This window comes from Paenibacillus sp. FJAT-27812, assembly GCF_001273905.1.
Lineage (GTDB): Bacteria > Bacillota > Bacilli > Paenibacillales > Paenibacillaceae > Pristimantibacillus.
This window is the reverse complement of record NZ_LIGH01000001.1, coordinates 4,058,320-4,115,990: the sequence shown is the minus strand read 5'-3', so window position 1 is coordinate 4,115,990 and position 57,671 is coordinate 4,058,320. Positions and strand designations below refer to the sequence as shown.

At 50.2% G+C, this 57,671-nt stretch carries 51 protein-coding genes and 1 pseudogene (2 of these 52 only partly in view); 2 read left to right on the top strand and 50 right to left on the bottom strand.

Annotation, left to right across the window (positions count from 1 at the left end):
- The 31 genes and pseudogenes from ADU23_RS17425 to ADU23_RS17275 form a co-directional block, all read right to left on the bottom strand.
- Window positions 1-1,070, bottom strand: the 5' portion of a protein-coding gene (locus ADU23_RS17425; RefSeq protein ID WP_053374892.1) for an FAD-dependent oxidoreductase. The gene continues 379 nt to the left of window position 1, outside the view; 1,070 of the gene's 1,449 nt are visible here — the first part of the coding sequence; it begins with the start codon at window positions 1,068-1,070; its stop codon lies off the left edge, out of view.
- Between the two features lie 289 nt (window positions 1,071-1,359).
- Window positions 1,360-2,361: a PfkB family carbohydrate kinase gene (locus ADU23_RS17420; protein ID WP_197286080.1), complete on the bottom strand. Its 1,002-nt coding sequence runs from the start codon at window positions 2,359-2,361 to the stop codon at window positions 1,360-1,362.
- Window positions 2,355-3,848, bottom strand: coding sequence for a glycoside hydrolase family 32 protein (locus tag ADU23_RS17415; protein ID WP_053377689.1), 1,494 nt, complete (start codon window positions 3,846-3,848; stop codon window positions 2,355-2,357). The genes ADU23_RS17420 and ADU23_RS17415 overlap by 7 nt, the downstream gene beginning before the upstream one ends.
- A gap of 9 nt (window positions 3,849-3,857) precedes the next feature.
- Window positions 3,858-5,336: a glycoside hydrolase family 32 protein gene (locus ADU23_RS17410; protein WP_053374891.1), complete on the bottom strand. Its 1,479-nt coding sequence runs from the start codon at window positions 5,334-5,336 to the stop codon at window positions 3,858-3,860.
- Window positions 5,337-5,361: 25 nt separating this feature from the next.
- Window positions 5,362-5,919 (bottom strand): glycoside hydrolase domain-containing protein, encoded by a 558-nt coding sequence (locus ADU23_RS33630; protein WP_231637616.1) that lies wholly within the window; start codon window positions 5,917-5,919, stop codon window positions 5,362-5,364.
- Between the two features lie 69 nt (window positions 5,920-5,988).
- Window positions 5,989-6,719: pseudogene (locus tag ADU23_RS33625) on the bottom strand (glycoside hydrolase); the annotation flags it as partial.
- A 286-nt stretch (window positions 6,720-7,005) separates the two neighbouring features.
- Window positions 7,006-7,461: an extracellular solute-binding protein gene (locus tag ADU23_RS17395; RefSeq protein ID WP_197286079.1), complete on the bottom strand. Its 456-nt coding sequence runs from the start codon at window positions 7,459-7,461 to the stop codon at window positions 7,006-7,008.
- Window positions 7,376-8,071: an ABC transporter substrate-binding protein gene (locus ADU23_RS17390; RefSeq protein ID WP_197286078.1), complete on the bottom strand. Its 696-nt coding sequence runs from the start codon at window positions 8,069-8,071 to the stop codon at window positions 7,376-7,378. Before ADU23_RS17390 ends, ADU23_RS17395 begins: the two co-directional genes overlap by 86 nt.
- A gap of 162 nt (window positions 8,072-8,233) precedes the next feature.
- Window positions 8,234-9,184 (bottom strand): carbohydrate ABC transporter permease, encoded by a 951-nt coding sequence (locus ADU23_RS17385; protein ID WP_231637615.1) that lies wholly within the window; start codon window positions 9,182-9,184, stop codon window positions 8,234-8,236.
- A gap of 30 nt (window positions 9,185-9,214) precedes the next feature.
- Window positions 9,215-10,117 (bottom strand): carbohydrate ABC transporter permease, encoded by a 903-nt coding sequence (locus ADU23_RS17380; protein WP_053374885.1) that lies wholly within the window; start codon window positions 10,115-10,117, stop codon window positions 9,215-9,217.
- Between the two features lie 11 nt (window positions 10,118-10,128).
- Window positions 10,129-12,351 (bottom strand): DUF5696 domain-containing protein, encoded by a 2,223-nt coding sequence (locus tag ADU23_RS17375; protein WP_053374884.1) that lies wholly within the window; start codon window positions 12,349-12,351, stop codon window positions 10,129-10,131.
- 32 nt (window positions 12,352-12,383) lie between these two features.
- On the bottom strand, window positions 12,384-13,016 hold the full coding sequence (locus tag ADU23_RS17370) for a YIP1 family protein (protein WP_053374883.1): 633 nt from the start codon (window positions 13,014-13,016) through the stop codon (window positions 12,384-12,386).
- The gene (locus ADU23_RS17365) at window positions 13,013-14,479 is read right to left on the bottom strand and encodes a hypothetical protein (RefSeq protein WP_197286077.1); all 1,467 of its coding nucleotides are present in this window, start codon (window positions 14,477-14,479) and stop codon (window positions 13,013-13,015) included. Before ADU23_RS17365 ends, ADU23_RS17370 begins: the two co-directional genes overlap by 4 nt.
- Window positions 14,480-14,499: 20 nt before the next feature.
- Window positions 14,500-15,369, bottom strand: coding sequence for a carbohydrate ABC transporter permease (locus ADU23_RS17360; protein WP_053374881.1), 870 nt, complete (start codon window positions 15,367-15,369; stop codon window positions 14,500-14,502).
- A gap of 16 nt (window positions 15,370-15,385) precedes the next feature.
- The gene (locus ADU23_RS17355) at window positions 15,386-16,285 is read right to left on the bottom strand and encodes a carbohydrate ABC transporter permease (protein WP_053374880.1); all 900 of its coding nucleotides are present in this window, start codon (window positions 16,283-16,285) and stop codon (window positions 15,386-15,388) included.
- On the bottom strand, window positions 16,282-19,122 hold the full coding sequence (locus ADU23_RS17350) for an extracellular solute-binding protein (RefSeq protein WP_053374879.1): 2,841 nt from the start codon (window positions 19,120-19,122) through the stop codon (window positions 16,282-16,284). The genes ADU23_RS17355 and ADU23_RS17350 overlap by 4 nt, the downstream gene beginning before the upstream one ends.
- 217 nt (window positions 19,123-19,339) lie before the next feature.
- On the bottom strand, window positions 19,340-20,152 hold the full coding sequence (locus ADU23_RS17345; protein WP_053374878.1) for a permease prefix domain 1-containing protein: 813 nt from the start codon (window positions 20,150-20,152) through the stop codon (window positions 19,340-19,342).
- Window position 20,153: 1 nt separating this feature from the next.
- A complete protein-coding gene (locus ADU23_RS17340; RefSeq protein ID WP_053374877.1) occupies window positions 20,154-20,489 on the bottom strand; it encodes a PadR family transcriptional regulator in 336 nt (111 codons plus the stop codon).
- A 103-nt stretch (window positions 20,490-20,592) separates the two neighbouring features.
- Window positions 20,593-22,410: an ABC transporter permease gene (locus ADU23_RS17335; protein ID WP_053374876.1), complete on the bottom strand. Its 1,818-nt coding sequence runs from the start codon at window positions 22,408-22,410 to the stop codon at window positions 20,593-20,595.
- A 9-nt stretch (window positions 22,411-22,419) separates the two neighbouring features.
- Window positions 22,420-23,226 carry an ABC transporter ATP-binding protein gene (locus ADU23_RS17330; RefSeq protein WP_053374875.1) on the bottom strand — a complete coding sequence of 269 codons (807 nt, stop codon included), beginning with the start codon at window positions 23,224-23,226 and terminating at the stop codon, window positions 22,420-22,422.
- A 186-nt stretch (window positions 23,227-23,412) separates the two neighbouring features.
- Window positions 23,413-25,023 (bottom strand): response regulator transcription factor, encoded by a 1,611-nt coding sequence (locus ADU23_RS17325; protein ID WP_053374874.1) that lies wholly within the window; start codon window positions 25,021-25,023, stop codon window positions 23,413-23,415.
- A gap of 5 nt (window positions 25,024-25,028) precedes the next feature.
- A complete protein-coding gene (locus ADU23_RS17320) occupies window positions 25,029-26,813 on the bottom strand; it encodes a cache domain-containing sensor histidine kinase (RefSeq protein WP_053374873.1) in 1,785 nt (594 codons plus the stop codon).
- Between the two features lie 28 nt (window positions 26,814-26,841).
- Window positions 26,842-28,182, bottom strand: a complete 1,341-nt coding sequence (locus ADU23_RS17315; protein ID WP_231637443.1) for an ABC transporter substrate-binding protein — start codon at window positions 28,180-28,182, stop codon at window positions 26,842-26,844.
- A 228-nt stretch (window positions 28,183-28,410) separates the two neighbouring features.
- The gene (locus tag ADU23_RS17310) at window positions 28,411-28,671 is read right to left on the bottom strand and encodes a metal-sensitive transcriptional regulator (RefSeq protein ID WP_053374872.1); all 261 of its coding nucleotides are present in this window, start codon (window positions 28,669-28,671) and stop codon (window positions 28,411-28,413) included.
- 218 nt (window positions 28,672-28,889) lie between these two features.
- A complete protein-coding gene (locus ADU23_RS17305) occupies window positions 28,890-29,114 on the bottom strand; it encodes a sulfurtransferase TusA family protein (RefSeq protein WP_053374871.1) in 225 nt (74 codons plus the stop codon).
- Window positions 29,115-29,151: 37 nt separating this feature from the next.
- Window positions 29,152-29,724, bottom strand: coding sequence for a sulfurtransferase TusA family protein (locus tag ADU23_RS17300; RefSeq protein WP_053374870.1), 573 nt, complete (start codon window positions 29,722-29,724; stop codon window positions 29,152-29,154).
- 21 nt (window positions 29,725-29,745) lie between these two features.
- Window positions 29,746-30,528, bottom strand: coding sequence for a sulfite exporter TauE/SafE family protein (locus tag ADU23_RS17295; protein WP_197286076.1), 783 nt, complete (start codon window positions 30,526-30,528; stop codon window positions 29,746-29,748).
- Between the two features lie 74 nt (window positions 30,529-30,602).
- Entirely contained in the window at window positions 30,603-31,085 is a 483-nt protein-coding gene (locus tag ADU23_RS17290; protein WP_053374869.1) for a DsrE/DsrF/DrsH-like family protein, read from the bottom strand.
- 21 nt (window positions 31,086-31,106) lie between these two features.
- On the bottom strand, window positions 31,107-32,258 hold the full coding sequence (locus ADU23_RS17285) for an MBL fold metallo-hydrolase (RefSeq protein WP_053374868.1): 1,152 nt from the start codon (window positions 32,256-32,258) through the stop codon (window positions 31,107-31,109).
- A 175-nt stretch (window positions 32,259-32,433) separates the two neighbouring features.
- A complete protein-coding gene (locus ADU23_RS17280) occupies window positions 32,434-33,696 on the bottom strand; it encodes an MFS transporter (protein WP_231637442.1) in 1,263 nt (420 codons plus the stop codon).
- A gap of 352 nt (window positions 33,697-34,048) precedes the next feature.
- On the bottom strand, window positions 34,049-36,391 hold the full coding sequence (locus ADU23_RS17275) for a glycosyl hydrolase family 18 protein (RefSeq protein WP_053374867.1): 2,343 nt from the start codon (window positions 36,389-36,391) through the stop codon (window positions 34,049-34,051).
- A 720-nt stretch (window positions 36,392-37,111) separates the two neighbouring features.
- Here ADU23_RS17275 and ADU23_RS17270 point away from each other — a divergent pair.
- Window positions 37,112-37,726 (top strand): 3'-5' exonuclease, encoded by a 615-nt coding sequence (locus tag ADU23_RS17270; protein ID WP_053374866.1) that lies wholly within the window; start codon window positions 37,112-37,114, stop codon window positions 37,724-37,726.
- On the opposite strand, the gene ADU23_RS17265 is transcribed toward ADU23_RS17270, so the two are convergent.
- The 18 genes from ADU23_RS17265 to ADU23_RS17180 form a co-directional block, all read right to left on the bottom strand.
- A complete protein-coding gene (locus ADU23_RS17265) occupies window positions 37,723-39,219 on the bottom strand; it encodes an alpha-glucosidase/alpha-galactosidase (protein ID WP_053374865.1) in 1,497 nt (498 codons plus the stop codon). The genes ADU23_RS17270 and ADU23_RS17265 overlap by 4 nt on opposite strands.
- A 129-nt stretch (window positions 39,220-39,348) precedes the next feature.
- Entirely contained in the window at window positions 39,349-40,263 is a 915-nt protein-coding gene (locus tag ADU23_RS17260; protein WP_053374864.1) for an AraC family transcriptional regulator, read from the bottom strand.
- Between the two features lie 34 nt (window positions 40,264-40,297).
- Window positions 40,298-41,020: a nucleoside phosphorylase gene (locus tag ADU23_RS17255; protein WP_053374863.1), complete on the bottom strand. Its 723-nt coding sequence runs from the start codon at window positions 41,018-41,020 to the stop codon at window positions 40,298-40,300.
- Between the two features lie 4 nt (window positions 41,021-41,024).
- Window positions 41,025-41,699 carry a sulfite oxidase-like oxidoreductase gene (locus ADU23_RS17250; protein ID WP_053374862.1) on the bottom strand — a complete coding sequence of 225 codons (675 nt, stop codon included), beginning with the start codon at window positions 41,697-41,699 and terminating at the stop codon, window positions 41,025-41,027.
- A gap of 28 nt (window positions 41,700-41,727) precedes the next feature.
- Window positions 41,728-42,651, bottom strand: a complete 924-nt coding sequence (locus ADU23_RS17245) for an ABC transporter permease (RefSeq protein WP_053374861.1) — start codon at window positions 42,649-42,651, stop codon at window positions 41,728-41,730.
- A 1-nt stretch (window position 42,652) separates the two neighbouring features.
- Window positions 42,653-43,702, bottom strand: coding sequence for an ABC transporter permease (locus tag ADU23_RS17240; protein WP_053374860.1), 1,050 nt, complete (start codon window positions 43,700-43,702; stop codon window positions 42,653-42,655).
- Window positions 43,695-45,194, bottom strand: coding sequence for an ABC transporter ATP-binding protein (locus ADU23_RS17235; protein WP_053374859.1), 1,500 nt, complete (start codon window positions 45,192-45,194; stop codon window positions 43,695-43,697). Before ADU23_RS17235 ends, ADU23_RS17240 begins: the two co-directional genes overlap by 8 nt.
- Before the next feature lie 116 nt (window positions 45,195-45,310).
- Window positions 45,311-46,366 carry a BMP family lipoprotein gene (locus ADU23_RS17230; protein ID WP_053374858.1) on the bottom strand — a complete coding sequence of 352 codons (1,056 nt, stop codon included), beginning with the start codon at window positions 46,364-46,366 and terminating at the stop codon, window positions 45,311-45,313.
- A 144-nt stretch (window positions 46,367-46,510) separates the two neighbouring features.
- Entirely contained in the window at window positions 46,511-47,014 is a 504-nt protein-coding gene (locus ADU23_RS17225; protein ID WP_197286075.1) for a MarR family winged helix-turn-helix transcriptional regulator, read from the bottom strand.
- Between the two features lie 136 nt (window positions 47,015-47,150).
- Entirely contained in the window at window positions 47,151-47,978 is an 828-nt protein-coding gene (locus tag ADU23_RS17220; RefSeq protein WP_063846210.1) for an urease accessory protein UreD, read from the bottom strand.
- Window positions 47,979-48,031: 53 nt separating this feature from the next.
- A complete protein-coding gene (ureG, locus tag ADU23_RS17215) occupies window positions 48,032-48,760 on the bottom strand; it encodes an urease accessory protein UreG (protein WP_053374856.1) in 729 nt (242 codons plus the stop codon).
- 24 nt (window positions 48,761-48,784) lie between these two features.
- Window positions 48,785-49,477, bottom strand: coding sequence for an urease accessory protein UreF (locus ADU23_RS17210; protein ID WP_053374855.1), 693 nt, complete (start codon window positions 49,475-49,477; stop codon window positions 48,785-48,787).
- A 16-nt stretch (window positions 49,478-49,493) separates the two neighbouring features.
- Window positions 49,494-51,209 (bottom strand): urease subunit alpha, encoded by a 1,716-nt coding sequence (gene ureC, locus ADU23_RS17205; protein ID WP_053374854.1) that lies wholly within the window; start codon window positions 51,207-51,209, stop codon window positions 49,494-49,496.
- A complete protein-coding gene (locus ADU23_RS17200) occupies window positions 51,206-51,574 on the bottom strand; it encodes an urease subunit beta (protein WP_053374853.1) in 369 nt (122 codons plus the stop codon). The genes ureC and ADU23_RS17200 overlap by 4 nt, the downstream gene beginning before the upstream one ends.
- Before the next feature lie 88 nt (window positions 51,575-51,662).
- Window positions 51,663-51,968 carry an urease subunit gamma gene (locus ADU23_RS17195; RefSeq protein WP_053374852.1) on the bottom strand — a complete coding sequence of 102 codons (306 nt, stop codon included), beginning with the start codon at window positions 51,966-51,968 and terminating at the stop codon, window positions 51,663-51,665.
- A 204-nt stretch (window positions 51,969-52,172) separates the two neighbouring features.
- The gene (locus ADU23_RS17190; protein ID WP_053374851.1) at window positions 52,173-53,093 is read right to left on the bottom strand and encodes a D-alanyl-D-alanine carboxypeptidase family protein; all 921 of its coding nucleotides are present in this window, start codon (window positions 53,091-53,093) and stop codon (window positions 52,173-52,175) included.
- A gap of 144 nt (window positions 53,094-53,237) precedes the next feature.
- Complete coding sequence (locus tag ADU23_RS17185; protein WP_231637440.1) at window positions 53,238-54,131, bottom strand: sensor histidine kinase; 894 nt, start codon at window positions 54,129-54,131, stop codon at window positions 53,238-53,240.
- A gap of 193 nt (window positions 54,132-54,324) precedes the next feature.
- Complete coding sequence (locus tag ADU23_RS17180; RefSeq protein WP_053374849.1) at window positions 54,325-55,029, bottom strand: response regulator transcription factor; 705 nt, start codon at window positions 55,027-55,029, stop codon at window positions 54,325-54,327.
- Between the two features lie 241 nt (window positions 55,030-55,270).
- On the opposite strand from ADU23_RS17180, the gene ilvD reads away from it, so the two are divergent.
- Window positions 55,271-56,956 carry a dihydroxy-acid dehydratase gene (gene ilvD, locus ADU23_RS17175; protein ID WP_053374848.1) on the top strand — a complete coding sequence of 562 codons (1,686 nt, stop codon included), beginning with the start codon at window positions 55,271-55,273 and terminating at the stop codon, window positions 56,954-56,956.
- Window positions 56,957-57,032: 76 nt separating this feature from the next.
- On the opposite strand, the gene ADU23_RS17170 is transcribed toward ilvD, so the two are convergent.
- Window positions 57,033-57,671, bottom strand: partial view of a polysaccharide deacetylase family protein gene (locus ADU23_RS17170; RefSeq protein ID WP_053374847.1) — the 3' end only. 771 nt of this gene lie beyond the right edge of the window; only the last 639 of its 1,410 coding nucleotides appear in the window; its start codon lies off the right edge, out of view — the gene reads right to left on this strand; it ends in the stop codon at window positions 57,033-57,035.

The following is a 57,671-nucleotide window of genomic DNA, read 5'->3' as shown; positions in this document are numbered from 1 at the left end:
TGAGGGGTAATCATGTGCTCTTGCAGGCTGGCTTTCAGTAAATCCGCTTCAATCGCCACAACCGTCATTCCTTGGCCGAAGATTGGATCATAGATACAAAAGGCATCGCCTATGACTAACAATCCAGAAGGCCATTTCTCCACTTGCTCATAATGACGGCGATATAGCTCTTGGACATGAAAACCGCGCAGCGGAGTAACCGGTTCGAGATCTTGCAAAATCTCCGCGATTAAGGGAGATGGAAGCGCAGCAATCGCCTCTTCAAATTGTTCTGCAATCGTTGGCGGATATTGACCGCCGGGACGATAAAGCACCACTTCAGCTACTCCATTCTCAATAAAGGAGAAGACGCCTGTAAACGTCCCTTTAGCCGGTTGACCCATGATGTTGATAACATCCCATTCCTTGGTCAAATGAGCCTTATGGGCAGGCACCTTATACCTTCTTGTACTGTAGCCGATTGAAGCTTTCATTAGGTCTGCAACAGGCACCTCGCAGCCCAGCTCCTCCAGCCATTGCGTCAGCTTAGACGCGCGGCCGCTTGCATCCACGACGAGATCCGCCAGCCATTCATTCTCGCTTCCCTGTTCTCCGCGTTCCCGGACTCTGACACCGGTAACAGCCGCTCGATCAGAGATCGATATGAGACTAAGCACATCATGCTTCGGCATATAGCGCACATTCGAAATCGCTTTTACGCGTTTGCGAATGACCCACTCAAGTGCGGCACGGCTGAATTTGATATCATCTCTGTCGTATGGCCCAGCTACCGTTCCATATTGACTCATAATATGAGCTGTCTTATTCAGGGAAGTAGGAGACCCCAGCTTTCGCAAATCTTCCTCATAGCCGGGAAAAAGCTGCTCTGTGATCATCTTACCACGCGCCGTGAAGCGGTGGGGATGAAAACCGTGCGGCACGCCTGCGCGATCCACGGGCTGATCGGGAAATTCATCCTTGTCGATGACAAGCACATCCTCGAAATAATCCGAGAGCACTCTTGCCGTCATTAAGCCGGCTATACTGCCTCCGATTACAATTGCCTTTTCTCTTTTGGGAATACTGGCCATGTTTATCGCTCCTTTGATTTTCGATTGATTCATTCAGTCAATATCTTGCTAAACGAAACCATTTCAATGAAGGCAGCCGTGATCAGTGCAAGGGTTAATTTACGATAAATTATAGATTGACTCGTTCAGTCAATCATAGAATAAGGTTTTTTTTTCTAGCTGTCAACCGGCGTACAAGCCGTTTTTGCAAAAAAAAGAGCCCCTCTTCGGTCAATGTGAGCATTGATCAGAATGGACAGCTCTTCTTTCTTAATTGCAATCGTCTGCTCGCGCTTAAAGCTGCAAACTGCTACGTCAAGCTAACAACGGATGATCCGGCAAGCACTGCAATAGCCTCAAGCGACGGCATCGAAGGAATCGCTCCCTTGCCCGTTGCGGCAAGCGCTCCCATCGCGTTAGCGAATGCGAGCAAAGCGTTAAGCCGCTCCTGCGTCCACTCCTGTTGGCCACCCGCTCGCCGAGTGAGGAGTCCATACAGAATGCCGGCTAGGAATGCATCCCCTGCGCCTGTCGTATCTATGACCTCCACGCTATAGCCCCCATGAGCCGCAGTGACCATGCCTGCACGGCAGTAGCTCCCACTAGCCCCCAGCGTTACAAGCAGCATAGACAGTGAGGGGAACTGCTCGCAAAGCAGCTTTGTGCCCGCTTCGAGATCGCTGGTTCCGGTTAGGAATAGCAGCTCTTCTTCAGACAGCTTCACCACATCCGCAAGCTTCAGCCCCTCCAATATACGCTCCTTCGCCAGTGCTTCATTGTCCCATAATGACAAACGCAGATTCGGGTCGTAGGAGAGCAGCAAACCTTGGCATCTCGCATAGGCGGCAGTCTCTAGCGTTGCCGTCCGCGATGGTTCATGCGTCATCGAGATCGAGCCGTAATGGAATATTTTCGCTGCATCGATCTGCTCACGGTTAACATCCTCGGCGCGGAGCATATGGTCGGCGCCAGGACTGCGATAGAACGAGAAGGAGCGGTCGCCGCTGGCATCCAAATGGACAAAAGCGAGTGTCGTATTCGCCTCTGCCGAATATTTCAAGCCTTCTACGAGAATACCGCTTTGCGCCAGCACGCTGCCCAAATAATGACCGAAGGCATCATTCCCTACCGCCCCGATAAAAGCAGTGCTGCAGCCAAGCTTGGCTAGAGCTGCAAGCACATTCGCGGGCGCTCCTCCCGGATTCCTTTCAAACAACGGCTGTCCCTGCTCCGATATTCCATCCGGCGTAAAATCGATCAGCAGCTCGCCCAGCGCGACAACGTCCAAATCAACCTTTGCTTTCGTTACCAAATCGGCTTCAACTCCCAAGCATCCAATGATTCGATTACCGCCGTTCCTTGTCGAGCGAAGAAGCTGATACCAACGTTAGCCGGGTCTGGGTAAAGGCGGTTCGTGATTGCGACAAGCCCCTCGCCTGCAAACAATTCAACCGAGGAACGATCGATAAACAGTCTAAGCTGCAAACGCCCGTCCTCTGAAGGAGCGAGCGAAGCTTCGCTGACTCCGCCATCGCCTGCTCCGCCTAGATTCCGATCCATATAAAGCTTTTGCCCGGCAATCGCGTAACGGATCTCTGTATACGAGGAGCCGTCCTCGGAGCAGCGAATCCGAAGGCCAAGCTCTGAGGCATCCGATTGGCTCAAATCAAACACGATAGCTAGTTCAAGCGAATCGCCCTGAACGTTATCTATGGCAGTAGGTTCTCCGTCCACTAAAGTGATGCCGGATGCGGACACATGCGCGCCGCGCAGCGTGGCAAGCTCTGGTACCGGATTGCTCCGCACCGTTCCGTCTGCTGCCAGCGTCAACTCCCGCGGAAGCATCATCGCACCCAGCCAGCCATGCGCCTGCTCCGGCATAACAGCACCCCAAATGTTCATCCAAGCAATCATAATTCTTCTGCCTTGATCATCAAGCAGCGTCTGCGGCGCGTAGAAATCAAATCCGTAATCGATTTGCCCCATTTGCTGCTTCTCAAAGCGGCAGCTTTCATAATCAAATGTGCCAGACAGATACAAGTTTTTGATTGGCGCAATATTCATTGGCGAGATGAGCAGCGCATGCTGGCCGCCTTCCCCAAGCGGAAACAGATCCGGGCACTCCCACATATCGCCCATCGTGCCGTCGCTCTCAACCGCAGCGCCACGATATTCCCAGTTCATCAAATCGCTTGACGTGTAGATAATGCCTTTGCCCAATCCGTCTTTGCCGTAACCAACGACCATGTACCACAGGTCTTCGTGCCTCCAGACCTTCGGATCACGGAAGCCGAAGCGCTCCTCGTCGGGCGAGCCGCCTATAACGGGATTGGCTGCATGCTTCTCGAACGTCACGCCGTCCGCGCTAGTTGCCAGACACTGCACTTCCTCCGGGTTTTTGCCGTCGACATGCCCGGTGTAAATCAAGGTTAATTGTCCATTATGGTCAACTGCGCTGCCTGACCAGCAGCCTTGTCCGCCATTTCCGCCTTTATCATAATCCTCCGATGGCGCAAGCGCCACCGGCAGATGATCCCAGTGAACGAGATCGCGGCTGCGGGCATGCCCCCAGTGCATTGGCCCTTGCTTTGCCTGGAACGGATCATGCTGGTAAAACAAATGATAATCCCCCTGCCAATGAATCAGCCCGTTCGGATCATTCATCCAGCCCGCTGGCGGCATCATATGATAATGGAGCCGGAACGTCTTATCCATCGTAGCCTTGTTCGCTTTCAGCGCTTCCTCCGCTTGCGCGATGAAAGCTTGATGCTTAGCGCCCTTGCTTGTCACATTTTCCATTGCAATCACCTATCCTAACTTGTTATTTTTCTGCCTCCAAACGGACTCCAGCTTATATACGTCAACTGAACGGAAGAAGGCAGCTCCGCCGCTTGCAAACAGCTCTAGCCCGAGACTGCCGGGTGACGGATAAATCAATGCCGTAAATGACGTTTCCCCGTTATCGACGAACAGCTCAATGACCGATTCATCTACAAATGCATGCAGCTTGACCGTTTTATCCGCAGCGCGGTGTGGAGCCTCAAATCGTTTGCCAAAATGAAACGGGCTGCCTTCGCGATTCATGAAATCGCTTCTGCCAGACCGCATCCGGTCTACGAAAACCGTCTGCGTCCCGGGCTCGTAGCCAATTTCTGTTGCCTCATTTCCTTCCTCTGAACAACGCACGCGTAAGCCGAAGGACTGGGCTTTCTCCCACTCGATATTCGCAATGAGCTCATACGAGCTGCCTTGAAAATCCAGCTTTACAGTCTGGTCTGACGCTTCTATGGAAGCAAAACGAAGCGAATCAGCTCGCAGCCGCTTAAGCTCGGCGATCGGCTTCTGGCAAAGTGTTATCGTTCCGTCTCTTAAAGTTCTTAATGAAAGCGAGCGCGGGATCGACATGCCGCCCTTCCATGGCTCGGTCGGCCCTGCGAACGGGTACTTCCAATTGGATGTCCAGCCGAGCCAAATGCAGCGGCCGTCCTCCTGCGGAATGCCCGAATAGGTAACTGCCGCATAAAAATCTTGTCCGTAATCGGTCCAGCGGATCTGCTCGCCAGCCGTATCATCGTTCACGAAACAGCAGCCATCAAACTCGCCGACAAAATATTGCGCGGTCGAGCCATCCGTTTCCTCGTTATCGCCAACGCTGACGTGAAGCACCCATTTGTGGCGCCCGGAATCGTCATCAACCGGAAGAAGGAACAAATCCGGGCATTCCCAAACGGCTGCCTGGGAGCCTTGGCCTTCGCCAAACTCACTTTCATATTTCCATGCTAGCAAATTGCTGGACGAGTAAAAATATACCTTTTTATTAACGGATACCGCCATGACCCATTTGCCGCTTGGCTCATGCCAGAGCACCTTCGGATCACGGAAATCGCGGATTCCCGGATTCGGGATGACCGGATTTCCTTCATATTTCGTCCAGCTGCTCCCGCTGTCGCGGCTGTAAGCAAGGCTTTGCGATTGCAAGCCGTCCTTATAGTGGGTGAAGATCGCGACCAGTCCCGCTTTGCCGCCGAATAAGCCGCTCGAATCATGGGTATCCACGACGCAGCAGCCCGACCAAATGTCGCCCAGCTCATCGGATACAAGAGCAAGCGGCAAATGCTCCCAATGGATAAGATCACGGCTGATCGCATGGCCCCATCGTCCGGTAAACTGATAGAACTGATGGTACACGCCCTCAAAAAACACCATACCGTTCGGATCGCTCATCGGGCCTTGCGGCGGCGTCAGATGATACTGCGGCCGGAACGGCTCCTTGTACAAGTCGGTCATGTTCATTCCTCCAGATACCGTTTACTTAAGCTCCCGGGACGAATAGCTTCAGCTTCGAAAGCGTTGTTTTTCCGCCTCTTGAGTACCAGCCCCAAGCTTGCCCTGGCATTTTGTATATTCTAGTTGTAAGCGCGGACTCTCCGATATAGAAGACCGCCACATCATTTTCGATAATAATGGTGAAAGGGTAGTCCGCATCCGGCTCGAGATCAATCGGCACCTGTACGTCGGGCTCGGTCGATGGGAGCAAATCGCCATTAGCCGCATCATAGCGAATCCGATCTTTAGCTGGCTCGATCTGAATGCCGTATGCTTTCTCAGGATCATCTCCCACACCAACCACTAAGCCGCTATAAGCAACCTTGCCATCGAATCGCACGGTACCGGTAATCTTCGCCGTTTGTGGCATTTTCGCAAAAATCATACCGCTTGTCCCAGCCGTTCCGTCAAGCTCCCATGTATCGCCATTTTCGGTTGCGCCGCCTAGCTGACGAGTCGCTCTCAGTTCAGCTGATTTTGACAATAAGCGGTCAATCTCATCCGGCACCTTCACGCCAAGTGCTCCGTCCTTGCCAAGCGCCATTTGGTGTGCGACCATATTGCCGGCCCAATCCCATTTCATATAATCCTTCTCCAGCTGGCGCGTAGGCACCCAACCGAATAAAAACCGCCTCTCGCCTAGCGCGCCTGTTTTGGCCGCATAAAACGCTCTTCCATCAAAGACATCCTGTTCCGGCTTGGTCCAAGGACCGTCAAGCGTATCGCTTATCCGGTAATGGGTAGACTTTTTGTCGCTGAACTCAGAGAATACAAGCACCCATTTGCCATTCATCTGGAAAACATCCGGGCATTCGAGCATAAAAAACGACGATGAAGCTTCGACCGAAAGCGGCTCGCGAGCCTCCCATTTGCTCAAATCCTTGGACGCGAATAAAGCAATGACGCCGCCTGTGCCTTCCTTCCTCGCGCTAAGCAGCATCAATACTCGCCCTTCTCTTCATTGAATAAAACAAACGGATCTCGAAAATCATCCTTCTCATAACCATCCGGCGCGTAAAAAGCATCCTCCTCCGCCTTCGTCCAGCTCTTCAAATCTTTGCTGACCGCATGCATAACGGCTTCCTTCGGCTTGCCTTCCTGCGGGAACCTCCAATTATGGCCGGTATAATACGCATGGTACGTATCGCCCGCTTTAATGACGCTCCCCGTGCCAAGCGCCAAATCCTGCTCATGCTCTTCTCCAAAAGGGATCGATTCTCCTGCATAGGAATAGTCGGTCAAATTCGCTGTCGCTGCCATATGCCAAGGATGAAAGCCGGGAGCGCCGTCCCGCCAATCCTGCAAATAAAACAAATGAATTTGGCCGTTATCGGAAAATGGCATCACATCGCCTACCCAGCCCTCAGGCGGCTTCCAGAACAACCGATCCTTCGCTTCGTCCGCCGTGGCTGTCGTTGCTGCCGGCTCCGCAGTCTCGGCTATGCTGGGCGTCGCCGCCTCGAACTCATTGCCGCTGCAAGAGCTAACCAAAGCAGCTGTCGCGAGGCCAGCCGCGGCAACCATAAGCATCTTCCACCTTTTGTTCAAAATATGATTGTCCTCCCGTCTATGCGCTCATAACTATACCCGCCGCCATGCGTGCATGACGGCGGATAGATTCACGTTCCAGTTATTGGGTCAGCGTAATTTTAATGCCTTCCTCAAGCAGCGCTTTCGCAGTAGCCGCAAAAGTTCCGACCGGTGTGCCGTCCTTAATGCCCGTCAAAGCAGCCGTATTGGCATCCCAGTATTTCTCGACGCCGATCGGCGTAAATAGGATTTTGCCGCCAAGCCCGTTCATTTGATCAACCTTCTCTTGACCAAATTGCTTCACATTGTTTTCCGTCGCTACTTTAAGCTCGTTCTCCGACATCATCTTGATGAACACCGCAGCGCCCTGCGGGTTTTTCGATACGGTCGGGATCGACCATCCGGACATGCCGCCTGGACCAACGTCTTTTATGCCTTTTGGGCCTGTCGGAACGGGAACAAAATCAAGCTCATAGTCGCTTTTGAATACAGTGAAGCCGCCGAAGCCGTATTCCGCCGTTATCCCATGTCCATTTGCCTTCGGCGTACAGCTCACCCGGCGTTTTGACGCCATTGTTGTCAAACAGCGTTTTGTTATAGTAGATCACGATTGGAGCCGCGCCTACGCCAGCCGCGTAAGGCTTGCCGCCGAACGTGAACGCTTTGGTTACGGACGCATTCCAGAACGGATCAGCCATATCCATATACTGGTCAAGCGGCTGAACGATTTTTTTGAGCGGATATACAGGGAAGTTTTGATCGTTCGCTTGCGCTACGTCCACTTGATCGCCTGCATTGACCATCGAGATCAGCGTCGATTTTTGGTCGCCCCATGGCACCGCAATGACGTTTACTTTACCGCCGTAAGCCTGCTCGAACTGCGCGACCGTTTCCCATACAGCGTCATAGGCAGCCGGGTTTGCCGCTTTATTTTGTTCATATTGCTCTTTGGAGGTATGGTATAAAATCGTAATATCGCCGCTTTCGAGCTTAGGCGCTTCTGCCTTTGACTCCTCCGTTGCTTCCGGCGTGCTGCCGTTGCCGGCTGCTGCGCCTTCGTTTGTTTTTGCCTTGCCGCCATTGCTGCCGGAGCAGCCAACCATTACCGTAACGAACATCATCATTGCAGCCAACATGATCGCAAGCGATTTCCTGTTTTTGACCATTGTAAAATGCCTCCCCTTATTTGCATTCATCTGATTGATACCACTTTGTATCCATTTGTTTATTTCGTTGACACCCTTATTCAGCTTGCAGTCGCCTTGCGTCCAAGCGCTAAATGCTGGCATCGCCTCCCCTCATCAACGCAATCCGCCGATTCCGTCTCATTATTTAATCGCGACATGCTCGATGCTGTCCGTGAAGTACCGCTGCGTGACCAAATACAAAATGAACAGCGGCAGGATGGCGAGCAATGCACCTGCTTGAATGCGGGTGACGACGACCAGCGGATCGCTGATGGTCTGCACATTGACGACAGCCTGCAAATCCACGCGCAGCGACGATAAGGCAATCGCAAAGTTTTTTTTCAAATTGCCAAGCAGCAGGTTCGACATGTAGAACTCGTTCCAGTGCCATACGAAGGAGAAGAGAAATACCGTAATAATTGCGTTTTTCGCATTCGGAAGCATGACCGTAAAAAACGTTTTGAACGGTCCGCAGCCGTCCATATATGCAGCATCCTCAAGCTCATTTGGCATCCCTTTGAAAAATTGCCGGAAGATGAAGATATACAGGCCGGAGCGAAGCCCCATCCCTAGCATCGACGGCAGGAAAAAGGCCGAGTAGCTGCCGACGAGACTAATTGAATCCGGCCCGCCCGTCACGAGCTGGGTCAGCTTCATGATGCCGAATGCATCAAAGTACTTCATGTCCGCATACAGCGGCAAAATAATCGTCTGCACCGGCACGACCAGCGTCAATATGACGAGCGTGAACAATAGGCCCGAGAACCGGAATTTAAACCGAGCGAAGCCGTATGCGACGAAAGCGCAGGACAGGACGTCAAGAAGACCGCAGCCAATGCCGATGATCATGCTGTTTTGAAGCGCGTCCCAAAAGTCCATCACCCGCAGCGCGTCGGTGAAATTGCTTAATGTAAACGTTTTGGGTACCCAAATGACGCTCGGGTCCATCGCCTCCGCGGGACGGCGGAGCGCCATGCTGAGCATGTATAAAAGCGGATAAAGCAGTTGGTAAGCCAGTGCCGCAAGCAGAGCGAACCGAGCGATGGAGGCAAGCTTCTTCCTTGCCAGGTTCAGCTGCTTTTTCTGAATCATTGCATTCAAGTGGGGTTCCCCGCTTTCCGTTTAATCCTGCATGTAGACGATGCGTTTCTTGAGCAGCAAATAGACAGCGCCAAGGAACACGGCGATCACCAGGCAGTACAGCCACGCAAGCGCGCTGCTGTAGCCGAACCGCACCTGCGAAAAAGCCGTATTGTAAATCATCAGAATGACGCTGTTTCCATAATCGGTGAACGTGTCGATAATCGTGTAAATAATGTTGAGCATCATCATCGGCGTCAGCATCGGCAGCGTTATCTTCCAAAACTGCTCCCACGGCCTAGCCCCTTCAATCGACGACGCCTCGTACAAATAGCCTGGAATCGCATGCAGCCCTGCTAGAAATAGCAGCACCTGCACGCCGGAGCGCCATGTTAAATCAAAAATGCGAGCGATCACATTGTTAAAAATTCCGATGAGCTCCGTGCCAAGCCCAAGCTCCTGCAAAATACCGTTAATGCCGGCTCCCGTGAACAAATACACGCTTCCCGCTCCGCCTCGCATCCCTTCGGAGAACACATCCTCCTTCAAAATTTGCATAAGCACGCCCGAGGCGATAATGACGGGAAGGAACGATACCGCCCGCATGAACCCTCTGCCGCGGAATTTGTTTTTTAAGAGCACGGCTACGAATATGCTGTACACCAAAATGAGCGGAACGCCGTAGAGCATGTTCACAAAGGAATTAACCGCTTCGCGGATGAAGGTTGGGTCCTTGAACAAGGCGTACTCAAAATTGCCCCAGCCGATGAATGTCCCGCGCAGCCCTTCGGGCGTCATCTCCATGTTTTGAAACGAATAAAGGAGTGAAGTGAGCAACGGCTTCGCAAAAAACAATAGAAAGCCGAGCACCCAAGGCAGAACGAACAGAAAGCCGTAAAGCTCTTTTTTCTTCGTATAAGGCAAAGCCCGTAGTTGTCTAATCATGCGTTCACCCCCTATCGGATGAGATAGCTAAGCGCTGGAATCATGTCAGCGCCAACGGCAGCCTTCTCATTGTTGTAATTGACGACGGCTGTTTTGCCGCTTGCAAACGTGGTGCGGAAAACGCCATCCTGCAGCTTCTCATGGTTCGTAATCGCTTGGCCTGCCAGCTCGCCAAGCGCTTCGTTCAATTGCTCGTATTGCCCCTTCATATCCTCATAAAGCAAATTAAAATCGACGCTATACAGTGAATCGTATTCCGTCCCTAGCAATCTCGCGGAATCGTTTGCGATAAACTTAAAGGCAGGGAACGTGCCGGTTTCGATCAGCTTCAGCAGGTAGCGCCGCGGCATGCTTGATAGATTGATAGGCTCGCTGTAAGCAGGCAGCAGCCCGCTCAGCGCTATGCTGTAGAACGGAACCTCTTCATCCTCCAAGTCGAAGCCGCTTGCAAACAGCGGCACGTCCGACAAGCTTTGCGCATATGGGAACGAATACGCATTCGGTTGTTCGAACAGCAAGCCGTCTAGATTGCTTTGCGCCTTCCGAAGCCCGTTTTCCCAAGTGCTGCCGGTTACGTTCTTCGGCTGGCTGTCCCGCCGGAAATCCGAGTAGATCATCGAGCCCACCGTTTGCAGCGAAGCATGCTTTAGTCCCCCGTTGGCCGCAGCAGCGGTAAATCGGTCAAGCGCTTCATTTACTGCTGCTGGCTTCAGCAGGTACCAATGCTTCAAATTCTTGTTTTTGGTTTGATCGCTCAAGCGGTAATCATACTTCAGCACTGGAGCGCGGCTGATGCCTTTGGCGGCATCCCAAAACTTGCTGAAGCCGTTGCCGCCTTCATATAATTTGACGGGATCGACAACCGGATAGAAAGCGATCCCCTTCGAATCGAGCTCCTTCGCGAGCTTCTTGAAGCCCTTATTTCCGCCAAGCTTTCCTTCCGCAGCAAGCGATACCGGCACTTCGTCCTTGGTGCCGCCCGCAGCCCAGCCCTCCATCCGAATGGATAGATTCACGATGCCGTCCTTTTGCAGACGATCAGCAGCATGCCCTGCGTCCTTGAAGGAGGTTAGCGCCTCGACCGTGTTGTACGGAATGCCTAGAAACGTTCCCTTCTTCTTCACGCCCCCGATAAAGTCAATGAGCAGAGGAAGCTGCTTCCCGCCTGCTGCGGCTTGTGCCGCTATAGGCTTGACGCCAAGCTCCGTCTGCAAGTAGCTGCGATACTTGGCTGCCATCCCGGCGTAATCAGCGTCCTCGCCGTTTAGGAAGTAATACTTGACCTCGTAATTTACGCCGCCCGACATCGACTGCGAGGAACGGGTCACTTGCTTCTCATTCAACGTTCCTTCCAGCAGCAGATTCGTTTCGAACTCGAGCAGATTCAAATAGCTGAACACGTTGTTGTACGTATTGTTTTTGCCGCTAACCTCGGCTGCAATGCCCGCTTGGTAAGCGCCATTATGAATGACCGCGACAAAGGCCGAGTCATCCTTCCTCATGCCGAACACCGGCAGCCTGATCGCTTCCTTCGAATCCGTTTTACTTGGATAATCAAGCGACTGGTCGCCGCCGTAAACTCTCTCGTTATAGCTTTTGTAGCTGCTTTTGCTATTGTTGAAGTTAATTAATGCGCCGCTGCCATCGGGCACGAACAGATAACCTTCGTTCGCGCTGCCCGCTGCCCCAAAAAACGGCAGCAAACTAATATTAACCAGCTTGTATTTGCCCTGCTGCTTAATGCCTTCCGTTACAATAGTCGCCGACAAGGCATCTCCGCTAAGCGTGTATCTTACCGGCACCGTAAAGCCTCCTTTCGGAAACGAGTAGGTCACTTCAACTCCGTTCGGGACCTTGTTCCATCCGGGCTGTTTTTCCTTAACGCTTCCCGTGAAGCTGTTGAGCTGAAACGGTTTATTTTGGTCATCCACGTAATCGAGCAGCAGCTGAGCTGCTAGATCCATTTTTTTGGCGCCCTTGGCAACCCTATCGGCTTCACGATCGGCCGGATTGCTCGTCCAGACCGCTCCTGACGCTGTATCCGTCACGATGATCTCTGCTGTGGCGGGCTTATAATCGAGCGTAAGCCTGCCGGTATCCGCTGCGCGTACCGCTTCGCCTCCTTGTGCTGGCTTTACCGCCCTGCCCGCCGCAAAATTAGCTTCAATTCCCCCCGCAGCACTCATAATAAGCAGCATTGCCGCCATGACTGCCGTCCATATTCGTAATTTCATGCTGCCTTCTCCTTTCTGATCCACGTTCTGCCTCATAAGCGGAACAGCATTTCGTTGTATACCGTATAGATAAACACGTACACCTGCTGGAACAGCGTATAAAACAGCACTGCCAGGAAGATGGCAACACCCATCGCCGCAAAAGTCAGGGCAACCGACTGGAGCGTCTTAACTGCCCCGTAATCATGAATGGTCAGCAGGCCGATAAACATCAGCACCGCGCTCCACGCCATCGCCACTGTCGTTAAATAGTCAAGAAACATACCCTCTTCTTGGACGAGCACCTTACTGAGGAGCGTTGATACGATTACCGCTGCCACATAAGGAATGATCGCGTATGCGCTGACGATTGCGATTTGCCTTGCTTTGCCCTCGCCGTCCATCCATGTCGCCACAGCCCAATTGCCGGCTACCCATAGCGCATACAGCACAACTGTTTTTGCAGCAATCAGCCATACGTTTAAAGCGCTCAAATCAACAAGGTTAAAGGTATAACCCGTGCTCTGCCGCTTGAAGACCGAGGCGATGAAAAAAACGAGAACAATGAAGCCCGAAGCGAGCAGCGAGCCCTTGCCCTCCTCCTTAACGGAGTAAAAGCTGTCAAAAGGATGCAGCAGCGAGCTGAGGGGATTTAGTCTCTTCGAGTTAACAAGCGCAGCGATCATCGGCTAACCTCCCTTCGTCTCTTTCTCCTTGTATTTCTAAGCAGCTTATAGCCGTAAAACACAACGATCGCACTTATAAAAATCGTCATGATGATCGGCAGATTCTCGCGTACAGCCTGCATCCTGATTTGTCCAAACGTATCCGAGTAGCCGGATCGGTCCGTTCCTTGCCGGTAATAGGACAGGGCAGCATCATAGTTCCCTTCCTTCTCAAGCGCTTTGGCAATCCCTATATAGGCGATGCTGTTATTCGCATTCCGCTTGGCAACGGACTGCCAGATCACAGCCGCTTCCTCATAGAGCCCTTGGTTATACAGCACAGTCGCTTTTCGCACGAGAGAGCCATATTCCGAGAGCGAGAACCTCGTTACATTGCGCTTTGCCGTATCGAGAACAAGCACCTCGCCCTTCCAATAAGCGACAGCCGAGGGCTGTAGAAAGGTTCCTTTCTGATTGCCGAGCGAGCCGAATACCGCAATCGAATTGCCTTCGGAATCGTATTCGAATACGCGTCCTCTCGTCCGGTCCAGTCCGGCAATAAAGCCGTCCGTATCTACGCTTAAATCAACGAATGACGTATCCTGCTTCACTCCTTGCTTGAAGGAAAACTCCTTATCGCCAAAATCGCTGCCGTTTTGGCTCATCAGAACGTTGTTGCCAAGCGGGTTCAGCTTCTTTATTTCTTCCCGCGAATTTTTGGATATGATCGTCGTCGTGTAAATGAAATTGTCATCCCCGATATCGAGGTTCGAATACTCGATAGGCAGCAGCTTCATCATTGCCGAGCGCTGCTCCTTAGACAGCAGGTTTTTCCAAAAGGTCTCGAGCACGACGGCTGGCGTGACCTCCACCTTGCTGCTGCCGTAATAGCCCGTAAATTTCCCCTCGCTGCTAAACTGCATGAGACCGAAGAACTGCCCTTCCGACAGTACATAAATGCGCCCTGCTTGATCGGCAGCCACCTTCGTCGGCTTAAATTTAAAGCCCTCCGGGATAAGCGGATCGGTGGGCTTCTCAATGACAAGCTGCACCTTCTTGTCCGCGCCAACGCGCAATATCCGGCCGTTATCCCTATCCGCGATATACATCGTCCCGTCATCTGCAACAAACAGCCCCATCGGTGAGGCAAGCGATATTTCTTTGCCGCCCAAGTCCAGCTTGTCGATGATATCAACCGTCTCAAACCGTTCATTCAGCTTCACGATCCGTTTATTTCCGGTATCCGCGACGTAAATTTGGTTGCTTTTGTCCACGAACAGATCCTGGGGCTCGCTGAATGCTCCGGCCCCTACCTCGATTCCCGAATACATGCGTTCGGGCAAATAACTGGCGGGAGCCGCCTTTGATGCATCCCATTCGTCATATACATAAGATTGGTAAGGCGCCTCCGCCTTTACCGTTAGCGGCACTGCGGCCAAAATCGGGAGAAGCAGCGCGGCAGCCAGCACAAGTTTGATTTTCATGGCTTCACCTTTAACCTCCATCATTTGATCCCAGCGAAGGTCATCGTCTCTACGACCTTCCGTTGCAGCAATATAAATACGATAATGGGAGGAATCATGAGAATGACTGCTGCGGCAGCTCCGGCTCCCATCCTGGCGATAGGATCGCCTGTAACGATTTGCTCAAGCGCCATTCGGAACACCTTGAGCGACTCGTCAAAAATAAGCTCCTTCGGCGCATAGTTCCAAAGATTAATAAACTGGAAGATGACGACCGTCATGATGGCAGGTGTAGAATTCGGCCAGATGATGGAGAAAAACGTTCGAAATTCACTTGCCCCGTCGATGCGCGCCGCCTCCAGAATCGCGTCAGGCAGCTGCTCGATGAACTGCTTCATGAGGAACAGCCCAAGCGAAGCACCGATCCAAGGCAGAATCAATGCCGCATAGGTGTTTACGATGCCAAGCTGCGACATCAGCACGAACTGCGGAATGAACGTCACCTGCGGGACGAACATCAGCGCCATTACAATGATGGAGAACAAAATGTTTTTTCCCGGAAACTTATGCTTCGCAAGCGGATAAGCCGCCATCGCGGCGAACACCACATGCAGTGCCGTGCCAACAACCGAGATAAAAGCGGTATTAAAAATGTACCGGGACAGCGGCACCCACATATTGGATGCCAGCTGGAATAAATCCGTAAAGTTATTGAATGTCGGCCTCATGACGATCAGACGAGGCGGAAACTGCAGCAGCTCGTCAATCGGCTTCAGCGACGTAATAACGGCGAAGATGAACGGAAACGCGGAGAAAACACCGAGAAGCGCCACGAATCCGAATATCGCGATGTTGCCGGCAAGCGAGCGCCTTGCTTTCGTGCCGGATTTTTTGGTAGTTATCGTGAACATGGATGTCCTCCTGCGATCAAATTCCGACCTTCTGCAAAATTTTCGTTACGAGCCGGTTCGTAAATACCATCATGAAAAATAAGACGACCGCCATCGCGGATGCATAACCCATCTCATAACGGATGCTGCCGTAATCCATAATGTGGGTGACTAGCGTCTCGCCTGCATACTCCGTACTTGGAAACCCTGCAAGCTGGATCGAGACATCGGAGACGCTAAACGAGATGACGATTTGCATAACCGCTCCAAAGATCAGTTGCGGAATCATCGATGGCAGCGTAATGTACCATAGCTCCTGGAACCGATTTTTAATGCCGTCCATGACACCCGCTTCATACAGGCTGCGGTCTACCGTTTGCAAACCGGCCACGAAGGCAAGGAAGCTTATGCCTAAGCTCATCCAAAGCTGAACGACGATTAAAATGAGCAAAATATACTCCTTATCGAGCAGCCATGCGATGGGATCGCTTATGATCCCAAGCCCCATCAGCATGCCGTTCAAATAGCCGTAAGCATCCGGGCTGAAAAGGAGCCGCCACATCGGGAATACCGATATCCCAATGATGGTCGGGATATAAAATACCGTCGTCGCGATAGAACGCAGCGTCTTCGATAAATCATTGATCATCCAAGCGACCAGAAAGCTAAGCAGATAGCTTAGCGGCCCGGTTACGAAGGCGAAGAATAAGGTATTCTTGACCGCGACGATAAAGATGTCGTCATCCAGAAACAGCCGGATGAAGTTATACCAGCCGATGAAGCGCGGCGGCTCGATCATATTGTAGTAGGTAAAGCCCAGCACGATCGATAGAACGACGGGCAGTATGGTGAAGAGCAGAAAGAAAATCATGTACGGCGTCATGAGCAGATAACTTTCCTTGTGTCTGCCGATCGTTTGGATTATTGATCTTTTCATTGCTCCACCCCGAATTCATACCTTTTTCGTTTAATTTCTTCATTGATGCCTTTATTCCAATAGAAAAGGCTCTCCCTCGCATTGCCCATTTGGAACACGACCTCGCGGAAGGCATTATCGATGTTTCTTGACGTATAATAGCCGCCCGGAAGCTCAGGAATTTCGTTGACCTGCTCCCATTGCTCGGTTAGCTTGGCCTGCTCGGCGCGGCTCCAATTGGTTGATTCAAACGAAATCAGATTGGCTGGCACTCTTCGGCCCAGCATGCCCATCTCGTTTTCCAATTCACTGGCGAACTGGCTTTGGATCTCCGGCTGGTTGAACCATTTCATGAACGCCCATGCATCATCCTTGTTTTTGGCGTCCTTCAAAATGATTGAAGCCGTACCCGTCGCTCCGGTTGAACGGTCAATCGTCCCGTCCGCACGTTTCATTCCCGGAATCGGAACCATATCCCATGTGCCGGTTATTTCGGGCGCCGCTGCCGCTAAGCGGGTATACAGCTTATAGGTCGAGACGACAATCGGCATCTCGCCTGTACGGAACCGGTTAAAGTCATCCTTATAGAGCGGATAATCGTAAAGGTTGTAAAAATCCGTCCACTGTTTGAAAGCGGTGAATGCCTGCGGCTCGTCAAAGCGTGTTCCGTCTTCTTTCGCATTGTAGATGCCGCTGCCGCTCTGCATGAGAAGCGTCGGGAACAGATTAAGCGAGCCGATCCCTTTGGTCAGCAGCTGGAAGGCATCCAAGTTCTCGTACGGCAAGCCGATTTGCATATTGTTGTTTTGCAGCACGGGAGCGATCTTAAGCAGCTCCTCCCAAGTTTGCGGCGGGTCGATGCCAAGCTCCTTCAAGACATCCTTCCGGTAAAACAGCATAAAAAATTCCTGATCATCCGGGATGGCGAAGGTGCTGCCCTTGTATTGGTACGGAATGAATGCCGTTTCCATGTATTCCTTCTTCATCGAAGCAAATTCGCTGAATCGATCAAGGGGAGTCAGCGCTCCGCGTACAGCAAGGTTCATCGTATCGCCGCGGCTCGTAAACAGATTGACATCCGGCCCTTCTCCCGCCATTACAGCAGTTACAAGGGAGGTGCCAACCAGATTCAAATTGACGCTAATGCCCGTTTTGGGAATGAAAGACTCATCAATTAGCCGCTTCAATACAAAAGCTTGGTCGCGGCCAAGCCCCGTCCACACTTGAATGGAGCGATCCGCGTCCTCGCTTCCTTCCATGGAATCGTAATTTTGCAGGAACGAGCCTGCGAACGCTCGAACCTCATGCACGCTCTGCGCTAGAAGTCCGGCTTCCGCTTGCGGCCGCTGCTTCTCCTGCGAGGCAATATACAAATAATCAAGCTCAAGCGGCTGCTTCATGGCGCTTAGCATCCAATCGGCTAGCGCCGTTATGTTTGTTTTATAATTTTCCAAACGCTTCGGTATTTGGTCCGGCCGGTCGATGAAGCCATCCAGCTGGAGCGCAAGCAGCTTTAACGTACGGGAGCCGGCATTCGCTTGCCCCGACAATTGGTTGAGACTGATTGCTTCTTCTTTCATTTGTGCGGACAGCTTTTGGAACTGCCCGATCAAACCCGGCACGCTTTTGTCGATTTCATAATCGCGGTAGATATCAGGCTTGACGCCTGTAATCATCACGATTTTGCGGTAAAGCTGATTAAGGTCATATACCATTTGCCGGATACCCTGCGCGGCAGGCGCCAGGTCGCCAAGCGTAACCTCCAGCTTCAGCTCATGCTCGCCCTTCGTCAGATAAAAGAGGAACGGCTCGCCAGTCTCTTCTCCCAGCTCCTTAATGTCCCATTTCAGTTCATAGGGAAAACGAACGGCGTACAGCTCCCGAAACGGCACGGTGCCGTCCAGCTCAATCTTCCTGGAGACGAAGGAGCCCTTCACCTCGTTCTGATGATAACGGACGCCGATTTTGTAATATCCATCCGCCGGCGCTTCGAATTTATAGCTGATCCATTGGCCGGGGGCATCCCAGTTGCTGCCGCCGATTGTATTGATTCGAAGCTTCGTCGGGCTGTAGGGCATCGTTAACGGCGATGTTCGGTCCGTCGTCGGGAACAATCCCGATGCCGACTTGGCGTATGCGTGCTCCGCTTGAACCGTAACGAAGGTTTTGCCGCTTCCATTCGAAGCATTGGCTGCCTGCGATGCTTTGTACTCCGCATAGCTTGGCGCATTCGTTGCCTTCGTCAGCTGGAGGTAATCCACAGCGGCGCTCTCCCTCACATTTTCAAGCCGGATAACGTGCTCTCCCTTCTTAAGCGAGAGTCGCAAAGGCCCATCTTCCAGCTCGCCTGCGGCAGCCACTTTAGCGCTTAGCCAAACCGCTCCTTCAAGCTGCTTCGGACGAAGCTCGTTTCCGCCGCTTCTCTTAAGCGCACCCGGCTCATCATAGAACAGTCGGTTCAGCTCAAAAGGCGCATACGGATCAGAGATCGCTTTGCCGTCGACATAAAGCATAAACTCGATCGGCTGCCCATTTCCTTTGAGCGGATAATAGCCGAGGGATAGCTCATAATCGGCTTCATCCGCCACATGAACCGTCCATTCAAGCGTATCGCCTTCATTCCACTGGGCGATCTGCTCTCGTCCCTTCCACTCTGGCATAACAACCGCGCTCGCATGCGTGTCATTCATGCTGCCCGCACCAAGCAGAATGCCATCTGTCGGACGCTTGTCATCCGTAAGCTTGTATGCTGTTGCGCTAGCGGCCTCTTCCTCGGAATAGGAGAACACTGCCGCCGCGCCTATCGTTACAATGAGAAGCAAGCACATCACAGTGTAAAATATCCATTTTTTATTCACGGCCAACCCCCGAATTCGTTTTTTCCGCTCTCCCGCCCTGATCGAACAGGGTGAAAGCTCTTTGAATTTCTGCTGCACGACCACTATATCAAAAACAAATCGGCACTAATTTCACTATGCTCGGGTTTGGACTTTCAAAGTTTTTGGCACAGACATAAAAAAAAAGGATAACCCCCAAGTGCTTGAGGATCATCCTTATATGAATAAATGAGCTTTGTTAATTATGATTCGCTCTTCTGCCAACTAAAAAATAAGCCAAATATCCGAGCACATTCATGAGCGCAAAAGCAATGATCCAGCCAACGTTCAGACGCCGATGGTGGTAAGCGTTGATGATAGCCCAAATCGTAAATAAAACCGCGTAAATCGTTATGCCTGCTGTTAACAGGTAACCGACTAATGTAGCTAGATTTTTGGATTCCAAATGGATAAACCATTGGTCGCCGTGCGCATAGTAGAAATCCATTACGGAGGACGGCCTTTTTTCTCTTTCGTATTGATAGAACGGCTTCGCATTATGATTGAAATAGGATATGCTGCCCTCTGCCGTTTCCGTCTTAACATCATCCGTCTTATAAAGGCGTATATTTGTAATTTGTTTTGCATCTCTTACCAAAGCGATTAAACCCTTTTCCGACTCTTCTGTATACAAGGAATGTTTATCAAGAAATTCGTATATCGAGCCCGCGATTGCACTATTTTCCTCTCTATTGCCTACTTCAGCCTTCCATATCAAGCCAGAAGCCACCAGACTAATAAGTAGAAACGCAAATGCGATATACAGCACCCTTTTGGCAAAAATTTTCTGTGCCTTAAATAATAGGCTGACAACCGCACGCATCTCCTTTTCCCCGCCAAACCGTTCGATCGCAATCTCTATCGCTTCCTGCTCTGATTTTCCTTCTATTTTCAATTCATGAACGGCCTCTAGCAAATGGCTTTTCATCTCTGCTTTTAGCTCTTGCATTTCTTGTTTATTCCCGCTTGCATTTTTATATACCGAGTCTACAAACAACTCAATTTGGCTCATCTTATTGTCCCCCTCCAATGAACGAATCCATCATTTTTTTTAGAAACTGCCATTCCAAACGTTTTTGTTCAAAGCCCTCTTCACCAAGCGGCGTAAGCTTATAATACTTCCGTCTTCCCCCGGGTCCCTGATCATCGCCCCAATAAGAAGTAATCCATTTATAGTTCTCCAAACGCTTTAGCGACAAATAAAGCGTGCCTTCTTTAAGCTCGAATTGGCTTTCGCTTTTCTCCCGAACGAGCTTCGCTAGTTCATAGCCGTACCGATCCTTGTTATGTAACAACGAGAGGATTAACGTATCGATATGGCCTTTTAATACCTCTTTATTGACTTCCATCCTTTTCACCTCCTAGTTATACCTTAAAATAGATTACTCTATAATGCAAGGTATTCATAAAATAAATAGCCTAGGCTTTGCGCCTAGGCTAAATTCATAGTCATTATTTTGCAGTCCTGACCCTTCCCGGCAGCACGATGTTCCGATAAAGTCTCACGGTCAACAAATAGTAAGCGGTATAAATAGCCGCAAAAAGCGCGATCGGAATCCAGATACGATAGTAAGGCTCAGCCAAAATAAATGAGAAGAGGTTCATCCCGACCAACACATGCAGCAGACCCGCGATCCCCGGGAATAGGAATACGAGAAACAGCTCGTGATAGATCGAGCGAGACAGCTTCTCCTTTCGCACTCCCAGCTTGCTCAGCATCTCGTAACGCTGAACATCTTTTGCTGCGCCTGATAATATTTTGAACATCAAGCAGCTTGCCATCATCGCGAGGAAAGCTATGCCAAGAAAGAAGCCCATGAACAGGGTTCCGGTCGCATTGCCAAGGGCGTACTGGTAATACTGGTATTTGCTCCATGACATGTAATCATCTTTGTGTTTATCGATGTTAAGCTGGTCCAGCGCTTCCCATGAGGAGCGGTTTGCCAGAAAATCGCCCGTCTTTCCGATAACGATAACCTTTTCGTTTGATTTAAGCTCCTGCAAGGATTGCTCATCGACTATTCGGTAGCTTAATTGCTGGTCCGGAGTAATCCGCGACAAAAAATCTTGCCACCCTTCGCTGTAAGGCGTCGTCGTATCGTCCGTACCTGTCGGAAGCCTATCTGTAATCCGCTTCAAAGGATCACCGTATTTCTGATTGCTCGTCAAATTTGCAAATGGACGGTGGCTCTCGAGATCTTCTTTGGCAAAGTAGATTAGCTCATTCTCGATTTTATAGCGGTATTCTAATCGCTCCGTGAACGGAATTTTTGCAAGCACAGCCTCCTCCTCGGCTGATGGATCATGCACAATCGCATCATATACGCTGTAGCTCTCGCCCTTAATCTTGGCATCGTTTACGAAAGCCATTCCTCCGGAAATTGCGCCTGCGCCAAGCGCGATCAGCATGGCGACTGTCGCAAGTAGCTTCGTTAGGCCGTTGATTCGGAAGGATAGCTGCCCGTAAGTAAATGCCTTTATTCCGCGCGTGTTGTTGCTCTTCTTCCATTTCGCAACAAGGGGAGGGAGCAGCGTCATGAACAGCAGGTAGGTGCCAAGCGGCGTCATGACTGTCGCGGTGTACAGACCAATTTCCCGCAGCTGTTCCATAAAGGTCAGAGAAAAATAGCCAAGCCCCAGGGCGATGACTCCTGCAATAGCAAGCAGCACCTTCCAAAAGCTGCTCCGCCACATCCGATCTGCTTGAACGCTGCCATGGACAAGCTGCAGCACCTGCAACCTTGCCAGCTTCAGCTGATTCCATACCGCGGACAGACCAAACAAAATAACGAAAAACAATGCCGTAAACAAAATAGCCGGCATGTATACCGCGTGATAGCCGGATAAGTTCGCGTTCAGCTGCTTGGCAATCAATTGCCCGACAAGCGCCGATAGCCCGAACCCTAGCGCAAGCCCGGCTGCGAGCGAGATAAGGCCAAGCGCGATCGTCTCGATAAACATGAGCGAGCGTATTTTGCTTTTTCTCGCGCCCAGCACCAAATAAAGGCCGAACTCACGCTGGCGCAGCGAGAGCAAAAATCCGTTCGCATAAAGAATGTAAAAAAACGTAATCGACGAGAGCAGCACCGAGCCTAAAATATAGACGAGCTGTATCGAATTAATAACGGCGTTCTCCTCGGTGAAACTGCGATTCCATGCCATCGTCTGAAACATATAAAAGATAGAAATCGACATAACGAGCCCTGCGAGCAGCACGACATAATCCTTGTATTTGCTTTTCATGCCGGATAAAGCTAATTTCATTAACATGATGTCATCTCACTGCCTTCCAGTTCCATGCCACTGCACCGCTGCAGCTGCAGCAGCCGACGCCCCATAATCGCCGAGCATGTCTAGTATTTGCTTATAAAAGGATTCCCGGCTGCCCGTGCGGTGCAGCTCCTTCACCAGCTCTCCATCTTGAATGAACAGAATTCTGCGGCAGTAGCTGGCGCTGAACGCATCATGCGTCACCATAAGAATCGAAATTTGCTGCTCCTCGTTCAGCCTTTTCATCGTCTCCAGCAGGCTGACTGCATTTTTCAAATCGAGCGCTCCGGTTGGCTCGTCGCCGAGCAGCAGCGCTGGTTCATGGACGATCGCGCGTCCCGCCGCCGTTCTCTGCCTTTGTCCCCCGGAGATCATCGCCGGGTATTGCTCCGCAAGTGACGAGATGCCAAGATTGTCCATCACCTGCTGGACTCTGCCGCGAATCTCGCTTGCCGGTACGTTCTGCAAGGACAGCGGCAGCGCAATATTTTCGAAGACCGTCAAATTGTCCAGCAAATTAAAATCTTGAAAAATAAATCCTAAACGCTGCGCCCGAAAGTCGGACAGCTCATGGGCTTTCATCCGCGTAATATCGGTGCCGGCAATGGAAATGGTTCCCTCCGACGGGTTATCGAGCGTTGAGATGACGTTCAGCAGCGTCGTTTTGCCTGAACCGGACGCCCCCATAATGCCGATGAATTCTCCTTCCTGCATGGTGAAAGAAATATTATTCAAGGCATATACCTGATTTTCTTTCTTGTTTCCATATATTTTGGATATTTGCCTGATATCGATAACTGGCGCATTAGTCGTCATTGCTGCATCTCCTTCTGTCTCGGCGCTCATAGGCGCTATAATATTCAGTATAAGGAAGACGCCCAAATCAAACGTAATGTAACACTAAAGAAATCATAAAGATTTCCTTAACATATGGAGAGTTTCTTTTTTATCGAAAAAAAAGACGACAGCATCTTTCGCTATCGCCCGTTTGCAGGGTTCTTCCTATTCATTTGGACGTTCCCGGTATTCCTTCGGGCTTTGTCCATAAAACTTTTTGAAAGAGGTGCTGAAATAGCTGGAGCTGGATATGCCAACCAGCATCGCAATATCCGTCAGCCTAAGATTGCTTTGCCGGAGCAGCTCGCCTGCCTTGTTCATCCGCAAGCTCGTCAAATATTCGCTGAACGTCACGCCGACATGCTGCTTGAACAAGCCTGACAAATACGTTTCGTTCAGATGGAACATCCCGGCGAGCGAGGTCAGCGTAAGCTCATAGGCGAAATTATCGTCCACATATTTTTGGATAGCCTTGACGATGGACTGTCCGCTTGAGCTGCGCGTTTTCAGCGCTTCCTTCATCACTAGACGGGCAAGCTCCTCCAGCTGCTCCAATACTTGCTCGCGCGAATGAAAATCGCCGATCGTCATTTGGCAATCCCACAGACGTTTTTGCAGCACCGTATCTCCCGCTTCATACTTTTTGGCGATCGAATGAAACAGGAGCAATATGCGCGATGCGATAAACGTAAAGGAAAACATCGGATAATCGGTGCCACGCGGGATCATACGCTCTATAAGAACGGAATAAGCTTTATAATCGCCATTCTCAACAGAAACGACTAGCTGTCTCTCCATTTCCGGCGAGAACGCTGCGATCAAATCCTTTACCTTCGGGTCACCCGCTCCACTTATGCCATGAATCGTGCTGCGGCTCCAAGAAAGCATGCTCGACGAGTAGCCGTTCTTGAATTGCTTCACGCCGATGACCGACTCTCCGATTCCAACCACGGAATCGAGCCTCAAGTATTTCTTTATATTCGACTTGATCTGCCGAACAAACCGTTCCGTCAAATCGAGGCCTGCGCCTGCATCCCCTGCCTCCGCCAAAAAATGCATCATCGAAGGATGGCTGGCATCATAGAAAGGATGAACCCCGGTATAGGCATTCGCCGTTTCCCGGCATAACATCTGAAATGCCATATGCAGAAGATCGAGATGCTCTCGCTCGTCACCAAGCCTTCCCTGCGGCACTCGCATTTCCACGGCAACAAAGCGGACTTGTAGCCGCTCGTCAATGAAGGCTGACAATTTCAGCTGCTCCAATCTTTCCTTGATGACGAGAAGGCTGTAAAACTCCTCCTTCACAAGTCGAAGCAGCATCTGCTCCTGTAGGGAGAATAACTGCTGCTCCCTTTGAAGCTGCTCCGCTTTATGCAGCTGCTCATCGGTCTGCTCCAGGGCAATCTCCGCCGACAGCTTCTCGAGCAGAGCTGCCAGCTCTCTGCGCCCGACCGGCTTGAGCAAATAATCCTTCACGCCAGCTTGAATGGCTGCCTGCATGTAGGCGTAATCGGAATAGCCTGATAAGACGATGATTTTAAGCGACGGATACAATTGCTTGCAAGCCGTTATGAGTCCAATGCCATCCATTTGAGGCATGCGTATGTCTGTAATAAGTACATCTGGACGCTTATGCTTCTTCAATAGCTCCAGCGCTTCCACGCCGTTTGACGCTTCGGCTTCGATTTGATAGCCTGCGGCATTCCAATCCAGCTTCGCTTTTATGCTGCTGCGTACACCCGCTTCATCATCCACCAATAATATGCTGTACACATCGCTCACCCCTTAACCGCGGGAATAATGATTCGAATTTCCGTTCCTTCGCCACGTTTTGATTTAATGCTCACTTCAAGCTGTTCCCCATAATAAAGACGGCAGCGCGACAACACATTGCGAAGTCCGATGCTATCCCCGCCGCTGTTCAAAATATCGACTGAATCGGTATTGCTAAGCTCCCCCATCAAGTGGGCGATCAATTCAGAATCCATGCCGATCCCGTTATCCGCAACGGCGATGCGGAGCTTGTCCTGCTCCGTTTTGACGCTAATCGATATATTCGCCACGCCGCTTTCCTCCAAGCTATATTTAACAGCATTCTCTACGATGGGCTGCAATATAAACTTCGCAATCAGCAGCTGGCTTGACGCCATATCCTCTTCGATCTCGACATGCAGCCGCTCCTCGTAACGAAGCTGAAGGATGAACAAATAATCGCGGATATAGTTCATCTCGTCCTTAACTTTAACTAGATCGCTATTTAAGTTCAGCGAGTAGCGCATCATTTGGCCAAGCGCTTCCGTCGCATCCATCAATACATCATTCTTTTTCATCGCTGCAAGGCCGCTAATAATTTCTAGCGTATTGTTAAAAAAATGCGGATTGATTTGCAGCAGCAGCGCTTTATATTCGGCGTTCTTTCGGCGCAAATTCGTCTCGAATTCCGTCTCGATGAGGTATCTTAGTCGAGTGGTCATATTCTCGAATATTCTCGTGACATAACCAACCTCGCTATGGCCGGTGCGGACATGGGGCATCATGCTGAATGCCTGCGTAAACTCCCCGCGTTCCACATGCTTCATCGCTCTGGCCATCGACGTAAGCGGCCTTGTAATGCCATAAGAGAACCAATAGGCAACAAAAATGATGAGCAGCAGCAAAATGACGCTAATAAACAGCATCGTGCGGCGGATTTGATCGATCTTGATGAATAGCTCTTTCTCAGGCACCTCTCCGATCACGTACCAATCCTGCTCTTCAAAATACCGATAAAACAATAAATAGCTGTCTTTATCATGCTTAATCGGAAACACGCCGTTCGTTGCCTCTCCCTGCGCCGCTTTAATTTCTGCTAGGCCAGCCGCCAATATCGAGACATTAGCCTCCGGCACCTGCTGATTAAGCACGCTGCTTCCATCCGAATCAAGCAGAAAAGCACGGCCTGTTTTTCCAAACCGAATTTTCTCAATCGCATCACGCAGCACGGAGGTCGGATAATTTATTTTCACGAACCCTGATTTTGTAAACGATTGCAATTGTACCAACGGCAGCATATAACTGTTAACTAATCTGGATTTCATAATCGTGTCCGCTTGATCGGGGTCCGAATGCGCCTTCGTCCAGCGCTCATCTTCCTTCACAAACCACTTATACCAATCCCGCTCCAAATATGTTCGATCCTGCGTCCATACGCCGCCTCCGAAGTCTGAGAAAACGCCGATTGAAATGCCGCTTGAATTGTTAATTGAATAGGAGGATACATATTCCATTAGCCTTTGCTTGGCGAGCAGACGCTCCTCTACCGTGCTATCCGGGCTCATTTGCGCGGTAATCCACTCCTGCGTCACGCGATTGCTCATCACTTGATTGCCGATTTCCTCAACCTGCGTCATCGACGTATTAAGATGCGAGCCAAATTGCTCGATCGTCTGAGAGGTCGAAGTCTCAATCGACTGCCGAATAAGCTTTGCCGATTCTTGGCTTAGCACGAGCACAAGGGTAATAAAAGGGACGATCAGCAGCAAAGAGAAAGCAGCCATCAGCCGACTTCTTAATGAGAAAAACACCGGGCAGCCTCCTCTCTAACTATTTTCATCATTTTGTTATAGCAATTGAATCGGCGTACGACTTGTCGATGGTGCTGATCGCAGACTGAATCGCCTCGTCCAAATCCCGCTTCTCCAGCGCCACTTCCTCGAACAGATTTTTGATGGCCTCCGATACTTGCGGGAATACAGGCGTAATCGGCCTTGGCCTGCCATACTTTTGGTTTTGGATAACAAAAATATTTTTCGGATACTCATTCAGCTCCGTAAACTCCTTGGCGACAGAGTATCTCGCTGGAATATCATGCGTAATGCTCGTATAAATCTTCAAGCCCTCATAACTGGTTATCCAGTTTACGAACATCCAAGCTTCCTCCGGATGCTTGCTCTTTGCCGAGATGCCCAGTCCCCAGCTGCCATTGGCAACCGCTTGTCTGGTTCCCTTCGGCAGAGGTGCCACGTCAAAGTCTTCCCCTAGCTTGAAGTCCGGAAAGTTCTCAGCAATATGCGAAAGGGACCACGTGCCGTCGATTGTAATGCCTAGTTTGCGGTTAGGGAAAGCATCCACCGGATACTCAAATGACGCCACCTTATATTTCGTGAACAGGTCGGTATAGAAGGTCAGCGCCCGCTTCGTCTCAAGCGAGTCCAAATAACCTTTCGCTGACGTGCCTTCCGGATTCATCACTTCTCCCCCGAATTGCCAAATGATCGGGTATTTGAAGTAAGCGGTCGCGCCCGCGTTCTGAAAGCCCTGTGCGGGATCAATGCCGTAGATGCCGTTAACCGGATCATTGATTTTCTTCGCTGCTTCAAGGACCTGATCCCATGTCCACGCTTCGTCCGGGTTTCTGGAAGGCAGAGTGATACCGGCAGCCTCAAACATTTTTTTATTGTAAAACATCGCTATCGATGATTCCGTTACGGGAGCCAAATAGATGTTTTGCCGGTACGTATAACCATCGATCGTCGTTTGCGGGATATCCTCGATATGACCATTACGTTTAAAGTTGCCGGTTAACGGCAGCAGTGCCCCAGCTTCCGCGTAGGACGCTAGATTCGGTGCATCTATCGCCATAATGTCAGGCGGATTGCCCGCTGCTACCGAGGTTCTCAGCTTCGTATCGTAATCGCTGTACGGAAATGGCATCATTACTATCTTTATCGCCTTATGCTTCTCCATAAACGCGGCAATTAACTGATCATAAGCCATATTTTCAGCTTTGTTGCCGGAGTTTCTCCAAAAAGTAAGCGTTACCGGTTTTTCGATCGCGGCTTTCTCTTGCTGCTTGTCATTTTCCGAAGGAGTACTGCCGCCTTTCATGCATCCTGCAATAAGCAGCATTCCTAACATAATCATCAAGCCGATTGGATATCTTTTCCTTCGCATGGCTGTGACTCCCCCTTTGCTGCACGCGATCTGCTGCGCCATTTCATCCATTCAGAATAACAGATTCAGAGACTAATATCCTTTTCATTTTTTCAGTATTTTTATTTAAATATTCTCTGGTTGCAAATATAGAGCACTTGATACGGTCACAAAAAAAAGCCTATCAGCCCGTTAAGGCAGAATCGGCTTACTTAAGCGATACTAACGTTTAATTCCAAACCCCTTATATTAACGGCTTTTCACGAGCAGCTCCATCGCTTCCTTAACAACCGTCCCGGTGTCTTTGCCTGCCGCTATTTCCTCAAGAATACATTTCTCCAAGTTTACCGCTACGATATAAGCAATCGCTTTATCTGCTGCGCTTCGAATGGCTGACAGTTGACTCACCACATCCTTGCAGTGCTTCTCCTCTTCCATCATGTTCAGAACGCCTCGTGCTTGTCCTTCGATCCTTTTCAGCCGTTTCTTCACATCATCATCATATATCATCCTTACACGCTTCCTTTCCATTTCATTATGGTTTCATCGCTCGATTTCCACGTGTAGGCCTTAAACCTATATCCAATCAGGCCGTTACCAAATGCTATTGTCTTAAATTATATACCTTGTTACAAATAGAGACAATGCAATCTCCCCTTCAAGATCAGAAGAAGCTATCACGCGTTGTGATAGCTCCCCCCTCCCCCCCATCGGCTTTGCAGCCGCAATCAACCTTTCTTTATAAAAAAGGTAAATACGCCATTTTCCGATTTCGTTTCAAGCAGCTCATTTTTCGTTTTGTTCACCCATGCCTCAAAATCGTTAAGCGCCCCTTTATCCGTTGCTTGAAGCTCCATAATCTGGCCCGTCTGCAGCGAGTCCATTCCTTTTTTAGCTTTAACAATCGGCATCGGACAAGCTAGTCCTTTTGCGTCTATAAGAAGATCTGCCATTTCATTATTCCTCCTCAGATGGTGTTACAATTAGTGGTCAACCCTTTTCAGTCATGCCCTGCCACTCTGACATGCCCGGCTTCATATTTTTCACATGAACAAATCCTTTTTCCAAAAGCAGCTGGCATGCGATGTCGCTTCGGACACCCGTTCGGCATACGACTATATATTGCTGATCCTGCGAGAGCTCGCCAAGCCGCTCTTCCAGCTCGCCAAGCGGTATCGACCGGGCGCCAGGCAGATGTCCAAAAGCATATTCCGCCGGCTCGCGAACATCCACGATGCTCATTTTCTCCCCAGCCTCCAGCCGATCTTGTATGTCCGCATTATTAATAATATGGGGATATTGAAGATCAACCTGGCGATCCGCTTCCTCCGCCTTACGAATAAAGTGATGATATACGCCATTCGCTTCCTTCAAGCCCACATACTGATGGCCGATCCGTTTTGCCCACCCTTGGAGATCAGCAACGGAACCTCTATCCGTAGCCGTCACTTCCAGAACCTCCCCACCGTTCATCTCGTCGATTATCTTTTTGGTCTTGACGACCGGCAGCGGACACGCGAGTCCAACGCACTCCAAGATCCGATCAACTTTTATTGCTGACATATGATACTTTGCCTCCTTTAATCATTTCATTAAAATATCAAGCCAAATTTTGACGACAGTCGCCACGATAAGCGCAGCCAGAATCCACTGAAGCAGCTTGGCATTTAGTTTTTTGCTTATTTTGGCCCCAATTGGAGCCGCAATGACACTGGCAACAACCATTACAATCGAAGGCACAAGCAGCATATGCCCTCCCATCACCTTCCCCGCTGTCGAGCCAATGGAGGAAATAAACGTGATGGCTAATGATGAAGCAATCGCAATGCGTGTCGGTATTTTTAGAATAACGAGCATAACGGGAACGGTTATGAATGCGCCCGCTGCTCCAACGATACCTGATACTATTCCAATGATAGCGGCAAGTATCGCTGCTAGCGGCTTGTTAAATGTGAGCTTTGCATATTCCATAGCCTCTTCGCCTTTTTTCGGAAGAAACATCATAATCGCTGCGATGAGCGCTAGAACGGCATAGGTCACATTGATAAACGAGTCCTCCAAAAATTGAGAGCCGTACCCACCGATAAAGCTGCCAATTACAACGCTTGAGCCCATAATCACGACTAGAGATTTATTAATAAAACCGCCTTTTCGAAAAGCCAGCATGCCTGAGAGCGTGGCAAAAAAAACTTGAACCGCACTGATTGCCGATACCTCTTGTGCGCTGAATGAAGCAAAGCCAAGCGCAGGAGGAATATAGAGCAGCATAGGATATTTGATAATGGAGCCTCCAATGCCAACCATCCCGGACACTAGTGATCCGACAAACCCAATCGCGAGCAGCATCATCATCCATCCATAATCCATAACAATCTCCTTATACATATACCCGTAATGGTATATAAAATGGCTAAAAAAAACAACTATTAGCTGTTAATTCATTAAATAAACAAGTTAACCCTTGCATCTGCTGCGTCTCCTAAATAAGCGGATACGCCCGCATATTCAATGCCGTCGAGCAGTTCTCCCTCTTGCAGGCCCAACAAATCCATCGTCATCGTACAAGCGACTAATTTCACGCCTTGCTCACGCGCGAGCTCGATTAACTGCGGCAGAGAGAGCGCATTATGCTTTTTCATTACATGCTTGATCATTTTAGGCCCCATGCCGCCAAAGTTCATCCTTGAAAGACCAAGCTTGTCTGCTCCGCGCGGCATCATCCATCCAAACATTTTTTCTAATAACCCTTTTTCACTAGCAGCGACATGATCTTTGCGCAGCGTATTTAGCCCCCAGAAAGTAAAGAAGATCGTTACCTCATGGTCATAGGCAGCTGCCCCATTGGCAATAATAAATGCAGCGATCACCTTATCCAAATCACCGCTAAATAACACAATCGTTGATTTTTCCTTTGTGCTGCTCATCAACATGAACCTCATTTCTAATTATTTATCGTGAATCGCGCAGCGATTAGGCCCAAGCTCCATCTCGCGCTGCTCTTCATCGGGCGGTGACATTTTCCCCATATTAATTTGTCTGATCGCTTCGTATGCATGGGGCTGAGGCGGCAAGTTTTCCGTGACTGCTGCTCTAAACTCAGCTTCGTCTTGCATGTTTAATCCCGGATTCATCCGGTATAAATCACCGAGGCGCGCTGATACTTTGCCTCCTTCACCAAGCTCGGCAACTTGTCCAAAATGCGCAGGCAATACAACCAAATCCTCTGATATTAATTTATAGCGTTTGTATAAAGTGTTTCGAAGATCGTCTACCCAATCCTCCGCTTTGCCAGCCAAATCAGGACGGCCAATCGATTGGACAAATAAGCTGTCACCCGAGAGCAGATACTTACCGTCAACGATTAACGATGTGCTGCCAATCGTATGGCCTGGCGCATAAACCGGCTGAATGCTGATCGTTGACTTTCCAACGGTAATTGCAGAGCTTTCTCCAAGCTTGCGGTAGGAAAATACGACCTCACCCGCATCTTTTGGCGGCAGCCAGTAGGAACCACCCGTTGTTTCAGCTAATTTGCGTCCGCCAGAAATATGGTCTGCATGAAGATGGGTATCGATTGTATGGGTGATCTTCACACCCAGATTATCGGCGAAGTCCGTAAACACATCCGTCATGCGAACGGCATCAACAACTGCCGCCTCGCCGCCAGAGATAATCATATAGGAGAGACATCCTTTTCCCACCCGAACAAATTGGTAGATGGCGCCTCCATCGTTCAAGTCGCCTACCTTAACCGGCTCCAAATGCTCGCTCCAAGCTTTCATCCCGCCCATTAGATACGATACATCCATAATCCCATGCTCCATTAACTGTTCCGCCACATATTTTGAAGAGCCTTCTTTGGCGCAGACGACCAGCACCGCTTGATGCTCCGGTATTTGATCCCATACATATTCTGCACCTTCTAGAAACTCAAAATAAGGAATGTTTATCGTTTGAACATGCTCGCCTTCTATTCTCCAATTGCTATACTCTTCTTCATTGCGAACATCCAAAATAAATAATGGGTCCTTGCCAAATACTATCTTAGCTAGCGCCGCTGCTGTCATTCCCGTTAATTCAGAGTGATTTGCCGTCATGTTATGCTCCCTTCGTTGTTTATACATATACCCGTATAGGTATGTAAAGACTATAAGGGATTTCATATTTCTCGTCAATCCCAAATAATTGTAAATAAAAAAACTGCCCGCAGATCCGTTAAGACCCGGCCGGACAGTCTCTCCTAAGATTAGTTGACAACTAAGCTCGTCATGATTACGGCTCGGCATGCTGCTTTTCTTTAATCAACATGACCGAAATGTATTGAAGCACTGCTGTTGTAAACAGCACGACCGGCATCCATATGGAAGCCAAATCCGAAGCTAGCAATATAAGGACGCTTATTGAGATTACCCTCCCTACATTCAAGAACAGCTCCCTCATCACAACGGATTCAACGCGCAGCTGCCCTTTGAGCGGAAGCGTCCCGATGAGACGGTAGTAATAAGACGTAAGCGTATTGACTGCAAGCGGATTACAGATCGAGAATAAAATCATAAATACGGCGACGGACCAAAAAGCAACCTGGAAGAGCAGCAGCGCGGAGCCAATCGCAACACCGGTCGTAGACAGCAGAACGTATTTGCGCACTTGCTCCTTCTGCGCTTTTCTGGAAATGACATAACCGGTTGCCACGGTCAGCGATGAGAAGAAAACACCCATATAGCCTACCCAGTCCTCGCGCCCTACCGTTTGATACAGCATGATATTGGGCAGAAACAGCATAATGCCTTGGAATAAGCCGAGCACAAAAAAGCTGTACAATGCTTTTAACCAGCGCCTATTTTTGTTCATTACAAGTCCCATAAACTTTAAATAATAAGCTTTATGATGGGACTTTACCATCGGAATGCGGAAGCTGACGAACGCAGCGATAAGGAACATAATAAATGCGAGCGTGAAAATAATAACATAGCCCTGCAGCCCTTCGCTTCGCTGGATGATGTAGCCTGCAAGCGCAGGCCCGGCAAGCCCCGATGCATTAAAAAAAATCATATTGATCGCAAGAAACCGAATCCGGTTCGCTTCCGTCGAAACATCATATTGTATGACTAAGTATCCGGTCCAATATAGCCCGGCGGCAACGCCGTTAAAAATGGCAAACCATATGTAATATTGTGCGACATGCTCCTGTGCAATAACGACCATCAAATAAAAAATGGCGATCATGACGATGCCCAGCCGGTACGTCACCATTCGGTCGCTTCGTTTTGCAATCCAGCCTCCAAGCGCAAAGGCGGGCGGTGTCAGGATGAACACAACGATGTTATAAATCCCGTTTACCGTTAAATCCTGTGTCAGCCGCCATAAGTATAAATTGAGAAATAAACCAGACATCGATGCACCGAACTGAAAACAGCAATGAATAATTAAAGCAGTTACAGCGTCCTTTCCGAGCCTGCTTTCTGGCGGAATCTGCGTACCTTTGAATAGATTCAATCTAGTCCAAAATCTGGTCTCCGTCTGCATTTGCTGCATCCCCCGTTGCTTCTCAACTGAAAAACGTTTTCTTTTTATTTAGTTTATCACATGGCAATCCCCTACCCTCGGCTTAAGAAAGCGCTCTCTCCCTCAAAATAGCCGCTATCCTTCCATATAGGGCAATCAAGTAACCGTATTCACTGATTATGTCCTTTGTTCGCATGATTAGACTTGCCGACCCGACTTGAAAATACTCAAACATCAATGATTCTAGCAAAAAACGCCTCCAAGCCCACTGACAACGTGGTTTTGGAAGCGTTTATGTCCTTCATTCGAGAATCTCCTATTTACTGTAACGCATAAGTGAGGACTATCTCCTTCCCCGTTGCCCAGCTTCTAATCGAATCAACTAGGCCTGCGCTTGCCATAGTGCCAGCACATTTGCTGGTTCCCAGCCAACTATCGCTGTATGGGGCTGCAAGCATTTATAAGTCACGCCGCCATAGCTAACCAAGTCTCCGGCATGATAGGAAACGCCCGCGCTCCAAGCTGCTGCGCCCGTGCCGTTACCGCCTCCGCCGGTTGCAGCCAGTGTTACCGAAACCTGCGAGCTCGCTGCCGAACGGTTGCCGGCTGCATCCTTTGCTTTTACGGTAAAGTGATAAGTCGTTCCTGCCGTTAAGCCGCTAACTACAATAGATGCTGTTGCAGATTGCGCGATCAGCGTCGATCCATTAAATACTTCATAACCCGTCACCCCGGTATTATCTGAAGACGCGCTCCAGCTTAACGATACGCTCGAAGTCGTTTGTCCCGCCACGGTTAATCCAGCAGGCGTGCTTGGCGCTGCCGTATCAACGGGCACAGGCGTGGTCGTTCCGCCACCGCCGCTGCCGCAAGGCCCGATTACTTTCCAAACGCCCCATGCGCCGGATTGATCAGGTTGATCGCCTTGCGTCCACCATTTTGCCTCGTATACGGTTCCGTTGTATTTCACCTGCTGGCCGCCGCTATAAGCGGTTGCTGACGCCCACTCTGCAGCCGGGCATGTACCCGTTGGCGCTGCAGCTGTCGTTACAGAAACTGCCGCGCTTGCTGCCGACAAATTGCCTGCCGCATCCTTTGCTTTGACAGTAAACGAATATGCCGTTTCAGCAGTTAACCCGCTAATCGTTGCAGATGTACCCGTCACGGTTGCGGCGAGTGCTGCAGCGTTATAAACCTGATAACCGGTCACGCCTTTATTGTCTGTAGACGCCGACCAGCTGAGGGTAACGCTTGAAGAGGTCTTTGCGGTTGAAGTCAAATTAGCTGGAGTGGATGGAGCTATCGTGTCCGCAGGATCAGTTGGATTTCCGCCGCCAGGCGTTCCTCCGTTATTTAAATCTCCTGCAAGCTTATCTAGCAGCTTATTGCCGCTGCAGCTATAGTTGCCGCTAACTCTGCAATCCGAGGAAAGCTCCCAGAACATGCCGCCAGCTAATCCTTTTGTTTTCAAATAATCGATTTTGTAGCCGAACGATTCATAGTCATCATAGCTGATAAAAACTTTGGAGGCAGCATTGTATAAGTATGGCACCTTCGCAACATCGTTCCAATAACGAACAAATCCGTTTTTGTTAATATATTTGGCAGCCAAATCGCCGTAGTCGAATACGCCGGCTTCCCATGTTCCCGCAGGTGGCGTGCTTGCGCAAGTTTGATATTGCCCGTCTCCGTTAGGTCCAGCTGCGCAGCCGCTCCAGCCGCGTCCGTAGAACGGAACGCCTAGCACGAGCTTATTGGCTGGGACGCCCGCATCAAGATGGCCTTGCACACCTTTTGCAACATTAAAAGTGTCCGCGTTCGGTATGCCTGCTTGCACAGCTGCGGAATCGGTATATAACGGTGCGTTATGCGCGCTCTTTGTGCTCCAACCGCCGTTGAAATCATAAGTCATGATGTTGATCCAATCAACCGTAGCCGCAATTTGTGCCAGCTCCGTATTGTTTACGTACGAAGGCGATGCGCCCGAAGCGATCGTAAGCTCATACGTCTTGCCGTCTACGATTTCAGCCGCATCCAGCTCCTTGCGCACCTCCTGCAGGAGCAGCGTATAGTTATGCTTATCTTCACGCCTTGCGCTATTGCCGGCCAAACCTCCGTTTACCGGATACTCCCAGTCAAGATCAACGCCGTCAAATTGATAATGGCGAATAAAGTCGACAGCGGACTTAGCGAAGACGGAACGTGTAGCGGAGCTTGCGGCAACATCCGAGAAACGATTCGACCATGACCAGCCGCCGATCGAAATAATCGTTCTTAGATGCGGGTTCGCTTGCTTCAGCTTAATGAGCTGGCCAATATTTCCTTTTAGCGGCTTATCCCATGCATCTCCCGCATAAGCCTTTTGGGCGTCAATCCATGGATCTCCCAGTACTATTGTTCCGTTCGGAACAGTAATCGCTCCCGCTTCATTTTGGCATGACCAAGTCGCAGGATTAGGGCCTGTTGGATCAGGATTTCCGTGAGAGCCATTCCAGCAAATGTCCGCAAATGCATAATTGATATGAGTCAATTTAGAAGCATCGATATCCGTTACGTTATAACCGCGCCCATAAGCGCCCCATGCCGGAAAATACCCGATTACTTTATACGAATTATTCGCGGCTGCGGCCTGAGTAGACGCAGCAGGCACAAATAAACCAACCGCTGACAAGAGCATTGCCGCCAGCATCACAAGCGTGGAAGCTTTCTTCATCCTCTTCTTCATTCATCAATCTCTCCTCTCAAATTTAAAAATGTTCCGTTTCCATCGTTTATGGCTGCTTCCTCTTACAAAAACAAAGCTGTGAAGAGCAAATCACCTCCCGGGGACAACACAAAAATGTATGCGCTTTCTAAAATCGCTACAATGAATATTGTGAGGGTGAATCACGCTGTTGAATAGGGATATTTTTTGACAATTTGGGGGTAAGTTTATGTTAAATTTTATAAATTAAATGTTCAAAACCGCATATAAATACTTATTTCTGTATATGTTTACAAGTAAAAATAATAAGTTATAATGATTATTAATAAGAAACTGGATAAACATGGTCTTGTAGAATCATCATCAAACATTGCTATCGGTCCTTTAACTATCTTTTCACCACGAATGACCTACCCCTTCTTGCCTAACCGCGAATAACCACCTCCCCTCTAATCACAAAATACAACCATTACGTTGAAAGGGGGGAACCGATATGGCGAAGCAGCAAGGACACGCAACCAAAAATACAACGACAAAAACTTCCGACAAAAAAGGCAACGCGTCCGGCAATAACCACTAACCCCTAAACAGAATCTAACAAAGCAAAAACGACCCATTGCCGGCTTGCTAAGCTCCGGCAATGGGTCGTTTCATGTTCGCAATAGAAGGTTTTTTATGTTTTTTGTCGAATTATTTCAGAAGCGATTGCAACTTATAACTAGAAAAAGTGGTGAACCAACTATGACTAATCATTCTTATACCGTCATCGATTTTGAAACGAGCGGACTTGATCCGAAGAAGGATCGGGTTATTGAAATGGCGGCGATTCGCTGCGTCAATGGTGAAATCGCCAGCGAATTCAGCACGCTCGTCCGTTATGATGGCAAGCTTTCGGCAAAAATAACGGAGCTGACCGGCATTACCGATGAGATGACCGCTACCGGCATGGACGAGGATACCGCATTCCGGATTTTAAACCGCATGCTCGGCGACAACGTATTGATCGCTCACAACGCTGCTTTCGATCTTGGCTTCCTGCACCATTCCTTGCTAAGAATCGCCGGCAGATCCTTTACGAACAGCTTTATCGATACGCTGACGATCAGCCGCGCCAGACATGTCTATCCGCATACGCTCAAAGACATGTCCGATCGTTACGGCATCCCGCTAATTGGCGGCCATCGCGCGCTCAACGACGTTATCGCCTGCTGGGAAATTTTCAAAAAAATGAATGACGAACAATCCGTTGAAGACTATATGAATACGCTGGGTTATCTCAAAAAGTTCGGCCCTCCGGCTTGGAGTCCGTCTGGGGCGATTCTCGAGCCCATCGAGCTCAAATATGCCCCTCGTTAGACGCGTTCCTTCCCTTTATCCGATTCGCCTGCATTTTTATTCGCGGCATCCCGGTCCTGCTGCATTTCCTCAACCGTCTTCACCTTGAGACGGGCTGCTCCTTCATAATCGCGTGTAGGAATCAGCGGGCCTTCCGTCAGGCGCTTCTTGGCTGCGGCGATTGATTCCGTATATTGCGGCAGCCACTGCTCCTGCGCCACGAGCATTTCATCTACCATCTGCCATATTTCATTCGGATTGCAAACGGCGCCAACTAGCGGGTCCATCATAAATGCCTGCCGCAAAAGCTTGTCGTCGCCATGAATCGCTGCCTCAACGGCTAGGCGCTGCACCGATATGCTTACATTGCAGACGGCTGCGGCGCCAAGCGGCAGCTCGCCAACCGTTGGCATCGAAACGCCATTGCGATCAACGTAACCCGGTGCCTCGATAATCGCGTCATTTGGCAGATTGGCGATAACCCCTTTATTTTCCACGTTGAAGTGTCCGCGATACACTCTGCCCGTTTCCAGCCCTTCGATAATATATGAGCCATGCTCATGGCTGCGCAGCTCGCTTTTGAACTCATTTGCCGGGTCCTTCATCCAGTTTGGAAAATCAGTCTCGAACCAATTGCGCCCCTCTGTACAAACGCGCAGGTAACCACCCGTTTCTCCATTAATCCATGAGCTTAGATCGATCCAATCGTTAATTTCCTCCGGGCGCTTGCGGTACCAAGGCACATACTCGCTCAAATGGCCGTTCGATTCCGTGCTGTAATAGCCGAAGCGGCGCAGCATATCGATGCGCACCTTCTCCGTACGGCTAAAATCGGGATGCTTCTCGAATGCCTCAAGCAGCTTGCCGGTTAAATCCTCGCCATTATGCCTAATTTGGATGTACCAGGTTTGATGGTTGATGCCTGCGCAAATGATATCAACTTCCTCCTGCTTTAAGCCAAACGCCTCTGCAATTTGCCAATGGCCGCCCTGAACGCCATGGCATAAGCCAATCGTCCGCACGCCGCCGTACTTATTGCATGCCCACGTCATCATCGCCATCGGATTTGCATAGTTGAGCAAGAGCACATCCGCTGCTGCAACCTCCCTTATATCGCGGCAAATATTCATCATTTCGGCAATGCCGCGCTGTCCGTACATGATGCCGCCAGCGCTGAGCGTATCGCCTACGCACTGGTCGACACCATATTTGAGCGGTATATCAACGTCCGTTGCGAACGCTTCAAGCCCGCCGACTCGAATGGTGCAAATAACGTACTTCGCATCCTTCAAAGCTTCGCGCCGATCGGTTGTCGATTGAATCGAGATCGATAAGCCGTTCTCCTGAATATCGCGCTGGCAAAGCGCAGTTACCATCTCAAGGTTATGTGCGTTAATATCGGTAAAAGCAATTTCAATGTTGTGGAATTCCTTCACCGCGAGCAAGTCGCGAAGCAGGCCGCGCGTGAATCCAATCGAGCCCGCGCCGATAAATGTAATTTTAAAAGCAGACATGCCAAATCGCCTCCGAATATCGTTTAATAGAGTCGTTTAATCTCCTCTACATTGTAACAACGATAAAACGGAAGCGTTATCAAAATAGTGACCAACTCACTCTTTTGCTGTCAGATATCGTCACTTTTATCATTCAAACGTTAATCCCCGGCTATCCAAAATTTGCGTATCCACCGCATTCCGGTAAGCAATCGGCGTCTGGTTCGTATATTTTTTGAACATCGCATGAAAGTATTGCCGGCTCCCTACGCCCACATAATCACAAATATCTGCAATCGCCACATCCGTCTCACGCAGCAGCATTTTGGCCTTCTCCATCCGCAGCTCCGTTAAATAACCGGTTAACGTCTTGCCATAGTGCGCTCGGAATATCCGGTGCAAGTAGCCGGGATGAAGGCTGACTGCCGCTGCAATATCCTTCACCTGAATGTCTCGGTCATAGTTGTGATGCATGTATTCAATCGCTTGCTTGACATACAGCTCTACCGTATTGATCCCTTGCGCGCCAGACTCGCCATGCAAGCGCGCAATGGCCAAGATCAGCTGCGCAAACAGCAGCTCCGCCTTCAGGTTAATGCTTTTGCCGCGGCTGTCCAGCTCCAGTACCAGGCTCTTAAGCACCTGATAGACCTCGCTTGGATCGCGCAATAACAAATAAGAGGACGGCTCTGTGATCAATTCGGCCACAAATTCGTCCTCCAAAGCAAGCTGTCGCATAGAGGGGAACGCCGCATGGCGCTCCCTAAAATCAAATTCAACGTTAAGCATCCGGCACGGTCCGCGTTCGTCAACGATAAGGCGATGCGGCACATTCGCATCAAGAATGATAAACTCGCCTTTCTTAAGCGTCATCTCGCATGCTGCGGCAGCCGAGGTCGCTTCAATCTCGATGCCGCATGACCCGGAAATGACATACATAATTTCAATCGCATCATGCGTATGAAAGGTCATGGTGTAATCTGCCCACTGTTTAAAATAATAAGCAAAAACATGCGGATGCAAATCCCCAACTAACCACTCTCGCTTGAACAGCGTTCCGCTCACGAGATGTTCCCCTCCTAGCCAGCAGCCATTTTAGTTACGCAGAAGCAAGCTTAACGACAGCGCGAAGCGCTGTTTCAATCTCCCGCTCGATTGCTTTCGCAACAACATCGGTATGCGGATCATACTCGCCCGCCAAATCCGAATCCGCGTATCCGTCCAGCGCCAAAATCGCGCCTGCACGAGCTCCGCGCAGCGACGCAACGACATACAATGCTGCGATTTCCATCTCAACAGCCAGCGCACCAGCTTGTTTATACTCGCGATGCGGGATGTCGACTACGCCTGAGAAAAAGACGTCAAGCGTTACGGTGATCCCTTTTTTCACGATGCCTTCGCTCTCAAGCGCTGATTCGTACAGCGCAGCCGTAACCTCGCTGTCCGCTACAGCAGGAAAGCCGGCAGGCACAAGCTGATGCGTAAGACCTTCCGCCCGTACAGCCGCCGTACTAACGACAAGGCTTCCCGCAGGATGGTCTGCCGAATAGGAACCGGCTGTTCCAACCCGGATGAGCGTCTTCACGCCGCCGCGAATAAGCTCCTCAAAGCAAACTGCCGCTCCCGGCGAGCCTACTCCATGGCTAACAACCGCTAGCTGTACGCCTTCATATTCACCTACGAACGTCCGATATTCACGGGCGAACGCGAGCTCTTTTACATTGGCAAGCTTCTTAGAAATCGTCTCCGCACGGCGCGGGTCGCCGCAGACAATGGCGTAAGCCGGCAAATCTTCTGGATTTACTTGTAGAATAGGCAACATCGTATTAATCAAACTCCTTCTTCATCCATTCATCCTCAGGCATCGCGTTCTCCTCGCTGGTGAACCGCTGCTCTTTGAATGGATCTGCGTAGTTGTGGAAGCCATTGCGCTCCCAGAAGCCTTCTCGATCCTCTTTCATAAACTCAATGCCTGTAATCCATTTGGCGCTCTTCCAAAAATACAAATGCGGAACGAGCAAGCGCATCGGCCAGCCATGCTTATCGGTCAACGGCTCTCCGTCATAACGATGTGCCAGCAAGATGTTATCGTGCAGCAAATCCTCAAGCGGCACATTGGTGTCATAGTCCTCGTCCGCATGAATCATCACATATTTGGCATCAGGCTTCACGCCAAGCAGAGGCAAAAGGTCCTTGAACTTAATCCCTTCCCACTCGGTATCGAGCTTCGACCAGCGCGTAACGCAGTGAATGTCGCACACGGTTTTGGTTTGAGGCAGCGCGAGAAGCTCCTCGAAGCTGAATGAGCGCTCCTCGTCCACTTCGCCAAACACCCGAAGCGACCACTCGTTTATATCATAGAGAGGAACATCTCCCTCATGCAAAATCGGAAACCGTTCCGTCAACGTTTGACCAGGCGGCACACGGCTGGCAAGCTCAGGAGCAACCTCCGCCTGCCTGATCGCGGTCACTTTTTTCAGACGCTCTGCTTTTTTGTGCATGGTGCTTACCTCCGAGTTTTATATGATACTAGCGAGAGCTTTCGTTCGATTTACGAGCTTCTTGCATATAACCTTTGTCCTTAAAGAACAGCATTGCGGCAATCGTAACCATGTAAGGCAGCATCATCGTAAAATGCGTTGGCAAAGCGAATCCTTGAAGCCTGATGCTGAGCGCGTCCATAAAGCCAAACAGCAAGCTCGAAGCCGCAACGCCTATCGGATTGGACTGGCCGAGCATCGTGGCAACGAGTGCGATGAACCCTCTGCCCGAAGTCATGCCTTCCGTAAACATCGTAACATTGCCAAGCGACAGCTGTGCGCCTGCCAGTCCGCATAACACGCCGCACATGAGCACGGCGCCATACTGAATGCGGGACACCTTAATGCCAAGGCTCTTAGCCGCCGTCGGATTCTCGCCGGCTGCGAGCAAACGAAAGCCTGTGACCGTTTTGAACAGGAACCACTGCAAGGCAATTACGAGCACAACGGATAGATAGACGAGCGGCGAATGGCCTGACAACACATCTCCTAGCCATGGAATATCCTTTAGCACCGGAATGTCCCATTTTGGAAGGCCTACCATATCCTTATTGTAATATGCCCCTTTTACATCAAAGATCGCACGCAGCGAGAAGGTCGTCAGTCCAAGCGCCAGGAAGTTGAGCGCTATACCAACTACGATAACATTGGCTTTAAGATGGATGCTCATATAGCCAAACAATGTTGAAAAGATAAGCGAGCATATTACCGCAAACAGTACCGCTGCAAAAACATTGCCCGTAAAGTGGTTGCCCACGATTGCCGAGAATGCGCCAATTAGCACCAAACCTTCTAAACCTACGTTAAACAGGCCGACACGCGCGCATATAGCGCCGCCGAGCGCTGCAAGAAGAATGGGTGTAACCATACGAAGCGTCGAGGCGTATAGCGAGACATCCAATAAAAAATCCATACTATGACCTCGCCTTCTTGCGTTTAATAAACGAATAAGTGAATTTGGCCGATACGAACAAAATGAGCACGGCTTGAATGATGCTCGACACCTCAAGCGGCACATCGGTGTTGCGCTCCATGCCCATTCCGCCGGTCTGCAGCGCAGCGAGCAATATCGCCGCAAATGCTGTGCCTAGCGGGTGTGATCCGGCAAGCAGCGTCGCCATGATGCCTGACCACGCGTATCCCGGTGACGTTAATGCGCCATCCAAATAGCGGTATTGCGTGCCAAGCACCTCAACAGAGCCGGCGAGTCCCGCGAATCCACCGCTGACGAACATGCTCAGCAGCATCATTTTGCCCCGCTGCACGCCGCCGTAGCTAGCAAACAGAGGATTGCCGCCTAACATTCTAATTTCATAACCTTTGACCGTATAACGCATAAACAAAAACAGCAATATCGCTCCAACCGCGGCAATAATGAAGCCTGCGTGCAGGCTCATTCCTTTAAAGAGCTTAGGCAGCCACACGCTTTGGTCAATCATAACCGTTTGTGCCATTGCCGCAGAGCCTGTTCGATCCTTAAGTGGATACGAGACGATATAACCCGCGAATAACGTAGCAATATAATTGAGCAATAATGTCGTGATAAGTAAATTCATTCGGAATCTTGCGTCCAGCCAGCCTGCGAAGGCCGACCATATTCCCCCGGAAATAATTCCGGCTATAATGGCAGCGACAAGCTTAAACCAACCTGGCCCTGGCAAATAGATCGCCGTAACAGCTGCGCTTAGTGCCCCAAGCACCATCTGCCCTTCCGAGCCCATATTAAAAAATCCGGCACGAAAAGCAAGCGCTACGCCAAGTCCGATCAAAATAATTGGCGTAGCCCTGCTTAGCGTATTCGTAAAAAAGTAAAAGCTGCCGAAGGCGCCTTTCCACATTTCCGCATACGTCTCCATGACGGAGCCTCCGACGATTACGATGGCGATCGCTCCGGCTGCAAGGCCTACGATGACAGCAAGCAGCGGCTGCATCAGCGAACGTCCGTATTGTAACAGCTTATCCAACCGCTTTTCCTCCCGCCATTAACAAACTAATTTGCTCTTCCGTTGCCGAGTCGGCATCAAGCTCGCCTACGATCCGTCCCTCATACATGACCAAAATTCGATCCGACAGCTTTAATATTTCTGTAAGCTCCGAGGAAATGAGCAAAATGGCTCCCTTCTCGTCACGTTTCTTAAGCAGCTCGCCATGAATGATTTCCATCGCGCCAACATCGACGCCCCGCGTCGGCTCTGCTGCAATAAGAAACGGAGTCTTCTGTGCAAGCTCCCGGGCCACGATCAGCTTTTGAAGATTCCCGCCAGACAAGAATTGAGCCTTTGTAGACAGCGAGCCGGTTTTGATCCCGAACCGCGTTACCCATTCCGCAATCATATGGCGAATGCTCGTTCCATTTAAAATGCCATACTTCTGATGGCTTCCCGTATGGCCCATCAAGCCGTTCTCGGTAACTGTCGCATCCTTCGCAACGCCCCATTGATAGCGATCCTCTGGAATATGGGCAAGTCCGCGCTCGCGAATAGCCCCGACCGGCGCGCCTGTCACGTCTTGTCCTAGCAGCTTGATCATTCCGTTGTCCGGCTTCATTAGACCAGAAATGGCCTGAATAAGCTCCGATTGGCCATTGCCCGAAATGCCTGCGATGCCAACAATTTCGCCTTCATTGACATGAAGGCTGATGTCACTCAGAAGCGGCTTCGTCTTCGTCCCCTTCATCGACACTTCCGCTACTTCAAGGACGGGTTTTCCTCTGAACGACTCGTTTCGCGATATATGCACTAAATCCCGGCCAACCATAAGCCGCGACAAGCTTTCCACATTCGTGTCCTTGGCATCAAGCGTTCCCGTGACCTTGCCATCCCGAAGCACCGTTACACGATCCGCCACTTCCATAATTTCCTGCAGCTTATGACTGATTAATACAAAGCTCTTTCCTTGAGCGGCTAAAGCTTTAATCGCAATTAGCAGCTCTTTCACCTCGAGCGGCGTTAAAACGCCCGTCGGCTCATCCAATATAATAACTTCCGCTCCCTGATAGAGCACCTTCAATATTTCAACGCGCTGCTGCATGCCCAAAGAGCAATCCGCAACCTTTTTCCACGGATCTACAGGCATGCCGTACAGCTTGCCAAGCCTTTCCGTCTCTATGGCAGCAGCTTTCCGATCGAAGCCGACTCCCTTGGAGGGCTCACGGCCAATCACAATGTTTTCCGCGATCGTAAACGTCGGGAACAGCATGAAATGCTGGTGAACCATTCCGATCTTGTGATTGATTGCATCAGCAGGACTTACAAAGGAAACCGGCTTGCCGTTCAAACGGATCTCACCGCTTGTCGGGCTTTCCATGCCATATAAAATACGCATCAGCGTCGTTTTCCCGGCACCGTTCTCACCGACCAAGGCATGAATTTCTCCTTTTCCGAGCGAAAACGAAACGCCGCTATTTGCGGTTACACTTCCATAAGACTTGGTGATGTTATCCATCTGAAGCAACATACAAACGCCCTCTCCTTTCATTGCCGTATAAACAAAAAAAACCACTTCCTCCAAGATGGAGGAAGCTTCCAATCAACAAGCAAACCGGCTGCATGGATAGCAGCCGGCATATCAACCTATTGAGCTAGCGGGTTTACTACTACGATTTTACCAGATTTAATATCTTCAGCGATAGCTTTAACTTTATCAACATTCTCTTGGCCGATGAACGGGTTAAGCGCTGATTGGCTTTCTTTCGTTACGAATGTAAGACCTACGCCGTCTTCTTTCAAACCGTAGTCGGCAATGCCATATGCGAAGTTGCCTTCTACGAATGATTTTACCGTTTCGTAAGCAACAGCATCTGTACCTTTTAATTGCGATAGAACGATATGCTCTGGATCTTCATCCGTACGGTCTGTATCTTGGCCGGAAGTGAAGAAGCCTTTTTCCTTCGCTGCTTCGAATACGCCGTTGTCGCCTACAGCTGCCATGCCGGCAATGAAGTCTGCGCCTTTGGATTGTTGAAGCAATGCAAGCTCTTTGCCTTTAACCGGATCTGCGAAGCTTCCTACATAGTTGATTAGGAATTGTGCGTCTGGGTTCGTGCTTTTCAAGCCTTGCTCGAAGCCCGAAGTATATTTGCTAAGCAGTGGCGCGTCCATAGCTACGACAGCACCAACGATGTTTGTTTTAGTTGCAAGACCTGCAAGTGCTCCCATCAAGTAGGAAGCTTCATGCTCGCGGAAGTTTACGCTGCGAACGTTCGGCAAATCAACAACGGTATCAATGATTGCGAATGGCTTGTCCGGATTTTCGGCAGCTACTTTTTTAAGCGCGTCCTCAGCTTGGAACGTTGCTGTGATGATAAGGTCATAATCTTCAGCTACCGTAGCGCGAAGATTTTGCTCGAAAGCGGCAGGATCAGTAGATTCAATCGTTTTGACATCTGCGCCAAATTCTTCGCCAGCTCTTTTGAAGCCTTCATCCATCAATACGAAAAACTTGTTCACGCCGATTTTTTCTGGAAGCACGAGAGCGATTTTTTTCTTATCCGCTTTGTCGCCCGCTGCATTATTTGTCGCCGCGCCATTATTCGCTGCGTTTCCTGCATCGTTTTTGTTAGATCCGCAAGCTGCAACAATCGCGACCATTAGAAATAACGATACCGCTAAAGCAATTGCCTTCTTCATCAAAATCTCCCCTAAACGTTGAATGTATTATTTCCTTTTAATCCTAGTTGTTTTATCGGAATTTGTCAACCTATTTCCATTCGACAAATTTCTAGTTTATTTTACACTAGTTTTAATAGGATTAAAAATGAAATATGTAAATAGTCACGAATTCGTAACATCCGTTTCCATATTTTTGCTCATATGTTCGAAGATATATAAACCCTGCTCCATATTCGCAATCGACATCCCGTCGAACAGCCTATGCATCATCTTCATTCGAATCGTTTCGATTAGCTTGACGATTTCAAGCCCCGCCTCCGTGATATCAAGCATGACCACGCGCCGGTCCTTCTCGCCCCGCTCCCGCTTCACATAACCAAGCTCGATCAGCCGATCTGCTATTCCGGTAACGCCTCCGCTTGTAATAAGGAGCTGCTCAGCCAGTGCCGACGCCTTCTGCGCGCCTGATTGCGCTAAAATCGTAAGCATCCTTCCATGCGTCATACCTAAGCCATGTACGTTGTAGGTGTTCCATTCGGCATTAATTTGTCTCCGCACCTGACGAAAGGATTCGTCCAGACGTCTCATTAATTCCAGCCTTTCCGCACTTGAAGCTTCCAATCGATCACCAACCCATCTCATATTTCTATTTTCTCTGCTGTCCATATTATAACGTCCATTTATAAGATTAACTAATATTGTTCCAAGAAATATATTTATTTTGTGTAGGCAAGAACCTGCATAAACATAAAAAGGTCCGCCAACAGCCGTTGGCAGACCCATTTTATTTCTATTCTTTTCGTTATCCTTGCAAAAAGCGCAGCGGCGGCTTGCCCAGCAAACCTTTGCGCGCCGTCCGCCACAGCTCCTGCATCAGCTGCTGCAGCGGCCATGCCGCCGTTGATGCGGCGGATACCGCTACCCCGAACCGATGCGTCATCGACGCACCTGCAAGGATCTTGTGCCCGTCAGGCGCCGCGCAGCTATCAAGCGTCTCCTGAAGCTGCTCCAGATGCACGCTGCTTACTAGGTCTGAGAACATATAAAAGGTGGCCCAGTGGGTCATCTCATCCCAGCAGCCGGGAGCGGAAATCGTTTGCTTCGCCGGTTCGATCCGCTGCCGCTGCGAGAAAATAAGCTCCTCGCCGTAATGAACCGTCAGCGCATTGCTGTATGCGCGGTAATCGAAGCGCTCGCCGCGGAGCGTCCGTCCCGGGCACAGCACCTCGGCTTGCAGCCACGCCGAGCCTTCCTTCAAACGAACCGCCGTCTCATTCCGAAACGCCGCGTCCTTGTACAGCATGACTGGCTCCGGCATATGCTCGATAACCGCATTTTCCTCAAGGATAAACGTCTGCTGCATCGCGGAACCCCTGCTTGACGTGCTTGGGTGCACCTTCGTGTATGATTGATTCGTAATCATGGCATGGGCAGCAGCCGCGGCAGTCCATTCAAGTTCATATCTGTCACCGTCCAGCAGGCCGGGCGATACGTCCATGACGATGACGCCAAGCTGACCTTCCAGCGGGAAAGCCTTCGCTATTTTAATCGGGGCGGTGTGGAACTTGTTCTCGATGAAAGTCTGCCCCCGCGAGTTAGCGAAGGAAGCGCGCAGCACGGACGTTCTCATATCCGAAGAGTTCCCTTGTTCCTTTGCCGTTAGGGCAACTTGCGTACGCTCCATTAGGATGCGGAGTGGCGGTGCTCAGCAGGAATGCTCGTGAGCTGAATCACATGCGAATGCTCTGTTCCTCTTGCGTGAGCAACCTCGTGCGTAAGCCAGCTTACGATCTCATCAACGCCGTCCCCACCGAACAGATTCGAGAAGACGAAGGGACGGTCGCCGCGCATTTTCACCGTATCCGCCTCCATCACTTCAAGGCTTGCGCCCACATAAGGAGCCAGATCGATCTTGTTGATGACGAGCAGGTCCGAGCGCATAATGCCGGGACCGCCTTTGCGCGGAATTTTTTCCCCTTGGGCTACGTCGATGATATAGATAAAACGATCAACAAGCTCCGGGCTGAATGCAGCGGCCAAGTTATCGCCGCCGCTCTCGATAAAGATCAGATCCAAATGGTCAAATCGGCGCTCCAGCTCTTCAATCGCTTCAAAATTCATCGAAGCATCCTCGCGAATCGCCGTATGCGGACAGCCGCCCGTCTCTACGCCAATAATGCGCTCCTCCGGCAGAACGCCAGTGTTAAACAATATACGGGCATCTTCCTTCGTATATATATCGTTCGTAATAACCGCAACACTGAATTTCGTGTGAAGCTCGCGCGTAAGCCGTTCAACAAGCGCTGTCTTGCCGGAGCCAACCGGCCCGCCAATCCCGATTCTAATTGGTCTTGAGCTGTCAATCGCTTTGCTTTCCCATTCTTGATGCGTATGTCCTTGTCCTTGGCACATTTGTCATTCCTCCAATTGATATAGTTAAGACATAAATAACCGAGAATACAAACGCTCATGGCGCATCATCGAGAGCTCCGCCATCGGCATATTGGAATAAGCCTCCTCTGGCTCAAGCTCCCTCGTTATCTCCATCGCTTCCTCCGTCAAGGGAGTCAGCCTGGCAATTAAGGATTGCCCCTCCGTCTGTCCCATCGACATAAGGCGAAGCGCGCTATTGACGCAGGTAACGATACAGGTATAAAAATAGCCCTGAATCGCCTGCTCCTCCGAAACGCCAAGCAGCCAGCAGGCATAGCCGTGCGCAAGCGGGTGGGAAGCAAAGCAACGGCCTGCGCGCATCGCCTCGGAAAGCGGCGACCAGTTAAGCTGAGGATGGATAGCCGATGCGAGCTGCAGCAAGCGCCGTCCCATTTTCTCCACGCCGCTGCGGGTTTCCGATGCCGCTCTCTGCAAATGAACGATCCGCTCGACTGACCATAGTCGCTCCCAGTCCGCTTGCGGCGCATCCCGGTAAACCGCCTTGATAATCATCGCATCCGAGGTTGCCCAGCTTTGCAGCAGCATGGCGGATGCATAAGCATAAAGCTGGCTCGCATGATTCATCCTGCCGTCCTGAACGAGCGTCTCAAGGCCAAACGAATGCGAGAAACCGCCGATCGGCAGCGCCGAATCCAGCAGCTGCTGCATCGCCAGCCATCTTACGTGATCCTTCATTATCTTTTGCCCCTCGTTAAAATAAGAAATAACGCTGCGCCATAGGCAGCACTTCAGCCGGCTCGCAGGTCACATGCTCGCCGTCCACCAGCACATGGTAGGTTTCTGCGTCCACCTCGAGCTTAGGCGTTGCATCATTGTGGATCATATCTTTTTTCGTTACCGATCGGCAGCCTTTCACCGGCTCGATTCGTTTCTGAAGCCCCAATTCCTGCGCGATGCCGCGGTCGTAGGCAGCCTGAGAGACGAACGTAATCGAGCTGCTGTACACCAGCTTCCCGAAGGAAGCGAACATGGGACGGCCAAATACCGGCTGCGGCGTCGGGATCGAGGCGTTCGGATCGCCCATCTGGGCAAACGCGATGCTGCCCCCTTTCAGGACAAGATCCGGCTTGACGCCAAAAAACATCGGATTCCAAATGACAAGGTCAGCGTACTTGCCCGCTTCCAGCGAGCCAACCAGATGAGATACACCGTGGGTGATCGCCGGATTAATCGTATATTTGGCAATGTAGCGTTTAATGCGGAAATTATCGTGCTGCTCGTTATCCGGCGATAGCGGTCCACGTTGTTTTTTCATTTTGTCTGCGGTTTGCCAAGTCCGAATAATGACCTCGCCAACGCGTCCCATCGCCTGCGAATCGGAGCTGATCATGCTGAACACGCCCATGTCATGCAAAATATCCTCTGCGGCAATCGTCTCCGGCCTAATCCGCGAATCAGCGAACGCGACATCCTCGGGGATGCTGCTGTCGAGGTGATGGCAAACCATCAGCATATCCAAATGCTCCTCGATCGTATTGATCGTGAAAGGCCGCGTCGGATTCGTCGACGACGGAAGCACGTTCAGCTCGCCAGCGGCGATAATAATATCAGGCGCATGGCCGCCTCCCGCACCCTCTGTATGGTAGGTATGAATCGTTCGTCCACCGATAGCTGCGAGGGTATCTTCAACAAAACCCGCTTCGTTTAACGTATCCGAATGAATGGCTACCTGAATGTCATACTGGTCCGCCGCTTGCAAGCAGGCATCGATCGCCGCTGGTGTCGTGCCCCAATCCTCATGCAGCTTCAGCCCGATCGCTCCCGCTTCAATTTGCTCAATGAGCGGAGCGGTAAACGAGGCATTGCCTTTACCCGTGAAACCGATATTCATTGGAAAATGCTCAGCCGCCTCCAGCATGCGCCTCATATGCCAAGCGCCCGGCGTAACGGTCGTAGCGTTTGTTCCCGTTGCCGGGCCGGTGCCGCCGCCAATCATCGTGGTCACGCCAGAGGAGAGCGCCGTCTCGATTTGCTGCGGGCAAATAAAATGAATATGCGAATCGATTGCTCCTGCCGTTACGATCTTGCCTTCTCCGGCGATTACCTCGGTGCTTGCGCCAACGATCATATTCGGATGCACCCCATCCATAATGTCTGGATTGCCCGCCTTCCCGATGCCGACGATATATCCGTCTTTAATGCCGATATCCGCTTTTATAATGCCGGAATGATCAATGATAACTGCGTTGGTGATGAGCGTATCAAGCACGCCTTCATCACGCATGGCACCGCTTGATTGCCCCATGCCATCTCGGATAACCTTGCCTCCGCCGAACTTGCACTCGTCGCCATAAACGGTAAAGTCATGCTCGATCTGTGCCCATAGCTCCGTATCTGCCAGGCGAATCGCGTCTCCGGTCGTAGGTCCGAACATTGCCGCATAGCTTCGTCGATCCATCTTCGTCATCCGCCTTCACCCTCCCAAGCTGCGAGCCGCGCTCGTACGGCTTCGGACATTGCGCCTGCCTCCGCCTTCCCTTGGCTTAGCCCGTTCAAGCCATACGACAGCTTCGCGCCGCCTAGCTCTACAACTGTCACCGGCTTCTCCTCGCCCGGCTCAAAACGTACCGCTGTCCCCGCTGCAATATGAAGCCGCATGCCAAACGCTGCCTCGCGATCAAATTTCAGTGCGCGATTCACTTCAAAAAAATGAAAATGAGAGCCTACCTGCACGGGTCTATCGCCAGTATTGACTACGATTAGCTGCTTCGTCAGGCGCCCGGCATTTAATTCGATTTCCCCTGGGGCCGTGCGGTATTGTCCTGGTATCATCCTGCAAAGCGCTCCTCTCTCTTATGTGGTCGCTCTAACTTGTATGGGAACCTCTATCGATATACTGCGCTCACAGCCGAACCTTTGCTTAACCCGTAATCGGGTAATGAATGGTTACAAGCTTCGTCCCATCGGGGAAAGTAGCTTCTACCTGCACCTCATGGATCATTTCCGGGATGCCGGGCATGACTTGATCCGGCTTCAAAATTTGCGTTCCAAATTCCATTAATTTGGCCACCGTCATCCCATCGCGCGCGCCTTCCATAATTTCAGAGGTGATAAGCGCAATGCTTTCTGGATAGTTAAGCTTCACACCGCGGTTCATCCGGCGCCTTGCCAAATCCGCAGCGATTGTAATAAGCAGCTTTTCTTTCTCACGTTCAGTCAACTGCATTTTTTCACCTCTCTACCCGTAATAATTTCATTATAGACAGCAAATATTAGTAAGTAAATCATTCCGCGTCATATATTGTGACATAAAACAAATAAATCTAGAAAAATCGCCCAGCGATTGTTCTAGATTTAACATCATTCTTACACTATTAAACAAGTAGGTTTAAACGACTAAATTCGACAATTTTCGTCTTGAGCCCTGCTTTTATCCTACCTGTATGCCCAGCTTGCTTTGGATATGTCCGATCAAGCTCGTCAATCCGTCCGTTTTAAAGCCAAATTGAAACAGCTTGCCTGTTTCGATAAAGCGCTGCTCCGGCGTGTCAGCTCCCATGATGACCGATACAAGGCGCCGCCCATCCTGCTTTGCCGTTCCTGTGAAGCAATAACCAGCCTGCACGGTGTAGCCCGTCTTTAACCCATCATTGCCCGGAAAAGCATACGGCATGCCGCTGAGCATCAAATTCGTCGATTGCAGGCTCTTCGCCCTATTGGCCAGCTTCACGCTGCTGCGGCGCGAAACATCCAGCACCTCCGGATATTTCTTCAACAAATAAGCTGCCAGCATGGCGGTGTCCTTCGCTGTCATCTCCGTATCACCCTCCGCTGACGCTTCCGGGAACGGAAGCAGGTCCTCCGAGCTAAGCCCGGTTGCATTGGCGAAGATAGTTTGGCTGGACAAACCCAGCTTCTCTGCCCGTTTGTTCATTAAGGCGGCGAATGCCGTTTCTTTGCCGCTGACATGCTCCGCAAGCGCAACCGCCGCATCATTAGCGGAGTGAACCGCCATCGCTTCGAACAGCTCTCTAACGCTATAGCTCTCTAACGCCTCGAAGCCGATTTGCGAGCCCGGCACCTCCGCTGCGTAAGCGCTCGTCTTAACCTTCTCGTTCCAGCCAAGCGCGCCTTCGCTCGTCAGATCCAAAATAATGAGCTCTGTCATCAGCTTGGACATGCTCGCTGGCGGCAGCGCTTCATTTGCATTTTTTTCATACAATACTTCGCCGGTCTGCAAATCCATCAAGATCGCCGAGCTAGCTCCCAGCTGCAGATCCGATACGGCAGGCTTGCCTTTTAATGAAACAAGATACAGGATACATGCGATTAGGCCAGCCGCAATAAGCAATAATTTGATAGCCGGATTAAATTTCCTTCAATATGTTCTCTCCAACATCGTAAACGATCCCCTTCCGCTGTCACTTCCATACGACAAAGTATAGAAGGCGCAGCTTAAGGAGACCGTAACCGAACCATAAGAAAACCTTAATAATTATTTAATTAAAGGCAAGGTTACCCGAAATGCGGTCTGTTCAATGTCGCTAGCTACCGAAATCGTGCCTCCATGCTTTAAAACAATGCTTTTGGCTATCGCTAGACCAAGACCCGAGCCGCCCGACCACTGCGTACGCGATTTGTCCACCCGATAGAACCGGTCAAAAATATACGGCATATCGGTCGTCGGAATCGGCTCGCCATAGTTAATGACCTCGACAACTGCAGCTTTTTCCTCCGTATGAACCGTTATCAAAAGCTTTTTGCCTTCTTTCCCGTAGCTCATCGCATTTGCGATCAGATTTTCGAATACGCGCACAAGCTTGGCGGCGTCCCCTTTTACCATAACGGACGTCTCCTTCGCATCCAGCTTGCTTGTCATGCCCGCTTCTTGAAGCGGCAAGTGGAATTGAACGAGCATTTGTCCGAGCATCTCCGTTAAATTGAAGTTTTTCAGCTTGAGCTCCGCCGAGTCATAACGCATTCTCGTATATTCAAACAGATCATTGATTAATACATTGAGCCGTTTTGATTTTTCATAAGCAATCTGCACGTAATGGCGAAGCTCCACTTCATCTCTATACCGATCCTGTTCAATGAGCCCCAAATAACCAAGCACGGAAGTAAGCGGCGTACGAAGGTCATGCGAGACATTCGTTATTAATTCGTTTTTGGTTTGCTCCGCCTTGCGCTCTTCCTCAAGCGCATGATGCAAGCGGTCAACTAAGCTATTCACGTTAGCAGCCATAGGACCAAAGAGACTGCGTCTGCGCACCTCGATTTTGTGATCCAGCCCATACGTTCCGTCTGCTATTTTTCTCACTGTCATATTCAACTCGCTGAGATAATGAAACAAGCTCCACTGTAAAACAGTGAAATAGAAAAAAAACATTAAAATGCTTACTCCCATAGCAATATAAGTTCGATCGAATATAGATAAAACTCTACGCACAATAGAGCCTACTTCGCTTACATTGTCCGTAAGCCACACCCCTACATTAATTAAAAAATACATCGAAATAACCGAAAGCAACACGCTTCCGAATAAATGGAGCAGCGAACGCACAACTAATTTTCTAGCGAGATTATCCTTCAATTTTATAGCCTACCCCCCAAACCGTAACGATCATTTTATCGCCCAGCTCCTTCTCGAGCTTATCTCTGAGCTTGCTGATATGAACCATCACCGTATTATTGGAATCAAAATATTTCTCTTTCCACACCTGCTGAAAAATATCTTCCGCGCTAAACACTCTGCCCGGCTGTCCCGCCAGCAAATGCAAAATGCCAAATTCTGTAGAGGTCAAATGGAGGGGTTTGCCATCAACCTCAGCAGTATGGCTCAGTTTGTCGATGCGAAGCGGTCCGAGCCGCAGCTCCTTATCCGACCGGGAAGCGCCGCCGCCTTCCGGATTGCCGCTGTACTGGTAAGATCGGCGAAGCAAGGAACGAACGCGCGCGATAAGCTCCAGCGGGTTAAACGGCTTGATCATATAGTCGTCAGCGCCGGTCATCAGTCCCATTATTTTGTCCATGTCCTCCGCCTTTGCGCTAAGCATAAGAATGGGGACCGATTGATCGCGCCTTAGGCGCCTTGTCGCCTCAAGACCATCCATATTCGGCATCATAATATCCAAAATAACCAAATCAAACGGGTTTTTCTCGTACGCTAGCAAAGCCTGCTCGCCATCGTAAGCCTTCTCCGTTACAAAACCTTCGTTTTTCAAATATATTTCAATGAGATCAGCAATTTCCCGCTCGTCATCTACGATTAGTACTCTTCTTTCCATCATCGATCTCCTCCTTGGTATCCATAGGGTCATTTTCATTGTGTCCGTTGAGCCTACTATACATGAATTTCCTTCGACATGTCCCGACGTTTGGCGCAAATTCACAAAGTTTAAGTGTTTCTTTATGTTTTTTTAACGTTTGGCAGATAACCCCTTACCATCTGCCGTTATAGCCAACGCTTGTCCATTGTGATAAAATCGAGAGTATCGATATTTTAATAAGCACATAGGGGGCACTTACATGGCGGCCAAAAGAATGCGTTCTGACATGATCAAAAAAGGTTTCGACCGCGCACCGCACCGGAGCTTGCTTCGCGCCGCAGGCGTAAAAGAGGAAGATTTCGACAAACCATTTATCGCGGTATGTAACTCGTATATTGATATTATTCCTGGACACGTTCATCTTCAGGAGTTCGGCAAGCTCGTTAAGGAAGCGATCCGTGAAGCTGGCGGCGTTCCCTTCGAATTTAACACGATCGGCGTAGATGACGGTATCGCTATGGGTCACATCGGCATGCGTTACTCCCTTGCCAGCCGTGAGATTATTGCGGATTCGATCGAAACAGTCGTTAATGCGCACTGGTTTGACGGCATGGTTTGTATTCCGAACTGTGACAAAATCACGCCGGGCATGATCATGGGCGCGCTTCGCGTCAACATCCCGACTATGCTTGTTAGCGGCGGACCTATGAAAGCTGGTAAAACTTCCGACGGCCGTTCCATCTCGCTCTCGAGCGTATTTGAAGGCGTAGGCGCTCACCAAGCCGGCAAAATCAACGATGATCAGTTGATGGAGCTTGAGCAATTTGGCTGCCCTACTTGCGGCTCATGTTCGGGTATGTTTACAGCTAACTCCATGAACTGCTTGGCTGAAGGCCTTGGACTTGCATTGCCTGGTAACGGCACGATCCTTGCTGTAGCCCCAGAGCGTAAAGAGTTCGTTAAAGAAGCAGCCCGCCAGTTGATGAAAATTATTGAGCTTGGCATCAAGCCACGCGATATCGTTACAAAAGATACGATCGACAATGCTTTCGCGCTTGATATGGCGATGGGCGGATCGACGAATACCGTACTTCACACGCTCGCTATTGCGCATGAAGCTGGAATCGACTATCCAATCGAACGCATCAACGAAGTAGCTGAGCGCGTGCCGCATCTTGCGAAGATCGCTCCGGCATCGGATTATCACATTGAAGATGTTCACAATGCAGGCGGCGTAAGCGCTGTTCTTAACGAGCTGTTCAAGAAGGAAGGCGCTTTGCATGGCGACTGCTTGACAGTTACAGGCAAGACGCTTCGCGAGAACGTAATCGGCTGTGAAATTCAAGATACCGATGTTATTCGCACGATCGACAACCCTCACACAGAGCGTGGCGGCCTTGCGGTATTGTTCGGCAACCTTGCTCCTAACGGCGCAATCATCAAGACTGGTGCAGTCGACAAATCAGTTGGCGGCTATCACAAAGGTCCAGCGATTTGCTTTGATTCACAGGATGATGCGCTTCACGGCATCGCTAACGGCAAAATCAAAGAAGGCCATGTCGTAGTTATCCGTTACGAAGGACCGCGCGGCGGCCCTGGTATGCCGGAAATGCTTGCTCCTACCTCGCAAATCGTAGGTATGGGTCTTGGCGCGAAGGTCGCTCTTGTAACGGACGGACGTTTCTCTGGCGCATCTCGCGGAATAAGCATCGGCCACGCTTCACCAGAAGCTGCTGAAGGCGGACCTATCGCATTCGTACAAGACGGCGATATCATCGAGATCGATATGAACAACCGTACGATGGACCTTCTGATCAGCGACGAAGAATTCGAAAAACGCCGCTCCGAATGGAAAGGCTTCGAGCTTAAGATTAAACGCGGCTACCTCGCCCGTTACGCTCACCTTGTTACTTCCGCCAGCACAGGCGGCGTAATGAAAATGTAATCGTGATTAATAAAAAGTGGAGTGCAAGCTGGAAACAGCCTGCACTCCACTTTTTTATTTTCTACGAAAGTCGTATTCATATAGCTGTTGTTTTCGTACCTAGCTGCGCAGCTTCGTCGGCTGCCGCGCTTATAGTTCTCTCTACAGCATCGCTTATTCGCTCTGCTTCCTCTTGCATCTTGTTCAGTTGAACCGTCGCATGGCGCCTTATAGTGTTGACCGGCATCAGCAGCATCCGCGGCGAGATCGTTTCTCTTCTTTTTTTGCCCTTTGCCGACTGCTTCGTATTATTGGTAAGCACTCGAATCAAAATACGCAAGTATATGCGAGTCGATTTGGCAAAAAAGCCTTCCGGAAGCTGAAAGATTTCAAAACCGAGACGATCAGCCCCGCGATGGATCATCGTGACGCCATAGACCGCTTTAATATCATCAGCATCATGATCGGCAGCGAGCTGATTCGCGAGCAGCGGCAGAGCCTGCTCCACCTCACGAAGCATTCGGATTCCGGTAGCTACCGGCGATTTGGAGGTAGCGGCGATGGAGGACAGCTTTTTGTTGTCGAAATGCAGTTCTGCAATGCGGTCGCCCTTCTCAACTCTTCCGCCTGCCGCCAGCTCGATATCCTCCCCGTGATAGGTAGTCACCCGATAATGGAAAGCTGCGTCCTTGACGTCACCCACCGTTTTGAGGCGGAATATAACGTGAAACGCTCT

Excerpts from the sequence above, each read along its gene's own strand:
- ADU23_RS17415 (WP_053377689.1), bottom strand. The coding sequence starts at position 3,848 with ATGGAAAATGTGACAAGCAAGGGCGCTAAGCATCAAGCTTTCATCGCG.
- ADU23_RS17410 (WP_053374891.1), bottom strand. The coding sequence starts at position 5,336 with ATGACCGACTTGTACAAGGAGCCGTTCCGGCCGCAGTATCATCTGACG.
- ADU23_RS33630 (WP_231637616.1), bottom strand. The coding sequence starts at position 5,919 with ATGGCGCTTGGCAAGGACGGAGCACTTGGCGTGAAGGTGCCGGATGAG.
- ADU23_RS17390 (WP_197286078.1), bottom strand. The coding sequence starts at position 8,071 with ATGGTCAAAAACAGGAAATCGCTTGCGATCATGTTGGCTGCAATGATG.
- ADU23_RS17385 (WP_231637615.1), bottom strand. The coding sequence starts at position 9,184 with ATGATTCAGAAAAAGCAGCTGAACCTGGCAAGGAAGAAGCTTGCCTCC.
- ADU23_RS17380 (WP_053374885.1), bottom strand. The coding sequence starts at position 10,117 with ATGATTAGACAACTACGGGCTTTGCCTTATACGAAGAAAAAAGAGCTT.
- ADU23_RS17375 (WP_053374884.1), bottom strand. The coding sequence starts at position 12,351 with ATGAAATTACGAATATGGACGGCAGTCATGGCGGCAATGCTGCTTATT.
- ADU23_RS17370 (WP_053374883.1), bottom strand. The coding sequence starts at position 13,016 with ATGATCGCTGCGCTTGTTAACTCGAAGAGACTAAATCCCCTCAGCTCG.
- ADU23_RS17365 (WP_197286077.1), bottom strand. The coding sequence starts at position 14,479 with ATGAAAATCAAACTTGTGCTGGCTGCCGCGCTGCTTCTCCCGATTTTG.
- ADU23_RS17360 (WP_053374881.1), bottom strand. The coding sequence starts at position 15,369 with ATGTTCACGATAACTACCAAAAAATCCGGCACGAAAGCAAGGCGCTCG.
- ADU23_RS17355 (WP_053374880.1), bottom strand. The coding sequence starts at position 16,285 with ATGAAAAGATCAATAATCCAAACGATCGGCAGACACAAGGAAAGTTAT.
- ADU23_RS17345 (WP_053374878.1), bottom strand. The coding sequence starts at position 20,152 with ATGAGCCAAATTGAGTTGTTTGTAGACTCGGTATATAAAAATGCAAGC.
- ADU23_RS17340 (WP_053374877.1), bottom strand. The coding sequence starts at position 20,489 with ATGGAAGTCAATAAAGAGGTATTAAAAGGCCATATCGATACGTTAATC.
- ADU23_RS17335 (WP_053374876.1), bottom strand. The coding sequence starts at position 22,410 with ATGTTAATGAAATTAGCTTTATCCGGCATGAAAAGCAAATACAAGGAT.
- ADU23_RS17330 (WP_053374875.1), bottom strand. The coding sequence starts at position 23,226 with ATGACGACTAATGCGCCAGTTATCGATATCAGGCAAATATCCAAAATA.
- ADU23_RS17315 (WP_231637443.1), bottom strand. The coding sequence starts at position 28,182 with ATGCGAAGGAAAAGATATCCAATCGGCTTGATGATTATGTTAGGAATG.
- ADU23_RS17310 (WP_053374872.1), bottom strand. The coding sequence starts at position 28,671 with ATGATATATGATGATGATGTGAAGAAACGGCTGAAAAGGATCGAAGGA.
- ADU23_RS17305 (WP_053374871.1), bottom strand. The coding sequence starts at position 29,114 with ATGGCAGATCTTCTTATAGACGCAAAAGGACTAGCTTGTCCGATGCCG.
- ADU23_RS17300 (WP_053374870.1), bottom strand. The coding sequence starts at position 29,724 with ATGTCAGCAATAAAAGTTGATCGGATCTTGGAGTGCGTTGGACTCGCG.
- ADU23_RS17295 (WP_197286076.1), bottom strand. The coding sequence starts at position 30,528 with ATGGATTATGGATGGATGATGATGCTGCTCGCGATTGGGTTTGTCGGA.
- ADU23_RS17290 (WP_053374869.1), bottom strand. The coding sequence starts at position 31,085 with ATGAGCAGCACAAAGGAAAAATCAACGATTGTGTTATTTAGCGGTGAT.
- ADU23_RS17285 (WP_053374868.1), bottom strand. The coding sequence starts at position 32,258 with ATGACGGCAAATCACTCTGAATTAACGGGAATGACAGCAGCGGCGCTA.
- ADU23_RS17280 (WP_231637442.1), bottom strand. The coding sequence starts at position 33,696 with ATGCAGCAAATGCAGACGGAGACCAGATTTTGGACTAGATTGAATCTA.
- ADU23_RS17275 (WP_053374867.1), bottom strand. The coding sequence starts at position 36,391 with ATGAAGAAGAGGATGAAGAAAGCTTCCACGCTTGTGATGCTGGCGGCA.
- ADU23_RS17270 (WP_053374866.1), top strand. The coding sequence starts at position 37,112 with ATGACTAATCATTCTTATACCGTCATCGATTTTGAAACGAGCGGACTT.
- ADU23_RS17265 (WP_053374865.1), bottom strand. The coding sequence starts at position 39,219 with ATGTCTGCTTTTAAAATTACATTTATCGGCGCGGGCTCGATTGGATTC.
- ADU23_RS17255 (WP_053374863.1), bottom strand. The coding sequence starts at position 41,020 with ATGTTGCCTATTCTACAAGTAAATCCAGAAGATTTGCCGGCTTACGCC.
- ADU23_RS17250 (WP_053374862.1), bottom strand. The coding sequence starts at position 41,699 with ATGCACAAAAAAGCAGAGCGTCTGAAAAAAGTGACCGCGATCAGGCAG.
- ADU23_RS17245 (WP_053374861.1), bottom strand. The coding sequence starts at position 42,651 with ATGGATTTTTTATTGGATGTCTCGCTATACGCCTCGACGCTTCGTATG.
- ADU23_RS17235 (WP_053374859.1), bottom strand. The coding sequence starts at position 45,194 with ATGTTGCTTCAGATGGATAACATCACCAAGTCTTATGGAAGTGTAACC.
- ADU23_RS17230 (WP_053374858.1), bottom strand. The coding sequence starts at position 46,366 with ATGAAGAAGGCAATTGCTTTAGCGGTATCGTTATTTCTAATGGTCGCG.
- ADU23_RS17225 (WP_197286075.1), bottom strand. The coding sequence starts at position 47,014 with ATGGACAGCAGAGAAAATAGAAATATGAGATGGGTTGGTGATCGATTG.
- ADU23_RS17220 (WP_063846210.1), bottom strand. The coding sequence starts at position 47,978 with ATGAGAACGTCCGTGCTGCGCGCTTCCTTCGCTAACTCGCGGGGGCAG.
- ureG (WP_053374856.1), bottom strand. The coding sequence starts at position 48,760 with ATGTGCCAAGGACAAGGACATACGCATCAAGAATGGGAAAGCAAAGCG.
- ADU23_RS17210 (WP_053374855.1), bottom strand. The coding sequence starts at position 49,477 with ATGAAGGATCACGTAAGATGGCTGGCGATGCAGCAGCTGCTGGATTCG.
- ureC (WP_053374854.1), bottom strand. The coding sequence starts at position 51,209 with ATGACGAAGATGGATCGACGAAGCTATGCGGCAATGTTCGGACCTACG.
- ADU23_RS17200 (WP_053374853.1), bottom strand. The coding sequence starts at position 51,574 with ATGATACCAGGACAATACCGCACGGCCCCAGGGGAAATCGAATTAAAT.
- ADU23_RS17195 (WP_053374852.1), bottom strand. The coding sequence starts at position 51,968 with ATGCAGTTGACTGAACGTGAGAAAGAAAAGCTGCTTATTACAATCGCT.
- ADU23_RS17185 (WP_231637440.1), bottom strand. The coding sequence starts at position 54,131 with ATGTTTTTTTTCTATTTCACTGTTTTACAGTGGAGCTTGTTTCATTAT.
- ADU23_RS17180 (WP_053374849.1), bottom strand. The coding sequence starts at position 55,029 with ATGGAAAGAAGAGTACTAATCGTAGATGACGAGCGGGAAATTGCTGAT.
- ilvD (WP_053374848.1), top strand. The coding sequence starts at position 55,271 with ATGGCGGCCAAAAGAATGCGTTCTGACATGATCAAAAAAGGTTTCGAC.